Raw genomic sequence first — 57,671 nt, 5'->3', positions numbered from 1 at the left:
AAGCGCACCGCCTTGCTGATCTGCCACTTCTCCATCGCCATCGGACTCCTCCTTCTCCTGCCCACCACCGTCACCGGTGGGATCGGCTGGTACATCACCTCCACAGCGATCGCTGGCATCGGCTACGGCATCTCATTCGCGGTCGTCGCCGACACCGCCGTCGGTGCGGTTCCGCCCGAGCGGGCAGGCTCAGCTGGCGCGATCGCCGAGACCAGTAATGAGATAGGTAACGCTCTCGGCATCGCACTCCTCGGCTCACTTGCCGCCTTGCTGTTCCGACTCCAAGGCCCCGACCTCGCGCCGACACTCGACGAAACGCTTCAACTCCCAGGCCTGGCACAAACGCTGGTCACCGACGCCAAGTCGGCCTTCCTCACCGGCCTGCACGTAGCAGCAGCCGCGGCCAGCCTGCTCCACCTCGCGCTCGGCATCGTCGCTCTCCGCTGGCTGCCCCGCTCAACCAGAGACGACCTTCCTGCTGGAGAAGCACACAGCGAGGCCGCGGAGCCACGATGACGCACGCCAACGCTCCTCTGTCCGTTGAAGGTCGACGACGCCTGATCGAACGCTGCAAGAGCCGCCCCATCGCCCACGTCGCAGCTGAGATGGAATCTCACGAGCCTGCGTATCCAAGTGGGTCAACCGATGGCGTCGTCGTGGCGATGCCGGGCTTCAAGACCGCTCTTCGATTCCTCACCGGAGCCCCAACGCGACACCTTCGTGGGTTATCGAGCAGGTCGAGATCTGGCGCCGAGAGCGCACGTGGTCGGCTCAACGGATCACCGATGAACTGGCGAACACCGGGTTCGTGATCAACCGCCGGAGCGTCAGCCGACACCTCACCCGACTTGGACTCGGCAAGCGCAAGTTCATCGAGCCCAATGGCGAGAACAACCGCAACCCGGGGAAGATCACTGCCCGCTGGCCGGGTCACATGGTGCACCTGGACGTCAAAAAGGTCGGGCGGATCCCCGATGGCGGTGGCTGGCGCGTCCACGGCCGCAACAGCGACCGAGCCAAGGCAGCCGGGCACGCCAAGTCTGCCGGCGCGAAGCGCGGCTACATCTACCTGCACTCCATCGTCGAAGGGTTCTCACGGCTCGCCTACACCGAACCGCTGGCCGATGAGAAGGGTGCCACCGCGGCCGCGTTCCTCGCCCGAGCGCAGGTCTGGTTCGCCGCCCACGGCATCAACCACATCCATCGAATCGTCACCGACAACGGTGCCTGTTACCGCTCAGGCGACTTCGCCCGGATCGTCGGCAACCAGACCCGGCACCAGAGGATCAAGCCGTACACGCCTCACCACAATGGGAAGGTGGAACGCTACCAGCGGATCCTGGCCGAAGAACTCCTCTACGCTCGCGAGTTCACCAGCGAAGACGCCCGCTCAGCTGCGATCGCCGTCTGGAACATCCACCACAACCACCACCGGCCACACAGCGGCGCCGACGTCAGCCGCCAACATCACGCCTCCGGGACGGCGTCACCAACGTCCAGCCCTCCTACATCTAGCCGTCGGTGGCTCCAGTGTTGCTGGATCCGCATCCAGTAGGAGGAGTACACCCGGCGGGTGCCGGGAGTGACTGCGGAACCACGGCCGGAACAGACGCCTCAACCACGGCCACCACCCCCAACCACAGGGAGGAGGTATCCGGGAGATGCGGAAAGACAGCCAGCGTAGAAGTCTGTGCTGGCTGTCTGATCGAAAGAAATTCCGTAATGATGGGATGGAGATCCCACCCGCTGGTGTCCGAGGGGGGACTTGAACCCCCACGCCCGTTAAGGGCACTAGCACCTCAAGCTAGCGCGTCTGCCATTCCGCCACTCGGACTTGCTGGTGAATAGAGTAGCGGACGCCCGAACGGCTCGTACACAGGGGGTGCCTTTCGCGCCACCGGCGAGCTCACCTGCGCGAATGATAGGAAGGTGCGGTGACCACACCCAACTTGATCGACGAGGCCGCCGACGAGGCTGTGACGCTGACGAGCGAGCTGATCCGCATCGACACCACCAACACGGGCGATCCGGCGACGCTGACCGGCGAGCGGGAGGCGGCCGAGTACGTGGCCGAGAAGCTCACCGAGGTCGGCTACGAGATCACCTACGTGGAGTCCGGCGGTAAGAACCGGCACAACGTGATCGCCCGGCTCGCCGGAGCCGACCCGAGCCGGGGTGCCTTGCTCGTGCACGGGCATCTCGACGTCGTGCCTGCCGACGCCTCCGAGTGGTCGGTGCACCCGTTCTCGGGGGCCGTCCAGGACGGCTATGTGTGGGGCAGGGGAGCCGTGGACATGAAGGACATGGTCGGCATGTCCCTCGCGCTGGCTCGGCACTACAAGCGCCACGGCATCGTGCCGCCGCGTGACATCATCTTCGCGTTCCTCGCCGACGAGGAGGCAGGAGGGCAATACGGAGCGCAGTGGCTGGTGGACAACCGGCCCGAGTTGTTCGAGGGTGCCACCGAGGCGATCAGCGAGGTCGGTGGTTTCTCGATCACGCTGCGCGACAACGTGCGCGCCTATCTCATCGAGACCGCCGAGAAGGGCATCCGCTGGATGACTCTGCGTGTGCGCGGCACGGCAGGCCACGGGTCGATGCTGCACCACGACAACGCGGTCACCAAGCTCGCCGAGGCCGTGACCCGGCTGGGCAACCACCGGTTCCCCATCGTGCTCACCGACTCGGTGCGCGAGTTCCTCGCGGGCGTCACCGAGATCACGGGGTGGGACTTCCCCGAGGACGACATCGAGGGTTCGGTCGCGAAACTCGGTAACATCTCGCGCATGATCGGGGCGACGCTGCGTGACACCGCCAACCCGACGATGCTCTCCGCCGGATACAAGGCGAACGTCATCCCTTCGGTCGCTGAGGCCACAGTGGACTGTCGCATCCTGCCGGGCAGGGTCGAGGCGTTCAACCGGGAACTCGACGAGATCCTCGGCCCGGACATCGAGAGGGAATGGCTGGAACTGCCTCCCGTCGAGACGACGTTCGACGGCGCGCTGGTGGATGCCATGAGTGCCGCCGTTCTCGCCGAGGACCCGGGGGCGCGCACCCTGCCGTACATGCTGTCGGGCGGCACCGACGCGAAGGCGTTCCAGAAACTCGGCATCCGCAACTTCGGCTTCGCGCCGCTGAAGCTGCCGGACGACCTCGATTTCTCGGCGTTGTTCCACGGTGTCGATGAGCGCGTGCCCGTGGAGGCGCTCAAGTTCGGAACACGCGTGCTCGACCGGTTCTTCCGGAATTCGTGACCGCCGTGGGGGTCCGTGTGATGCGGGCCCCCACGATCCCCACACTCGGATCGCTCGTCGCGTGAACGCGACGCGGCCCGGTGCCGTGCAGGGCGTGGTTTTTCCTCTCTCGCCTTCGAACGATCCGGTGGACGTTTTCCGGAACCTTCGCCGGGATGCGGCTCGGTGCCTATACTGCTTTTCGCTGCAGGGAAAAGGATGCCGTGAGACGCGGGTTTGGGGGCCACCGTGGCGAATGACGACTCTTCTTTCGACGGTGACCCCGCGCCGCCGGGCCAGGTCACGGTCGTCAACACGACGAACGCGCTCGGTGAAGTGGTGACGACCGCGGTGATCACGGCAGCGGTGCTGCCGTTCGTCCAGACCTTGGCGAAGAAAGCCGCCGAGGACTCCTACAACGCTGTTCGTGACTGGCTGCGCAGGCAGTTCGGGGACGCAGCGGCCGATTCAGCGGACGGCAGCAGGGCGTTGCTGGTGGTCAAAGATCCCGATCCGAAACTCGACCTGGCCGTCTACGTGGGCCCCGCCATGTCGAACGAGGCCATTCGCGCGCTGGAAGATCTCGACCTCGGCCAGATCAGCGACAAGGCGAAGCGAGGCAAGAACGCCAGCACGCAGATCTACTGGGACGCCGCCGCCCAGTGCTGGCGCGTCGTCCACAAGCGACGGCGGACACGGTAACACGCCAGTGGAGCGAACATGATCTTCGGCGCACTCTCGACGAATTGCTTCCACTGCGTCGATTTCGATGTCCTGAACGGCCCGACAGAACTGGCACAGTTCGCACGCGGTGTTTCCGGCATGACGTGCCCGCTGTGTGGGGAAAAAGTCGAGGGCTACACGCTCCTCGCTGACGAGACCGACGTGCCGACGTTGCGGGAGGGGACGTGGAATCGTGGGGCGGCTCCTGCGCCCGGATTCGAGCGGTTCTTCGCCGAGCACGACGGCGCATACCGTTCGGTGCACGACGTGACCGAAGCCCTGCGCGGGCAGGTCTCCCGATCTCACGGCATGTCGCGCCGTGATCGCTGCGCGGCGTTGACGAGGCAGTTCAACGAGGCCATCGCGGTCATCGCTTTCGATGAGGGACGGCGAGCCCACGAGCGAGGAGACCACACACTGGCGCGGCGGGCGTTCGGTATCGCTGCCGGATCGAACGATCAGGAGGTACGCGCCCATGCGGGCTTCCGGCTGGGCATGCTCGACACCGAGGAGGGAGACGTCGCTGCGGCAGCCCGGAGTTACCGCAGAGCCTCGGAGACGACGGTGCGGGAGGTGCGCGCGGCTGCTCTGTTCCAGGTCGGTCTCTCGCTCAGGGAACTGGGAGATGCGGACGGGGCCCAGGCCGCGTTCAAGGACTGCCTCGCCTGCGAGATCGACTTCGTGAGCGGCATGGCCGCGTTCCAGTGCGGAACGCTGCTCGAAGAGCGGCGCCGCACCGTCGAAGCGCGCGACATGTACGCGCTGGCGGTGGACCTCGGCTTGGAGGGATCCACCGAGGCCGCGATCAACCTGGGCGCGCTGGAGGAGGCAGCAGGCCGCTGGGAACGGGCTCGCGAGCTGTGGGCGTACGCCTTCACATCGAAGGATAAGCGCGTGCGGGCCAGCGCCGCGTTCAACCTCGGCCGCGCCTGGGAACGCGGGGGCCGCCTCAGAAAGGCCAAGGCGTTCTACCGCATCGCGGCGAGATCGCCGGAGAAGGACCTCGCGGAGCGTGCTCGCGTCTACCGGTGCACGGCCAGCAAGATGTGGCAGCCGGGTCGATGACCTCGCTACGGGAGCAGTACCGCGCGCTGTTGACCCAGCGCGGGCTGCGCAGCGGTCTAGGCACGCCCGAGGAGTTGCTGCGCAGGATCGAGCGCATGGCTCCGGAGGAGCGCCAGCTGTTCGCCGGTCTCGCGGCATCGATCCGCGACGGCACCCTCGCGTTCCCCGACGAGGGCCTGTTCGACGGCCTCAGCGCCGAGCTCCTCGCCGTTGTTGAACGCAGCGGCTTACCACTGCCCACACCCGTGTTCGTCGGCGAGTATCCTCACAACTCCTTCAACGCCCAGGCGTGTGCCGTGTCGGGCGGGACGCTGATCCTGGTCAATACCGGCCTGGCGGCACTTGTGCACGAGGTTGCCAAGTGCTGGGCTCTTTCGCTGGTCCCGTTCACCAGGGACGACGATCGGCGGGTCAGGTTCGAGGAGCCCACCGCCGAGCTGACCCGCCGCAGGGACGAGGCGCGTTCCACCATCGCGAATGCCGTCATCGCGTACGTCTTCCTCGGTGATTCCCGGCTCGGCGGACGGATAACCCAGGACACCACGGCGGCCATGGGGTTCGCGCTGACCCGTGCGACCGAACGATTCGTCATCAGCCACGAGCTGGGGCACCTCCTCGCGGGCCACCTCGACGCGTCCCAGACGAACGCGGAACATGGCGAGTTGATCCGCAAGACGCGTCCTCAGGAGTTCGAGGCCGACGAGATCGGTGCTCTGCTCGTGCTACGCGGCCTCGATCCTGGGGACCAGGTTCAAGTCAACCTCGCGCTCGCGGGGCCGTTCGTCTTCTTCGCCATCGATCACCTCGTGACCAGGGTGCGCAACGAGGTCAACGACATTCCCGAGGGTCTGATCGTCACGGACCACCCGCCGTCGGACGAGCGAGCGGCGGCGATGCGCCGGTTGTTCGTGGAAAGCGCAGGCATCGGGGCGCTCCAGCTTGCGGGTGCCACAGTCTCGTGGCTCTCTGCGCAGGAGGACGACATCCTCGCCATGGTGGACGAGCGGGTGCGGTAGTACTTCGTGTCCGCAGCTTGCGTGCGGTCGTTGGCAGTCTGTGCACACGTGTCCGCAGGGTATGCACAAGTGTTGGCAGTTTCGGTACGTGGGGTCGGCGTGTCCGCGCCGGGAGGTGCGGACACGCGTGCGGGAGGTGCGGACACGCGTGCGGGAGGTGCGGACACGCCGGTGGGTTTTACCCGGGCTGGTCGGTTCGGGGCCAGAGGCGGGTCGCCGCGACGGTGCCGACGACGGTGAGCAGGGACAGGGCGAGCCAGCCTCGGGTGAAGCCGCTCGCGGTGACGAGCCATCCGGCGATCGGGTAGCTCAGCAGCCAGCAGGCGTGGGACAGGGAGAACTGCGCCGCGAACACGGCGGGCCGGTCGGCGTCGTCGGCGGAGCGGCGCAGGACCCGGCCGATGGGAGTGAGCACCAGGCCCGTGCCAGTGCCGACCACGGCCCACACCAGCACGACGGCAGGCCACCGCCAGTCGCCGGAGTGCGCGCTTGACAGCGCGACGGCGGCGACCACGCCGGTGCAGAGGGCCGCGGAGCCGGTGAGCATGATCCGCCGCTCCGGGAACCGGTCCAGCACGGGTGGCAGTGCGAGCGCGACGAGGATGGTCCCCGCGCCGTGGGCGCCGAGCAGGAGGGCGACGTCGGCGTCACCGCGGCCGAGGGCGTCCCGCGTGTAGTTGACGGTGTTGACCATGACCATCGCGCCGGCACCGGCCACCGCGAGGTTTAGCGCGAGCACCCCGCGCAGCCTCGGCGTGGTAAGGAAGATCCGGGCTCCTGCGGAGAGGCGGTCGGCGAGGCCGGTCCGTGCGGAGCGCCTGGCGCGGGGGACCCGCGCGGTGACCACCAAGAGTGCCGAGACCAGGAATCCGGCCGTGGTGCCGGTGAACAGCCAGTGGAAGCTCAGCACACTCAGCAGTGCGGCGGCGAGCATCGGGCTGAGCAGCGTCTCCATGCTCGACGCGAGCTGGGACGCCGACAGCGCCCTGGTGTAGTCGCGTTCATCGGGGAGGATGTCGGGCAGCACGGCCTGGAACGTCGGCGTGAACGCCGCCGACGCCGACTGCAAAACGACGATCAGCACGTAGACCTGCCAGATCTCGGTCACGAACGGCAGCGCGAGCACCGACGCCGCTCGCACCGAATCCAGCGTCACCAGTAGTGCTCGCCTCGGCACCCTGTCCGCGAACGCACCGGCGACGGGAGCGATCGTCACGTAGACGACCATCTTGAGCGCCAGCGCCGTCCCCAGCACGGCGCCCGCCCTTTCGCCTGCCAGCTCGTAGGCGAGCAGCCCGAGTGCCACCGTGGTCAGCCCCGTTCCGAACAGGGCCACCACCTGTGCGCCGAAGAGGTGCCAGTAGTCCCGGTTGCCGAACAGCGACGCCCGGGGCGAGTCATTGCGCACGATCACGCCGGCACGATAACAGAACGCTTGAAGAGGTGTTCAACTGTCTTTGGTCGCTAGACTCCTGCCATGGGTCACCAACCGCCGGGCCATGTGCCGCCCGCTCGCCTGACGGCGGAGGACGCCACCGCAGTGGCAGCGACCTTGCAGGCGCTCGCCACGCCGAGCCGCCTGCTGATTCTCACCCGGCTGCGAGCCGGGGCCCGCGCGGTGACAGACCTGGCCGACGACATCGGCATGGAGACCTCCGCCGTGTCGCACCAACTTCGGCTCCTGCGCAACCTCGGGCTGGTCACCGGCACCCGGCAGGGCCGCAACATCGTCTACAGCCTCTACGACAGCCACGTCGCGATGCTGCTCGACGAGGCCGTCTACCACATCGAGCACCTCCGGCTGGGGCTTCGCGAAGACCAGCCCGCCGCTCGGCGTCCCACCGCGCACGGTCACAGTGCTTGACCGAACGCGGCATCGGCGTGGTGCGAGACAGGTGAGACCGCGCGGGGGAAAGCGACGGAACCGTCGTGCGCGAATCAGGTGTGCGCGATGCGGCGCGACACCGGTGTTCGTCGTTCCGGCCGGGCGTGGGTATGGTTCGAGTTCGCGCCTGACCCCGAGGCGGCACGGGCAAGCCGGCGCCGGTACTCCGGCGTCACCGGGCGCGAACTCCGGAGTGGAGTGGTGACAATCCTGGAACGCTGAGACTCCGGGTGCGGGATTCGGCGTGTGCCGCGCCGATCGCCGATGGCTCTCGGCTCGCTGTCGTTGGGTTCGCTGAAACGGCTCTTCCATGAATCGGGTTCGTTGACAGACCTATCAGGACAGTCAACGGCACCGCGCTCCGTAGTCATTCCGTCACTTTCCGTGCAGCGGGGCACCCGATGTGAGGGCGGAATTGCATAGGCCACACTTGTCAGCCGGACAGGCCGCCGAGATCACCAGTTGATCCTGGCGCCGCCCACTGCAAGGGGTTAGGTTTGCCCCCAACCCTGCAACCCAGGCGTTTCAAGGAGGAAACCGTGCCGGGCAACGGTATCTGGCGGACGAAATCCGTCGAGCAATCGATCGCAGACACCGACGAGCCAGATACGCGGCTCCGGCGGAACCTCGGCGCGTGGGACCTGATGGTCTTCGGTGTCGCCGTGATGATCGGCGCCGGTATCTTCACCCTGACCGCGCGGACCGCGGGCGACATCTCGGGCCCCTCGGTGGCGCTCGCGTTCGTCTTCGCGGGTGTCGCCTGTGCGCTCGCGGCGCTGTGTTACGCCGAATTCGCCTCCACCGTGCCCGTCGCGGGCAGCGCGTACACGTTCTCGTATGCGACGTTCGGCGAGTTCCTCGCGTGGATCATCGGCTGGGATCTCGTGCTGGAGTTCTCGGTCGCTGCCGCCGCCGTCGCCAAGGGATGGTCGGTCTACCTGCAAGAGGTGCTGGTGACCCTCTTCGGTGCGGGGGTCGCCACGACCGTGGAGATCGGTGGCATCGGGGTTGACTGGGGATCGCTGCTGCTGATCGTCGTCCTGGCCACTTTGCTGACCCTCGGCACGAAGCTGTCGTCGCGGTTCAGCCTCGTGATCACGGCGTTGAAGGTTGTGATCATTCTCTTCGTCATCTTCATGGGAATCGCCTACATCAGCCCGGACAACTACACGCCGTTCATCCCGCCTGCGTCCGAGGCTGGCGACGCGGGCACCGGCGTGGAGCAGTCGCTGTTCTCCGTGCTCGCCGGTGGTTCCGGCAGCGTCTACGGTGCGTTCGGTCTGCTGGCCGGTGCGTCGCTGGTGTTCTTCGCCTTCATTGGTTTCGACGTCGTCGCCACGACCGCGGAGGAGACCCGCAACCCGCAGCGCAACGTGCCGCGCGGCATCCTCGGCTCCCTGGCGATCGTCACCGTCCTGTACGTGGCCACGTCGCTCGTCGTCGCCGGGATGGTGCCCTACGAGAAGCTGGCCACCGATGCCGATCCGGAGGGCCGCAAGACGCTGGCGACCGCCTTCTCGTTCCACGGTGTCGATTGGGCGGCGAACATCATTTCCGTCGGCGCGCTCGCCGGTCTCACCACCGTGGTCATGGTGCTGATGCTCGGCCAGCAGCGAGTGCTGTTCGCGATGGCGCGCGACGGCCTGTTGCCGCGCAAACTCGCCAAGACCGGCTCCCGTGGCACCCCGGTGCGCGTCAACGTGCTCGTCGGCATCGTCGTGGCCGTGGCGGCCACGTTCTTCGACGCGGGCAAGCTGGAGGAGATGGTCAACGTCGGCACCCTGTTCGCGTTCATCCTGGTGTCGGCCGGTGTGCTGGTGCTGAGGAAGAAGCGGCCGGACCTCAAGCGCGGCTTCCGGGTCCCGTGGGTTCCGTTGGTGCCGATCCTGGCGATCGCCGCGTGCCTGTGGCTGATGCTGAACCTGACCGTGCTGACGTGGCTGCGGTTCCTGGTGTGGATGGCGCTCGGTGTGCTCGTCTACTTCGTCTACAGCAAGCGGAATTCGTTGCTCGGCAAGAGGCAGCGGGAGGAGTCGGAGGCGAGCGCGACAACGGAGTGATGTCCTTTTCGGACTGATGATTGTCGTGGTGTGCGGCGGGCCGGATCTCAATGTCCGGCCCGCCGCACCGTCGTTTTCACGGGGGAGTGGGCGGTAGAGGGTGTCTGGTGTTCGCTCGGTAGGGTTTCCCGGACCCACTCACCGCTCCACCGCGCGGAACCGGCCCGGTGCGAGTTTTTCGGGGCGGGACGAGCAGGTCGGCGGATCGTCTACTACCCGATCAGCGTCGCCGTCGAAGGAGTACTCATGAGCGGCTCGTACTCGCCCGTGCCCGAACTGAACGCGCTCAAGGATTTTCAGGACAGTCTTGGAGGGCGTTCCTTCGCACCCGGATTCGAACTGTTCACCTACAACGACGAACTCGACTGGTTCTGTGGCGAGGCGCCGGACGCCTACCTGGATCGGCTGGTTCCCTTCGCGTATGCGACGTCCTCCGGCTCGTACTACGCCTTGTGGCGCTGCGACGACCGCACCGACCTCGCCACGCTTCCCGTCATCTTCTTCGGCGATGAGGGCGATCTCCGGGTTAAGGCGAACGATGTGCGTGAACTTCTCCGCCTGCTCGCCGTCGAGCCTGACGACCCTGATGACCGTGCTCGTCTCGCCTGCGAGCGCCAGAGGTACCGCGTGTGGTTGCGGCAGAACCTCGGGCTCACGCCACTCGGTGATGTCAGCGATGCCAGTGACGTCAGTAACGCCAGTGATGCCAGCGATGTCAGCGATGTCAGCGGTGTGAGCGGTGTGAGCGACAAGGCGTTGGCCGAGCACACCCGCCGATTCGCCGCCTGGGTCTCGGAGTTCGCCTCCGATGCTCTTCTCGAGCATGTGCTTGCCGCGCTCGACCTGGACGCCTCCAGTCGCTGATTCCGGCCGGTGGAGGGCACCGCGACACGTCAGTCCGACGGCTGCGGCGAGGGGTGGAGCCTTCGCGCTGGCTGCCGGGGGATGTCGGCGCGGTTCAGGGGATCGTCGGTGACGGCGTACCAGGTCTTGAGGTGGAGCGGGGTGTGCCAGCGGCCGACGTGGTCGGCCACCTGCCGATGGACGAACAGGGCGTGGCTGCATGTCTCGTGCCAGGAGCTTACGAGCTGGTCGGGGGTGCGTGGCCGCCCGAAGATCTCGCGGTGCAGCAGGAGCTGGGCGTGCAGCGAATGGTGCAACGCCACGGTGCGGGGATCGTCCGCCGCGCGGAGCCGCGCAGGTGTCGTGCCTCCGCAGATGTCACAGTCGCAGAGCCAGAACTGACTGCTGTCGGGAGTGCCGGCGAGCACCGTGTCGCATGTGTCGAGCCGGTGATAGCTGAGCAGATGCCGGACGAAGACCGAAACCCCGGCAAAACGCGGCCTGCCGCCCGTCAGCAGGGGATAGAGGTGGCGGAGCCCGCTCGTGGTGCCGATGGCGGCGGCGTGCACCCCGTGGCACAGGGCGCCGATCGCGGAGACGTCGCAGCGCAGCAACAGCACCGGCACGGTGGTCGCCCTGACCAGGCCGAGGAAGTGGCGGAGCACGTACTGGACTCCGAACGGGTCCGCGGGATGTTCGACGGCCACCGCGACGGGAACGCCGTAGGTGTTCACTTCGCCTGCGAGGGCGTCGCTCACCGCGCGGGTGGCGAACCATCGCGCCGACAGGGGCAGCATGGCGACGACGGCCCCCCGTTGCGTCGCCGCCGCGCGCAGGATCGTGCGAAGGCCCTGCCAGTCCCGCGCTTCGAGATAGCCGGAGTCGGTGAGCGCGACCAGGCCGAGAGCCTGTTGCCGCCTGCACCACGCGGGGTGGATGCCGCGCCGGGCGCTGACCCTGCGCCGTCCCGCGTACCGGTTGGCGTCGCAGAGGATGGGGCCGTCGAAGCCCCTGCGACGCAGTGTCTGAACGGTGGATTCCGGGGTTGCTCCGGTGATGACCAGACCACTGTCGTGGGCGGCGGCGATCTCGGCGAGTGCCTCGGCCTGCGACGGGCGGCACTGGATGAGCAGCCGTCGCGCGAGCTGATCCAGTAGGCGGTCCATGAGCCTCACGGTGGCCCACGAGCGACGCGCGCGTCACCGGTGTTCACGCGGTTGCCGACCAAGGCCGCACGAACGGCCCACATCGCGTCTCGCCGCGTGCCTGGCGCGCTGTCCAGCCCGACCTGGTCGGACCAACACCGTCGGAAGACCCGATCGGCGCGCACGAGCTGGACGGCACCGACCTATCGAAGGGCTTGCGCGGTCCGCGAGCGGTGGGTGACCTTCGCCGACCCGGCAGGCGAATAGCGGAGTGCGGTGATCGTGGTCGTCTCTCGCGGGGACCGGATGTCGCCGGCGAGCGGCGATCACAATCACAACTCGGACACATCCGTATTCAACGGGTTATCCTGGCTGCGCCGGTACCAGATCATCTCCTGATGGCCAGCGAACTCGCCGACCTGTATCCGGGCGAACGGCTCCTGTGGACCGGTATGCCGACCCGCTTTCCGGTTCTGTCCAGAACGGACAGAGTCATCCTCCCGCTCAGTGCCTTCGCCGTGATCATGTTCGTCTCCAATGCGATCGTTCCCATTCTCCGTGACGACCGCGCAGGGAACGTTGTGATGGTTCCGTTTCTCGTGCTGGTCGGGCTGATGGTGACGCATCTGCTCGCGGGAAGGTTCGTGGTGAGGAGGCGGGAGCTGCGCACCACCACCTACACGGTGACCGACCGGCGCGTCATCGTGGTGTCGCGCCCCCTGCTCGGACAGCGAGTGAACAGTGCCTACCTTCGATCACTTCCCCCGCCGCTGGTCGTCTCGGAGTCCGGCACCGTGGGCACGATCAGGTTCGGGCAGCCGACCCTTCTTCAGGAGTTGATGAGGGAGGGCAACCGGAAGCGCCGCATGGAGTTCGTCCCCGAACTGATCGAGATCGACAACGTGCGGCAGGTGAGGGACACGATCGCCCGTGCCCAGCGCGAACTGCCTCCGCACTGACGTCGCACGGACATCGCGTGACGGCACGAGACCGCGGTGCGGGAGGATGAGGCGGTGAAGCGTTGGGGATTCGTGTTGCCGGCCCTGCTCGTCGCCACCGCCTGTGCCGCGGAGCCGGACCCGCCCGCTCCGCCACCGGCCCCTGAGCCGACGGCGGAAGCGGCGTGCCCGGACAGTGGCGTGCGGGTCGAGGCAGGACTGTCGGAGGCGGCCTCGGGCTTGCGGGTCCTCGCACTCCATCTCACCAACTGCGGCCGGGACGAGTACCACCTCGACGGCTATCCACTGGTGCGGGTGCTCGACACCGTCGGCGAGCCGCTCGACGTGGAGGTCGCGCACGGTTCAGCGGGCATCGCGACCGTCGAGGGGTTCGACACGCCACCGGAGCCGCTGACACTGCGGCCCGGTGAGACGGCGACGACGCGGCTGATGTGGCGCAACACGGTCACCGAGGCCGGCGCGCCGGGCGTCGGTGAGTCGCTGTCGATCGCCCCTGCCGAGGGGCGGCCGTGGCAGCCGGTGGAGGCCGCGGACGACCCCAGCGGGCTCCATATCGACGTGGGCAGCACAGGCACGCTCGGCGTGCGCGCGTGGCACCGGTAGAGCCCCGGTCACGAATGGTGTGCTCCGCGTGGTCGCACCACTGAGCCCGCCCGTCCCCGCATCGCCGCAGGTGGCAGCGCACCTCCGAGCGCTAATTTGACTTATTCCAGAAAAGCTGATTGGCTTCGGCCGTGGCAATCATCGACGCTCCCGCTCTCCTGCGGGAGGCAGCACTGCGGGTGACCCGTCCCAGGGTCGCCGTGCTGACGATGGTCGCGGCCAACCCCCACTCGGACACCGACACGATCGCGACGGCCGTCCGCCGCGAGCTGGGCTCGGTGTCCACGCAAGCGGTCTACGACGTGCTGCGCGCACTGACCGACGCCGGTCTGGTCCGCCGCATCGAACCGGCCGGGTCACCAGCACGGTTCGAGACCCGGGTGGGGGACAACCATCACCACCTGGTTTGCCGCGAATGCGGTTCCATTACCGACGTCAACTGCGTGGTGGGCGAGGCACCGTGTCTTCACGTCGAGAACCCGGACGGGTTCGCGGTCGATGAAGCCGAGGTGACCTTCTGGGGCACCTGCCCCGCCTGCCTCGCGGGCGATGAGTGATCACCTTCCAAGAGAATCCGACGAGGAGTGTGCTTTGCCTGAGAACAACCAGAGGCCGCTGACCACCGTCGCAGGCGCGCCGGTTCCCGACAACCAGAACTCGCTCACGGCGGGTCCGCGCGGCCCGATGCTGCTTCAGGACGTGTGGTTCCTGGAGAAGCTCGCGCACTTCGACCGCGAGGTCATCCCGGAGCGCCGCATGCACGCGAAGGGCTCCGGCGCGTACGGCACGTTCACCGTGACCAACGACATCACCCGCTACACCAGCGCGAAGATCTTCTCCGAGGTCGGCAAGAAGACCGACCTGTTCGTCCGGTTCTCGACCGTCGCCGGTGAGCGCGGCGCGGCCGACGCCGAGCGCGACATCCGCGGCTTCGCCGTCAAGTTCTACACCGAGGAGGGCAACTGGGACCTCGTCGGCAACAACACGCCGGTCTTCTTCTTCCGCGACCCGCTGAAGTTCCCCGACCTCAACCACGCCGTGAAGCGCGACCCGCGCACCAACATGCGTGACCCGGAGAACAACTGGGACTTCTGGACCAATCTGCCCGAGGCGCTGCACCAGGTGACGATCGTGATGTCCGACCGGGGCATTCCCGCCTCGTACCGGCACATGCACGGTTTCGGTTCCCACACCTACAGCATGGTCAATGCCGAGGGCGAGCGGTTCTGGGTCAAGTTCCACCACCGCACCCAGCAGGGCATCAAGAACCTGACCGACGCCGAGGCCGAGGCACTGATCGGCAAGGACCGCGAGTCGCACCAGCGTGACCTGTTCGACGCCATCGAGCGCGGCGACTTCCCGAAGTGGAAGCTCTACATCCAGGTCATGCCGGAGCACGAGGCCGAGACCTACCGTTACCACCCGTTCGACCTCACCAAGGTCTGGTCCAAGAAGGACTACCCGCTCATCGAGGTCGGCGAGTGGGAGCTCAACCGCAACCCCGCCAACTACTTCGCCGAGGTGGAGCAGGCCGCCTTCACCCCGGCCAACGTGGTGCCGGGCATCGGTTTCTCGCCGGACAAGATGCTTCAGGGCAGGCTCTTCTCCTACGGTGACGCCCAGCGTTACCGGCTCGGTGTCAACCACCACCAGATCCCGGTGAACCAGCCGCGCTGCCCGGTCAACTCCTACCACCGCGACGGTGCGATGCGGGTGGACGGCAACCAGGGCGCCACGCCGGGCATCGAGCCCAACTCCTACGGTCGCTGGCAGGAGCAGCCCGCTTACCGCGAGCCGAGCCTCGCCGTGGGGTCGGTGGCCGACCGGTTCAACTATCGCGAGGACGACGACAACTACTACGAGCAGCCGGGCATTCTGTTCCGCAACATGACGCCGGAGCAGCAGCAGGCCCTGTTCGCCAACACCGCGCGTGCCATCAACGGCGCCTCCGAGGCGACCATCGAGCGGCACATCGCCAACTGCACCAAGGCCGACCCCGCCTATGGCGAGGGCGTCCGCAAGGCGATCGAGGCGCTGCAGGCGGGCCAGCTCTGATCGGCTGACCCCTGTCCACAGTGGGTGGACACTGTGGACAGTGTGTTTGACCGTGTGGACACCGCCCCGGGCCGTTGAGCGCGGGGCGGTGTCCGCACCGGAGGTTCTCAGGAGAGATGGGAATGAGCGAAAGCGGCCTCACCCCCGAGCAGGTCGAGCGGGTCGTGGCGCTCGCGGCGGATCTGGCCCGCGAGGGCGACACGGCGCAACTCGTGGAATTCCTCGACCATGGGCTGCCGGTGAACACGGCCGATCCGGCGGGGAACACGCTGCTCATGCTCGCCGCCTACCACGGCCACGCCGACACCGTGCGTGCGCTGCTCGACCGGGGCGCTGATCCCGATCTGCGCAACGACCGCGATCAGGCGCCCATCGCCGGTGCGCTGTTCAAGGGCGCGGACGAGGTCGTGGCCGCGTTACGGGAGGCGGGTGCGGACCTCGACTCCGGAACCCCGTCGGCGCGTGCCGCGGCCGTGCTGTTCGGTAGGGAATACTTGCTGGCCGGATGACTTCTCTGCGGGAGTCCGCCCGCCTGCCGTCACGCCGCTCCGGGAGCACGGACGGCCGTACTGTCGTGAATGTGCAGGACGGCGTCGGCGCCGTCGAGCGTTGCCGCGTCGAGGGGTACGTAGCCCTGCTGGGGAGTGATGCCGGTGCGGACGCGGGCGTGGGCGTCTGCCGGGTTCGGCACGAAACCCCAGGTGCCGATATGCTCGTGGAAGAGGCTTTCGTAGGTACCGGGCTCCGGGTCGGCGATCCCTAACGTCTCACTGCGGCCGAGACTGCCCGCGACGAAAGTGTAGGGCTCGGGGGCAAGCGAGTTCACAATGGACCCCGCGCCGAACCACGTGAGATTCAGATCCGGCGTGGTGATGACGCTGCCTCCCTTCTGAAGATGCTGGTTGTGCGCGCACACGAGGGTGGCGCCGCGCCGCGCTTCGAAGCCGCGAATGTCCAGGAGATTGTGCGCCATGAGCGCGTCCCGCGTGGCCGCCAGGCGCGAGACGCGGGTGCTCTGATCGCCGGGACGTGCCGACTGCGCATGGTAGCGCAGCAGACCGATCCCCGCGGTGAGGTGCGTTCTCACCCGCACCCAGCGGGCGTGTGACGTTGTGGCGATCAGCTCGGGCGCGCGTGCGTGGAGTGAGGTGAACAGGTCGTCGGCGATCGCGCGCAACCGATCCGCCTCGGCCGTGGCGCCGGGTGAGGCGGCGGCGTCGAGCACCGCCTCCGCGCGACTCCACCGCTCGTCCTCGCCGGTCAGGCTCGCGATGTCGAGGTCGAGCCCCAGATAATCGCGGGCTTGTTCGAGATAGGGCCGGGGACTCGGCGCGCTGAACGTCTCAAGGGCCCCGTCGAATCCGTGGAAGGTGAGCCGCTGTTCCCGTGGCCGCTTTGCGTTGTAGCCGCGCATCCAGGCGACCAGCTGCCGGATGGGGGCCAGATTGCCGAAGTCGTGGGAGAACGCACTCATCGCCTCGTCGAGATTACCGAGTCCATCGTGGACGAAGTCGTTGACGACGAACGCGCCGACCCGGTCGATCTCCAGCGCGATCGACCGGAAACCGTGGTCGATCAGCCGGGCGAAGACGTCGTTGCGAATCCAGCCGAAGGCGGGTTCCCCGTGCGTCGGTTCACCGAGCGCCAGCAGGCCGGTGGAGGAGGGGAGAAGGTCTCGAATGTCCTGGGTCATGTGTTTCAATCGTATCGTTGAAACTCACGTGGGGACCTCTCCGAAGCCGGCCAGGAACGACGGTGGGCAACCCTCAACTCTCCTGTGAAGCGGGTCGAGACGCCGCTTCGCTGCGGCGGTCGGGCCACGCACGTTTCCCTACGCGGACGCCTGACCCCCGCTTGGTGAGACCGAGGCTGCCCGGCTCATCCCGCCGTGGGGATGAGCAGTCTGTCGATTTGCGACATGGCCTCGCGCATGCCTTCCTCCATGCCCATCGAGAGCAGTTGTTCCATCTGGTCGGTGTCCGCGAAGTGCGAGACCGTGGTCATGCGGGTGCCGGAACGGGTGGGTTCCAGGGTCACGACACAGCGGACCGACGGCATGCCGGGGGCGGGTTCACCGTTGTCGTCGGCGAAGCCGTCGTCGAATTCGAGGCGGTGCGGGGCGTCGATGGCGGTGATCCGCCACCAGGCGTTCGACCTGCCGCCGTCGGGGCCTGTCATGTGATACCGGGAACGGCCGCCGACGGTGAAGTCGTGCTGCTCGAACGTCGCAGGCCACGTCGGCGGACCCCACCAGCGTTCGAGCTGGCGCGGGTCCTCCCAGACCCGCCAGATCCGCTCGACGTCGGCCGGGAACTCGGCGACGAACGTGAGGGTCAGGGTGTCGGGGTCGTTGTGGACGCTGATGATCGGCATGATCAGCTCCTGTCGTCGGAGACGAGTGTGTCGATGGCCGCGACGCGGTGCCGCCACGACGCCTCGTACGCGTCGAACAGGCGCGCGGCCTTGCGCAGGGTGTCCGGGTTGCCGTGCACGATTTGTTCCCTGCCCCGACGCCGCTTAACCACGAGCGCCGCGCGTTCCAGCACGGCGACGTGCTTTTGCACCGCGGCGAAACTCATATCGTACCGGGCGGCGAGCGCAAGACCGGCCGCGCCAGGAGTGTGTGAGCGGCTTCCGGGGTAGGCACCGGACGACATCACGCCAACCCCCGCACCCGACAAGGAGGGAGTTGCCCGTGGGCGCCGACGCGGTGGACGCGATCTGGGACGACTGGAACGACGCCGTGAATATGACGGCCGAGGAGCTGGAGCGCTGGCTCGCCACGCCCGAGTCGCACGGCGTCGGCGACAAGAGCGCGGGCAGCGAATCAACGGGACACCGCTCGGGACGCCGGATCGTGCGCCTGCTGCGAGCGGACAGGGCCGACCTCGGCGAGGACGACGCCGCCCACATGCGCAAGGTGGTGGGCTACGTGCGCAGGCACCTCGCGCAGCGGCCCGACGGCGACGTGACGGACACGCCGTGGCGGTACTCGCTGATGAACTGGGGCCACGACCCGCTGAAGGACTGACGCCGCAGGGGGTCCGACCAGGTGGAGGGTTCACTCCGCTGCGGCTACCGTGCTGGAGGGATTGGCCGGGCTGGGGGTGACGTTGTTGGAGGGCCGACCCGCTAATGGACCAGGCCGCGCTCAACGGCAGCCCCACCGAAAGGCGCACCCCGCGTCAGCCCGGTGCGACGCGGTGCAGGGCCAGGGCATCCCAGCGGTGAGGGGTGGCGTCCTTCGGCGCACACACCAGGTGCCCGGCCCGCAGCCGGGGGCCGGGAAAGACCTCCTCACCGCGGGACTGCGCCCTGACGAACTCGCGCAGCCGCTCGCCGCAGCGGCGGTAGAAGCGCAGTTGCGTGCGGCGGCCGAACAGCCGCCAGCCCAGCAACGTGACACGGTCCAGGGTCGGAGCGCCCTGTGAGTAGCTGGACGCCACGAACTCCACCTCTCCCGAACGCTGGTGCTTGATCACCTCGTAGGTGACCTTGCCGCGTTCGAGGTGACCGTCGAGCGTCTCGTACGCCCAGCCCCAGACGCGGTCGCCGTTGTCGCGCGACTCGTCGAGTACCTCGGTGACGCGCACACCGCAGAAGAAGTGCATCAGGTGGAACCGGGCTTGCAGCAGCAGATTCCGGCCGAGCAACGGTCCCTGTGGGTCGTACACCGCGCGGACGATCTCCGGGGGAGTGAAGTCGTAGTCGCGCACCAGCGCGCACGCCAGCTCCCACGGCCCTCCCGGCTCCGGCCCTCCCGGTCGCTCGGCGGGAAGCCCGCTGCGGTGCGTGTCGATGTTCCACCCGGGGCGGCGCACCTCGGCCTGCGAGTAGTTGACGCCCGCGTCGGCGAGGTCCGCCCACGCGCGCACGACGTCGAGCCTGCCGAAAACCCGGTTCTGCGCCAGAGTCACTCGTGGTCCTTCAGCGCGTCCCCGATCAGCCATATCATCGGCGGCCACAGGCCCACGAACAGTGCCCTTCGCTCGGCGTTGCCGCGCTGGGTCTGGTCCACCGTCTTGGCGCGCACCCACAGCCCCACGCAGAGTGCGATCGTGGCCAGCGAGGTGACCTGGGCATGGGTGCTGCGCAGCCCCGCCCTGTGCAGTAGCCGGACTACCATGAGCGCCTCCCCTCGTTCGTGTCGGCGCGCGTGCGCGCGGGTATGAGGAGTCAGTACCCGTTTCGCACCGGCTACCGACCTGGAGGGCACGGATGGAGCGACCTCGCAGGGCGGTGGCCGTCGTCGCGCGGTGGCTGCTGGGCACTGTGCTCGTCACGTGGCGCTACCTGTGGGAGACCACACCCCTGCACCGAAGCGAGTGCCGGGGCGACGAACGCGATACCCCGCCGCCGGTGCCGCCGGAGGTGGTGGACGACCGCGCGCAACTCTCCGCCGACGGCTACGGGCCTCTGTTCCATCGCCGGTTTCTGGTGCGGATCGCGGACGCCACCCTCAGCGCCGACCGGCTCGCCGACCGTGTCGTGCGCGACTTCAAACACTTCGTGCCCACCGAGGTGGTGGACATCCGCGCCGACACGGTGGCGGTGTCGGGCCTCGACGTCGGCGACGAGCTGCTGGTGGAGATGCCCGGGCCGTGGAACGGGCCCGTCCGCGTGGCGCATCGCGACGCCACGTCCCTGCACCTGATCACGCTGCGCGGTCACCTGGAAGCCGGGCAGGTGTGGTTCCGTGCCCGCGAGGACGGCGACGACCTGGTGTTCGAGATCGAGCTGTGGGCGAGGTCGGCCAGCAGGCTCGTGCACGTCCTGTATTCGCGGCTGCGGCTGGCGAAGGAGGTGCAGCTCAACATGTGGGTGCGCTTTTGCCTCGCCGCCGTGAAGACCTCTGGTGGGCGGCTGGCCGGCGGCATTCACATCGACACGCGCAGGCTCGACGAGGCCGCCTGGGGAGTGACCCCGCTCGCCGTGAGCGGCAGGGCGGCGCCGGGTTGACGACGCACGGCCTTCGGGCCATCCGGCTCGCTCGGCCTGCGGGCCATGCGGAGCCTGAGGGTTTCGTGGTGCCGGTGAACAGATCCACACTCGGAGGGGTAGCCGGGAGAACCGGGCTTGCCCGGCAACACGTTCAGCCCTGCCACGCCGTCACCGGCCGCCACGGTCGCGGAGTGTGTCGATGCGGTCGTCGAGCCGGTCACCGGTCGCCTGCGCGTCGGCGAGCGTGCGCATCGAGGCGTCGAAGTCCTCCGCCCTGCCCGCGTCGAGCGCGTCGAGACACCCTTGCCCGCCCTGCCTGGCCGTGGTGACGAACTGTTGCCACAGCTGGTGTCCGTCGGGGTCGGGGACGTGGAAGTACCGGGCGGCGTCGTGGGCGACCGTGGCGAGGTCGGCGCACAGCGGCCGGACGGTGCGCAGCTCGGCGGTGACACCGGAGCCCCCGGCGTTCACGTACTCGGTGACGGCGGCGAAAAGGTCCTCACGCACGACGGAGAAGTGGTCGAGCAGATCGTCGCCGCCGAGAGCGAGCCAGTAGTCCACCTGGAGTGCCTTGATCTCCTCCGACACGGGTGCGTCGGCCACGACGGGCCGTTTCTCCCGCGCGGACGCCTGCACGAAGGCCGCGTCGGGAACGCGGCTGTGCGCGGGGGCGAGCTGAACGACCTGGTAGGCCGCGGGCGCGAACCCGGCTGCCGCGAGCACGAGCACGACGGCACGGCGAGTGCGTGGCCCGCCGACGCCCCGCGATGGCACGGCGCCCACCAGAGGGCGATCCGGCGACGACCGCCGTCGTAGCAACGCCACCGCGAGCGTCGTGATCGCTGCGGCAGCCGTCGCGAGCCAGAGCGCCGGCACCAGGACCTGGCTGTGGATCTGCGGGAACACGCCGGGCCGCCACGTGCACACACTGTCCGGCGGGTCGCCGAGCGGCAGGCAGCCCTCCGTGGCCCTGACCACGAACACACCCATGCTGCCCACGAGAACCGCCGTCTGCGCGGAGACGAGCGACGACAGCGCGCGATGCCGAGACACGCACAGGCCCGTCACGATCGCCGAGGCGGCGGCAGGCACCACGACGGCCAGCACATGGCCGACGAGGTAGGTCATGACAAGGTCGGCGGGGTCCGGTTCGTCCTCCAGGTGATCCCACAGCGCCGCGGTGACAGCCACCGCCGCTGCCCAGGCGACCAGTCCACCGAGCACGCCCGGCAGCAGCACCCTGCGCAACGGCGGGAGGTTGATCTCCAGCGGTGTCCGCTCGTGCTGCGGAACCGCGTTGCGGACCCAGGCAGGCGCCGAGGTGGCAGGCCGGATCGCCCACGCAAGCAGCGGCACCACCCACAGCACGGCCACCGCCACCAAGGCGAGCGGGATGCCGACGGTGCCGCTCAGCATGGCCATCAGCACGGTGAACGCCGCATCGACGGCCGACAGCTCCACCGGGCCGTCGAGCGCCCGCCCCGCGAAGCCCGACACCAGGGTGTCTCTCGCCTCGGCCAAGGTCGGCCACCAGCTCAGCGGCGACCAGCCCGCGGCCAGCGCGACACCCTGGGTCTGCCACCACACGAACCACACCGACAGAACGACGCAGCCCGCGACGAGGGTCAGTATCAGCACCGGCCGCAATGTCCGATGTGGCCACACCGGCGTCCACAGCATCGCGCACTGCGTGACCCACCACGCGAACGCCACGGACACCAGCACCACCAGCGCGAACGCCTCCGGCCGCACCGGTAGCCACTCGTTGACCGTGCCCTGACCGGCGGCGAGACCGCCTGCCGTCAGACCGAGTCCCAGCCACAACCCGGCCCGAAGGCCGGACGGCACTCGCCGGGACGTCAGCAGTGCGTGGACGACCGCGCGCCACAGCGCCACACCGACGACACCGGCCACCAGTGCGGCCGTCGCCATCGCCGCAGCCTGCTGCATCCAGCCGCTGAGCAGCACGTATTGGGTGAGGAAGAACGTGACATGGGTGTTGACGACTGCGGCGGTGGCGCCGGTGAGGAACATCGGCAGTGCCCGCGCGCCGAACAACGCCGAGGGATCGCGCAGTGCCGCGCGCCGCGTCGCCCAGCGAGGATGGGTGCGCCACAGTTCGGCGAACCGGCCGTACACCCGCTCCGCAGTCCGCTCGGCCGGGTCCGGACCTGGGAAAACCCATCCACCTGGATCGGCACCCCACCGCAAGGCGGTGCGATCGGCGTAGATTTCGCGACTGCGCAACACGTCCGCCCGTGCCAGGTGCACGAGTACGACCATGAGCCCAGCGAGCACAAGGCCACGGGTGACGACGGGTGCCTCGCTCGACCACACCAGATCGTCCGACGACACGGCGTAGCGCAGGGCGGCCCAGCCGAGGAACGGCGGGAGGACCAGCGCGGCGAACACGCGCCACAACGCGACGGTGAGGTAGGTGACGGTGATGTCGCCGTTGCGGATGTGCGCCAGCTCGTGTAGCACCACGGCGCGGAAACCCTCGGGGTCGGTGTGTCTGCGGATGAGCAACCCGGCGTGCAGGCACATCGTGGGCCTGCGGTTACGGCCGAAGACCACCGCACCGGCCGACGACACCGCCGCGGGATCGACCACCACCCTCGGCGGTGACCGTAACCCTGCCGTCGCCGCGAGGTCGGCCACCAGCACGTGCAGCGTGCCATCGGGATCGACGGCCTCCAGCGGCACCACCCTGCCCCCTCTCGCCTTCCACACCGGCAACAGCAGGAACAGCACGCCCGTCAACCCGGCGAGGACGAGCAGATAGATGGTCGTGACCCACAACGGGAGCGGGGCGGCGAACCGGAGAGTGCAGTCGTAGTAGGCCTCCCACTGGAGAGAGCGCCTGGCGATCACCTGCGACGGTGTGGTGGTGAGTGGATCGATCCCGGCGGCGAGCGAGCACCCGAAACCGTCGTAGGCGGACAGGGCCATACCGACGTAGAGGAGCATGAGCGTGCTCGCCGCGACGATCAACGCCACCAACAGCGCGAACCGCAGGGTCGTGCCCGCGCCGAGAACGCGCTCGTCGAGCTGCGCACCCGGCGAGGTGTCCGAGGGGCGCCGGCCGGTGTCGCCGTCAGGCACCGAGGTGTCCACCGACTCCCCTTCCTGCTGTGGTCTGGCGAGGATGTCAGTGTGTCCGCGGTGCGAGGCGGTTCGCCGCCGTGCGGCCCCGCGACACCCGTTCGGCCCAGCGCCCTGGCCGCGAGGCCGGGCTGCGGGACGTCACTCCGCGAGCCCGTCCCGGTGGCCGAGGGGAAGGTAGGAGAACCGGCGGATCACCGGAACCCACGTCCGCAACGGGGCGAGCTCGGTGAACGTCACGTGCTCCGACAGCCGGGTCAAGCCCAGGTGCAGCCGCTTCCAGGAACGTGCCGCGTTGTCCGAGTCGCTGCCGGTGAGGGTGCCGACGATGCCGTTGTGCCACCGGCCCCTGTCGTCGGCGGAGGGCCGCACGTCGTCGAGGAACTCGGCCCAGCGTTGGGCCGGGCCACGATGAAGCAACCCGCCGCCGACTCCGCGCGCGACGTCGGGTGGCGTGTCGAGCAGCCGGTCGAAGAGCCGCGCCTGCGCGGTCAGCACGGCGAGGAGCACGACGACGGCCTGATATTCCCCCGGCCGCTCGCCGTCACCGAGAAACCGGGACGCCTCGGAGAGGTCACGGGTCGCCCGCACCATCCGGTACAGGTTGAACAGCCGTTTGGCCTGCCTCGGGGTGGTGATGAGCGTGTCCGACGCGGCCAGCAGGTCGATTTCCGGATCGGTGAGCGGCCGGGGGACAGCCGTCCGCCGCGCAGGGTTCCTCTGCTCGCCCACCTCCGAGCCGGTCTCGATGTCGAGTCCGGTCACGGCTTGCCCGGCTGCGGCCGGTGCGGCAGGCGGCCCGGTCGTGAAGGAGGTCGCGGCGCCGGTGCCGGTGGCGCGCCGGGGGCTCACCCCGGTGTCGTCGAGGATAGAGCGCAGCATCCCGTGAAGGTGCCCGCGGGAAAGGCCCGGCAGCGCGATGGGAATGCCGATGATCTTTTCGAGGTAGTCCTCGGGAGCGGCCCTGCCTTCCACGGCGCCGCCGAGAGTCGAGTCGTAATGGCTGCGCAGCGAACTCAGCAGCCAGCGCGGATCGACACCGACCACGACGACGAACAGGTCCATGGCCAGCAACAGGTGCACGGCTTGCAGCACATCGACGACCTGTCGGGCGCTGCACCGGTCGAGGTCGTCGATGTAGAGGACGATGCGGTCGATCGGCCTGCGCCCGCCGTCCTCGCCGTGGGCGCGCCAGTCCCGCATCAGCTCGACGAGCTGCTCGAAGTCCTTCCGGATCGTGGAGATCAACCCCAGGTTGCCCCGGTAGGAGTCGCTGCGCGCCCGCTCGGCGAGGAACGTGTACAGGTGGTTGCCCGGCGTCAGCTCGGTCAGCTGCCGTCCGAGCTCCCCGACCCTGGCGACGACGTCGTCGAGCTGCGCCTCGGCCACCCGTTGCTCGGCCTCCGCCTTCCGCAGCGCGTCGAGCTGATTCCTCACCTCCGGCGTGATCTGCTCACGTCTCGCCTGGTCGAGACCGGTGCGCAGGTCGTCGCCGAGTTCCCGCAGCGTCCGGACTCCCTCCCTGGCACGCCGCACGACGGCCAGTGCGACACCCGCCGCCGCTGTGACCGCCGCGGCGGCGACCGAAAGCCACTGCCACGCGGCAGGCGGCACGACGAGGGCCGCGACAGCACCGAGCGCCAGCAACACCACCGACCCGGCGAGGACGATCCTTCCCCAGCGATGGCGGGGAGCGCGGCGCAGAGCGTCGGCCTCCGTCAACGTTCCACGAAGCTCGTCGGCGAGCAGGTTCCCCTGCTCGACGGCGTCGCTGATCCCGAGTCGCTGCCACAGTCGCTCCGTCATGCGCCCGAGGGCCCGTGACTGCCTCAGCGCGGCGACGAGATCGCGCGCTCTCGTTCTCCGATCCGCATCCGCTCTGTCCACATCGGATTGCAGTGCGGCGGCTGCCGCCCTCGCCTGCTCTGTGGCCGCCCTGACCTCTCTGAGCTGTTCGAGCCGCTCGCCGAGTTCGGCGCGGATGCGTTCACGGCGCTCCGCGTTGCCGGGCCCCGGACCCGCGAGCTGACGGAAGATCTCGTCACCGAGGCTGGCCCACAGGTTGCTGTCGGCGTAGTGCCAGGCGTTGAACCCGATCTGGACGATCTCGCGGCAGTAACTCTCGCCCGACCCGGCCAGGGTGTCGATCTGCTCCCTCAGCAGGCCCATGAAGTAGCTCTTGCCGGAACCCCACTCGCCGAAGACGCCGACCGACACCGGCAACGACGTCGTCCGGTCGGCGATCACCGTAGCCACCATCGACACGTAGGGCGTGACTCCGAGCCGGTCGTGGGACAGCGGTATGCCGACGCCCGGGTCCACCCGGTCGGTGCACACGCCCCCGGCCAGTTCGTCGGTGGAGTAGTCCTGCCCCACGTCGTGCGGTTCGCTGACGATCTTGTCGGGGTCGCGCGGTTGTGCGCCGGTGTCCGCTGTGGGCGCGTGGTTCAGCGCGGCGAGCAACGCGGCTTCGCCGCCGCGAGTCCGGTCGAAGAACACGATTCGCCGCAGCGCCGTCCCGCGCACGTCGTCGAACGCGGCCACGGCGGCCGGAACGATCACCTGCGCCACCGTGGCCGGGTCGAAGGCGAGTGCCCCGGCGCCGAGCAGCGGCATCCCGAGCACGGTGGCGCCCAGGTCGGCGGCGAGATGGACGGCGGCACCAGCCGCCGTGCCGATGGCGCTCAGCGAGGGGCGGCCGAGGCCGTTCTCGTGCGCGGTGGCCAGCACGGCAACCCTGAGCGGGGTCGCTGAATCGGACACGCGGGGCAGGTCGAGCGAACCGGGCCGCTCCGGGGTGATGTCCTCGAACCGGATCCGGTCCCAGACGGCGCCGGGGAACACCTCCCGGGTGGCGTCGGCGAGTTCACCGAGCATGGAACCGACGGACACCACGATGGCGTCGATGCCGAGGTTCCACGGCTCGCTGGTGCGCACCACGGAGAGCTCGGTGTCGGCGAGCTGCCGGCGTCCTCCCGGGGCCAGCGCCTCGGCGACACCGAACCCGCCGCCGCGCACCGGGCCGCGCTCGGCACGAGGGAACGGTGACCCGCTGTGTTCCTCCGCGCCGTCGTCCACCGCCGACGAAGCCATCGCGCCTCCCACCGCACTACGCCGTCAGGAGGACCAGTCTGCTCGGTTCCGCGAAAGGGCGCCCGGGTTTTCACCGAGATGACCTTCTCGACGGCAGCCGGCGGGGCGTGTGGCGGCAGGGATCAGTAGTCGTCGCGTCCGGTGAACTGTTCTTCGAGGAGTTCGGCGGAGCCGGTGACGAGTTCGAGTGGATCGACGAACTCGTTGATGTCGAGGTTGACCAGGGGAAGCGAGTGCCGCAGTACCAGATGTTCGCCCATGAGCGCCGCGCCGCCGACCACGATCGTGTTGCCGATCTCGGCGAGGACCTCCTGAAGATCGACCTGGTCGATGCGCGCGAACGGCGTCGCGATCTGCACCCACTCCTCCTTGCGGTCGAGCACCTCCCTGGCGATGACCACGACCTGTGCCCGCCGGTCGTCGTAGGAGATCCGCACCCTGAGCTCGTCGTCCTCGTCGCGGATCACGTCGTAGCTCGCGCGGACATAGGCCACGAGATCGCCCCAGGTCGCCATGCGGATTCCTTCCCCAGTCCTTCGCCGTCGCAGGGCACGTCGAAGCCCCGTGATCAAGAGTAGTGGGGCTGCCGTGGACGCCGGGTGAGTGTCGCGCGGACCCGGTTGCAGGCACCCTGCGATGAGTTCGCCCTGCCCCGGCTGTCTGCCCCGGGGTAGGCCAACACAGGAGGACCCGTGACTCAATTATTGAGGGTGCAGAACTTCACCGTCTCCGCCGACGGCATCGGCGCCGGTGAGGACCAGACCATGGACAGTCCCTTCGGCCACCCCGGAGCGGGGAGCCTCTTCGCCTGGTGCGGAGCGACGGCGAGCTGGCCGAACCGCACCGAGCCGGGAGGCACGAGGGGTCTCGACGACTACTTCACCCGGGACTTCGCGCACGGCATCGGCGCGGAGATCATGGGCCGCAACAAGTTCGGGCCGCAGCGCGGGCCGTGGCGCGACCACGAGTGGCGTGGCTGGTGGGGAGCCGAACCCCCGTTTCGCACCCCGGTCTTCGTCCTCACCCACCACGAGCGGCCCTCGTTCACGCTGTCCGACACCACGTTCCACTTCGTCGGGGGTGACCCGGCCAGGGTGTTGGAACAGGCGAAGGAAGCGGCGCAAGGCTTGGATGTGCGGCTCGGTGGAGGGGTGAGCACCATCCGGCAGTTCCTCGACGCCGACCTGGTGGACACGCTGCATGTGGCGGTGTCGCCGGTGAGGCTCGGAACCGGGCTACGGCTCTGGGAATCCCCGCAGGAGCTGCTCGACCGGTTCCATCTCGACGTCGTCCCGAGCCCGAGCGGCGTGACCCACCACCTGTTCTGGAGGAGGTGAACTCCTGCGGGCTCGGCGTCGTCGGCCGAGCCCGCAGAGGCGGGCCTCATGCTGACGCGCTGGGGCCGGCCACCGCTGTCACTTCGGGGGCCTCGGCGCTGTCGGCGACCTCGTCGTTCTCGGCGGGACGACGGCGCAGGAACAGTGACGTGACCACGGCGAGTGTGCCGACGCATCCGGCGGTGACGAACGCCGCGCGCAGGCCGTCAACATCGGGACTGAGCGCGTTCTCGGCACTGCCCACGGCGGCGACGGTGACGAACACGGCGGTGCCCAAAGCCCCCGCGACCTGTTGCAGGGTGGACAGAATCGCGCTGCCGTGCGAATGCAGATGCTCGGGCAGCACACCGAGCGACTCCGTCATAAGCGGAGTCATCATCAAAGCGAGCCCGGACATGAGCAGGACATGGATGGCGATCACGAACACCAGCGGTGACGCCGGGCCGAGCGTGGTGAACAACCAGAGCGCGACCGCCATCGCCACGGCACCCGGAACCACCAGCGGCCGGGGGCCGACCCGGTCGTACAGGGCGCCGACGGGCCTGCCGAGAAGACCGAGGATCAGGCCACCGGGCAGGACGGCGAGCCCGCTGACGAACGTGCTGGTGCCCAGCACCGTCTGGAGGTAGAGCGGCAGCATGATCGAGGCGACGCCGAGGAGGCAGATGAACAACAGCCCGGTCAACGTCAGCCCCACCGCGAAGCTGCGGTAGGTGAACGGCCGCAGGTCGAGCAGCGCGCGGTCGTCGCGTTGCAGACGAAGCTGCCGCACGGTGAACACGGCGAGCGACAGCGCCCCGGCCGCGATGGGTACCCACGGTGGGAGTGCGTGCGTCCCGCCTCCCGACTCACCGATCGAGGCGAGGCCGTAGAGCAGCCCACCGAAGCCGATGGCGGACAGGATCACCGACACCAAATCGAGCGGCACGCGCCTGGTGTGGCTGTCGAGGCGGAACCACGCCGCGCCCACGGCCAGCGCGCACAGCGCGAGCGGCAGCACGAGCCAGAACATCCAGCGCCACCCCAGCGAGGAGAGCAGCGCTCCGCCGATGGTGGGACCGACGGCGGGCGCGACGGCGATGACGATGGTGATCGTGCCCATCATGGCTCCGCGCCGGTCGAGCGGCACCAATCGCATCACCGAGGTCATCAGCAGCGGGAGCATCACCGCCGTGCCGCAGGCCTGCACCACACGACCGGCCAGCAGCATCTCGAAGCCGGGGGCGAGCGCGCTGAGCAGCGTGCCCGCGCTGAACATACTCAGCGAGGCGAGGAAGATCTGCCGGGGGGTGAAGCGTTCGAGCAGGAAGCCCGTTGTGGGGATGACGACCGCCATGGTGAGCAGGAACCCGCTGGTCAACCACTGCACGGTGGTGGTCGCGACTCCCAACTCGACGGTCAGATCACGCAGCGCGACACTCAGAATCGTCTCGTTGAGGATCATGACGAAGGCCGAGACGACCAGCACAGCGATCAAGGGACCGCTTCGAGGTGTGGACCCTTCGGTGCCGGACGCCGTCTGGTCGGCATGCACGCTATCGATCATGGGAGTGGCAACCTCGCTGGCAGGTGGATGTCGCGTCGGAATCGGTGGAAGGCACGAGAACGGGACGGCTCTGTCGCGATGGTGGCTTCCCGACGGGTCAGCCTAGCGGCGCGGGATCGCAAGGGCGATGTCTTTCTCGCCTGCTGGGTGAGGTGTTCTCGTTCGGCGAACGGCACCTGTCCGGAAGGTCATGCACTGTCGGACGACGGTGTCGTTCCCGGAAGGCCACCGGTGGGGCCGCTCCGGCGCTCACCTGGGCCGGGATGCCGGGACGGCTCCGCGACGCCTGCCGGGCCGACGGGCGGAAACAGCGGCCGTCATGGAGTCGCGCTGACAGTTCGGGCGACGGGCGGAGAATGTCCGCGAGCTCGAATCTTCCGGCGGGCGGAGACTATCTCGAAAGCGCGTCGGAAAACAGTTGAACTCGGGCTGAGCGGGACGTGCTTCCGGCGCTTTGGAGTCCTTGCGTCGTGCCTGTCCGGTTGTTCCTGAAAGGAGTGCGTCGAGTTCCCCCCGGAGAAGGGATTCGAATTCGTATCACCTTTGTCGTCATTCGAATGCGGCGCGCGGCCCGCGTGAGCGAAGCCGGCCCGAGGGCGGACGTCGCTCAGGGCTCTCGTGCGCTTCCGGCGACGGCGGGTCGAGGGACGGCGGCATCGCGCGAGCGCCGCGCGGCGACCCCCGTCCGGCAGGGTCGCCATCGGGGTGAACGAGCACGCTGCTGGGCCATTCGAGTGATTTTCTCCGTGGCTGGACAGCTGCGGTGCCTGGGTGCGGCGACGGGGATTGCGCCGATCGCCCCACGCCGTCAGGAGCATGATCGACCAGATCGGTCCAGTCCGGATTGCGCCGTCCGGACCAAAGGCGGGTGATCGTCCCGATCCGGGAACGGGTCCACCGTTACGGCCGGTTGACGGTCCGTGGCGGGGATGGCTAGGGTTCGAGCGGCCATGCGAAAAGCTGCCCATGAGGCGATCGAGACCATCGAAGTCTCTCTTTTTCGGCACTGTCCGTCCCCGGTTCTCGCGTTAATACGAAGTTTCCTTTCTCCCGGTGCTCCGGGCATTGAGAATTCGCTGAGACCTGGGTTCGTCCCCTGCTCTTTGTGTATATGTTGGGAAGGCGGGGGTCGAGTATTGTCGAACGGTGGACGAGGATCGGTGAGCCTTGATGTCCCAGGTGTTCCCCTTCGCGGCCTACGTGCCCGAGACGCCGGAAGGTGACTTCGACACGGTGCTGCGGGCCCAGCTCAGCGCGCCGGGACACCGGCTCGCCGAGCTGAACAGCGAACTGGTGCGCGTGGGGCCTCACGCCCCCGCCGCGCTGCCACTGCTGATCGAGGCGGCCGCCTGCTACGGCAGGGAGAACGACTTCGAGACCCAGTCGTGCTACGCCAAGGCCGCCTACGCCTGCGCGGAGTCGTGGGGCGATCCGGTGTCGCTCGCTGAGGCGGGCACGTCGGTCGCGGTGGCTTGTTGCTGGACCGGCGATCTGCGCAAGGCGGCCGAGCATGCCGACGAGGTGGCCGCCTACCTGGACACGCTCGACGACGCCGCCGCGCGGAGGATGCTGTCCACGCTCGCCGACCTGTCGTGGGTCGAGATGCAACTGCGCAGGCTGCGAGAGGCGCAAGCACATCAGCGGCGCGGACTGCGCATCGCCGAGGCCGCCTTCGACCTCGATCGCACGATCCTCTTCCGCGTCCTGCTCGGTGCCACGTCGCGCGAGGACGGCAGACTCGGCGACGCGATCAGGCATGTGCACCGGGCCCGCGAGACCGCGGAAGGGCGCGGCACGCCGGTGTGCCGGGGGCTCGTCCTCGCCGCGCAGAGCGCGATCGCGTTCGAATCGGGCGATCCCGCGCGGAGTCGCGAACTGGCCGAGGAAGCTCGCCGGGAGGCGGGGGCGCACCCGCGCTTCGCGGCGGTGGGCATGGTGCTCGGCCTGAGCCTGATCGCCACGGGACGGCCCAGGGAAGGCCGCGACCAGCTGATCGACGCGGCAGGAGGCCGATCGCTACCACTGGCGCCCGCGATGTCGAGAGCGAGGCTCCTGGCCGCGCTGGCCGCCGCCGATGCCGAGCTCGGAAACCAGGCCGAGGCCGAACGCTGGAGCGAGCTGGCCATGGCGTCCACGAGCACGCAGTACCACGATCATCCGCTCGGCTGGGCGCATCTGGCGAGGGCCGAGGCGCTGTCCCGGTCCGACCCCGCCTCGGCGCGGCCTGCTGCGGACACGGCGCGCATGGCGTTCGAGCGGGCAGGCGCCCGGCTCGGCGAGGCGGCGGCGTTGTCGCTGCTGGGCACAGTGCAGGGCAGGCTGGGAAGGACGTCCGACTCGCTCGAGGCGTTCGCGCGGGCCGAAGAGCTGTACCGGTCGTGCGCGGCGACCGCGGCGGCCGACCACGTGCGCCTGCTCCGCACGAGCGCGCAGACGGCGGCCGAGGTCACGGCCGAGGCCGAGCGTGCCGTCCGCACCGTCGTCGGCAGTCTTTCCCCACGGGAGAAACAGGTGGCGCGCCTGATCGCGGAGGGAAGTTCGAACCAGCAGATCGCCAGTGTCCTCGACATCAAGCTCAACACCGTTCAAGTCCACGTTGGACGGATACTTCGCAAGCTGCGGGTCCGATCGCGATCCGCTGTCGCGAGAGTCATGACGCTCGCGGAGACCACGGATCTGGCTGTGGCGGCAGGCGGGCGTAACTAGTTTCCGTTATGGCAGAACCCGTTCCGGAAACTCTAGGCTCGGGACCGACTTTGCGGGTGACAGAGAGGTGTGTGCGAATGACGACCGCTGCGAACCCGAGCCGCGACGTCCTCGACATGTCGTTCTTCCAGGATCCGTACGAGGTCTACGAGCGCCTCCGTGCCGAAGGCCCCGTGCATCCGATGCGAACGCCTGACGGGATCGACGTCTGGGTGATCGCCCGCTACGAGGAAGCCAAGGCAGCTCTGTCGGACGCACGGTTCACGAAGACCTTCGACGGCGTGCCCGACATCTTCGCGCAGCAGAACACCGGTATCTCGGCGCACGAGGGCTACACCGACATCCTCACCAAGCACATGCTCTTCGCCGACCCGCCCGACCACACCCGGCTGCGCGAGCTGTCGGCGAAGGCGTTCACCCGCAGGAGGGTGGAGTCGCTGCGCCCCGAGATCACCAGGATCGTGGACGGCCTGCTCGACACGCTCGCGGGCGAGCAGGAGATCGACCTGCTGCGCCGGGTGTCCTTCCCGATGTCGATGGCCGTCACGTGCAGGCTGCTCGGCATCCCGCCCGCCGATGAGGACGCCTTCCGCCGCTGGACCGAGACCATCTTCACCACCAACGACCCCGCCCGCATGAACGAGGCGGTGCGCGCGGTGGACGAGTACCTGGTGGGGGTCATCGAGGCCAAGCGGGCCGATCCGGCTGACGACCTGATCACCGCGTTGATCAACGCGCGGGACGACGGCGACAGGCTCACCGATCGTGAGCTGGTCTCGACCTGTGCGCTGATGTTCGTGGCGGGCTACGAGACAACGGCGAGCATGGTGGGCAACGCGGTGCTGGCGTTGCTGGAACACCCCGACAAGCTGGCCGAACTGAAGGCCGACCCTTCACTGATGCCGAACGCGGTGGACGAGCTGCTTCGGTTCGACGGCCCCGTCAACGTCGCCACCCTGCGTTCCACGGCCACGGACGTGACCATCGGCGATACGACCATCCCGAAGGGACAGTTCGTGCTCGTGTCGCTGATCTCGGCCAACCGGGACGGTGACAAGTTCCCCGAGCCGGAACGACTCGACTTCACCCGGCCGCTGGGCGGGAGCCTGGCGTTCGGCCACGGTATCCACTACTGCCTCGGCGCTCCGCTGTCGCGCGTGGAGATCGAGGTGGCGTTGAGCAGGCTGCTGGCGCGGTACCCGAACCTCAGCCTCGCCCGCAAGCCGAGCACTCTCACGTGGCGCAACAGCCTGCTGGTACGGGGGCTGACGGCGCTGCCGATCCGGCTGTCCTGATCCGGCGCGGACGATCGGGCAAGGAGAGCTGTGCTCAGCACGAGTCTACTGCTCCGAGCCGCCGCGACAGCCCACCTCACCGCCTCTGCTGCCGACACCGAGTCCACTCCGGACAGTGTGTCGGCAGCGGGCGAGCGGCACGACGGTGCCAGGGATACCGCCTGGCTGCTCGGTGAGGCCGAGCGGTTCGTCGAGCTGTTCCACGGTGAGGGAAACGGTCGCGGCCGGTCGGCGGACGAGCGGATGGCGGAGATCCGCGCGGAGGTCGAGCGCACGGGCACCTACACCCACACCGTCGAGGAGCTGACGTTCGGCGCGCGGGTGGCGTGGCGCAACAGCAACCGGTGTATCGGCAGGCTCTACTGGAAAAGCCTGCGGGTGCGCGACAGGCGTGACACTTGCGACGCTGCCGGGATCGCGGCGGAGTCGGCCAAGCACCTCGTGGAAGCCGGTGGCGGTGGGCGGATCCGGCCCACCATCACGGTGTTCGCCCCTGACCGGCCCGGCAGTCCTGGGCCGCGTATCCACAACGAGCAGCTCATCCGCTACGCCGGTTACCGGCAGCGGGACGGTGGCGTCGTCGGCGACCCGCTCAACGCCGACCTCACCGACCTGGCGCTGCGGCACGGCTGGCGCGGGCCGGGCACGCGGTTCGACGTGCTGCCGCTCGTCATCGAGACCCCGCGGGACGGCATCGAGTTGTTCGAGCTGCCCCCGGATGCCGTGCTGGAGGTGGCGCTGTCCCATCCGCGCTACCCGTGGTTCGCGGGCCTCGGCCTTCGCTGGCACGCCGTGCCTGCCATCTCCGGCATGGTGCTGGAGATCGGAGGCGTGCGGTATCCGGCCGCGCCGTTCAACGGCTGGTACATGGGCACCGAGATCGGGGCGCGCAACCTCGGTGACACCGAACGCTACGACCTGCTGCCGACGGTGGCCGCGAAGATGCGGCTGGACACCAGCTCCGAGACGTCGTTGTGGCGTGACCGCGCGCTGGTGGAACTGAACGTGGCCGTGCTGCATTCCTTCGAGGCGGCCGGAGTGAAGATCACCGACCACCACACGGAGTCGGACCGCTTCCTCACCCACCTCGAAAGGGAGGAGGCGGCGGGCCGGATGTGCCCCGCCGACTGGTCGTGGATCGTGCCGCCGATCTCGGGGTCGGCCACGCGGGTGTTCCACCGCTACTACGACGACGCCGACCTGCGACCGAACTACCTGCGACCGGAGTGACCCCCTGAAGACCTCCGGCAGGACCGGAGGGGCTCGACCCTGCCCACCACGACGAGAGGAGGTGCGCGTCGGATGGACCGCAACACCATCGGGGAGAACGAACCCGTTGCCGTGATCGGACTCGCCTGCCGGATGCCCGGCGCCGACCATTCCGAACGTTGGTGGGCCAACCTGGTGTCCGGTGTGGACAGTGTGGGGCCGCCGTCGGAGGCGCGGCGGAGGGCCGCGGTGCCGGCGGGACCACAGATCCCCTCCGAGGGAGGGTTTCTCGACTCCGTCGCCGATTTCGACGCTGACTTCTTCGGGATCTCCCAGCGTGAGGCGCTGGCCATGGACCCGCAGCAGCGCCTCGCGCTGGAGCTGGCGTGGGAGGCCATGGAGGATGCGGGCATCGTTCCCGCCGCGCTGACGTCGCTGCCCGTCGGGGTGTATCTCGGGTCCAGTTCGGACGACTACGCGCTGCTGCTGTCGCGGTCAGGCCAGGCCGTGTCACATCACGCCATGACGGGGTTGCAACGGGGCGTCATCGCGAACCGGGTTTCGCACCATCTCGGTGTCCGAGGACCCAGTCTGCTCATCGACACGGGACAGTCGTCGTCGCTGGTCGCGGTGCATCTCGCGGTCGCGAGCCTGCGTTCGGGCGAGTGCCGGATGGCGGTGGCAGGCGGGGTGAACCTCGCGCTGGCACCGGAGAGCCAGCTCGCCGCCGCCCGCATGGGAGTGCTGTCGCCGACCGGCCGCTGCCGCGTGTTCGACCGCGCGGCCGACGGGTTCGTCCGCGGCGAGGGCGGTGGTGTGGTCGTGCTCAAGCCGCTGTCGTCCGCACTGGCCGACGGCGACCGCGTGTACTGCGTCATCCGTGGTACGGCCGTCAACCACGACGGCGCGGGCGAGGACCTCGCGGCGCCGGACGGGGCGGCGCAGGCCGAATTACTGGCGTCGGCACACCGCGCGGCCGGAGTGACCGCCGCCGACGTGCAGTACGTGGAGTTGCATGGCACAGGCACGCCTGCGGGTGACGCGACCGAGGCCGCCGCGCTGCGCGAGGTGTTCGGGGACAAAGACACCGCACTGGCGGTCGGGTCGGTCAAGACCAGTATCGGGCACCTCGAAGGCGCGGCGGGGGTGGCCGGGCTGATCAAGACGGTGCTCAGCCTCCACCACCGTGTGCTGCCGCCGAACCTGCACTTCACCGCACCCCCCGACCGGATACCGCTCGCGGAGTGGGGACTGCGGGTGCAGACCAAGGCCTCGCCGTGGCCGGACTCCGGGTCACCGCTGATCGCCGGGGTGAGTTCCTTCGGCATGGGCGGCACGAACTGTCACGTGGTGCTCGCCGCACACGACTCGCCCAAGCCTCCCGCCGAGGCGGGGACCACCGGGCCGCTTCCCTACGTGCTGTCGGCGCGCACCCCCACCGCGCTCGCCGCGACGGCGCGTGCCCTGCGGGAACACCGTGCGGCGCGGCCGGACGTCAGGGACGTGGACGTGGCGTTCACCCTTGTCACTGGTCGCACGGCGCACGCCTGCCGCGCGGTCGTGGTCGCGCGCGACCACGCCGAGCTGCTCACCAGGCTCGACCGGCTCGCCTGCCGTGAGCCTTCCGGTTCCACCGGCTTCCTCGGTGACGCGGTCGATCCGGGCACGGTCGGTTCGTTCGGCGATCTGGCGAAACGGTTCCTGGCGGGGGAGGAGGTCAACTGGGAGCCGGTGTTCGCGGGGCGGCGGGCCGTCAGGGTGGCGTTGCCGACGTATCCGTTCGAACGGACCACGCACTGGCCTGCCGGTCTCGGCGCGCCGCCAGCCGAGTCACAGGTGCAGCCGCGTACCGCGCCGCCGGTGTCCGAGCACACGACCGTGACACACGCAGGGGAGCGTGGTTCCGCGCTGTCACTCGACGACGTGCTCGACCTCGCGGCTCGGGTGCTGGGTGCGGCGGTGCTGCCCGACGTGCCGTTCAGTGAGCAGGGCTTCGACTCGATGATGGGGCTGGAACTGCGGGATCTGGTGGAGGAGCACACCGGGGCCGACGTGTCGGTGTCGCTGCTCTACGACCACCCGACTCCCGTCGCGCTGGCCGAGCATCTCGCCGAGCTGACCGGATCGGCCGCCGCGCCGACCCTCACGGTGCGGGCCACGGCGGTCGCTGTGCCGCCGGCCGAGCCGGGTCCGGAGGGTGGCTTCGACCCCGATCCCGTGGTGATCGTCGGCATGGGCTGCCGCTATCCGGGCGGGGTGACCACACCGGAGGCACTGTGGCGGCTGGTGCGCGACCGGGTCGATGCCATCATCGAGCCACCGGCCGAGCGCGGCTGGCACGCGCTGGACACCACCGGCCTCCGGCCAGGCGGCTTCCTCGACGGGATCGACCGCTTCGACGCGGAGTTCTTCGGCATCTCCCCGAGGGAGGCCGCTGCCATGGACCCGCAGCAGCGGATCTTCCTCGAAGTGGTGTGGGAGGCGCTGGAGAACGCGGGCATCGTTCCGGGCACTCTGCGGGGCAGCAGGACGGCCGTCTTCGCGGGGGCCACCGCGCAGGACTACGGGGCGCGGCTGCACGAGCAGGCCGACTCGGCTGGCGGTTTCCTGCTCACCGGCGGCACTCCGAGTGTGCTCTCCGGCAGGGTCGCCTACGTGCTCGGGCTGAGCGGGCCCGCGCTCACCGTGGACACGGCGTGCTCCTCGTCGCTGTCCGCTGTGCACCTGGCCTGCCGCTCGTTGCGGGCGGGAGAGAGCAGCCTCGCCATCGCGGGCGGTGTCACGGTGATGGCACTTCCCGGCATGTTCACCGAGTTCAACCGGCAGAACGGGCTGTCACCCGACGGCCGCTGCCGCGCGTTCTCCGCCGACGCGGCAGGCACCGGATGGGCCGAGGGGGCCGGTGTCCTCGTGCTGGAGCGGGCCTCGGACGCGCGCCGCAACGGGCACCGGATTCTCGCGGTGGTGCGCGGTTCCGCGCTGAACTCCGACGGGGCCAGCAACGGGCTGACCGCACCCAGCGGTCTCGCTCAGCGTCAGGTGATCGCCGACGCGCTCGCCGACGCGGGACTGCGTCCCGCCGACATCGACGCGGTGGAGGCACACGGCACGGGGACCACGCTCGGCGACCCGATCGAGGCGACGGCGCTGCTGGCCGCCTACGGCGAGGGCAGGCAGCCCGATCGGCCGTTGCGGCTCGGCTCGGTGAAGTCGAACATCGGCCACACGCAGGCGGCGGCGGGAGTCGCCGGAGTGATCAAAATGGTGTCCGCGCTGAACCACGGCGAGCTGCCCGCGACGCTGCACGCCGAACAACCCTCCCCGCACGTCGAGTGGTCGGCAGGCACGGTGGCGCTGCTGACCGCGCCGGTGCCGTGGCCGAGGACCGCGAGGCCGCGCCGCGCCGGTGTCTCGTCCTTCGGCATCAGCGGCACCAACGCCCACGTGATCATCGAAGAGGCCCCGCACGTCGTGGACGAGCCGGTGCGGGACATCGGTGACCGGCCCGTGGTGCTCGCCGTCTCCGCCCGCACCGAGCCCGCACTACGCGCGCAGGCGGCCCGCCTGCGCGACCACCTGAGCGGCGACCACGGGTCCGGCGACTGGAACCCGGCCGATGTCGCGCACTCGCTGCTCACCACGCGCACCCGGTTTCCCGTTCGCGCCGCCGTCACCGGAACGACCAGGCAGGATTTGCTGCGCGGGGTGTCGGCCATCGCGGACGGCGGCGCCGATCCCGCCGTGGTGTCCGGGCACGCCACCGCCGCGCATCGCCCCGTGTTCGTCTTCGGCGGTCAGGGCGGGCAGTGGGCAGGCATGGCCAGGGACCTGCTCGCCGCCTCGCCCGGCTTCGCCGAGGCGATCGCCGACTGCGAGCGGGCGCTGTCACCGCACGTCGAGTGGAGCCTCACCGGTGTGTTGCGGGAAGCTCCCGGCGAACCCGGCCTCGACCGGGTGGACGTGGTGCAGCCGGTGCTGTTCGCGACGATGATCGCGCTGGCCCGGTTGTGGCGGGCGCACGGGGTGGAGCCGTCGGCCGTGATCGGGCACAGCCAGGGCGAGATCGCCGCGGCCTGCGTGGCCGGTGCGCTGAGCCTCGACGACGCCGCGCTGGTGGTGGCCCGCCGCTCCCGCGCGCTGACCGCGCTCGCCGGACGCGGTGCGATGGCCTCCCTCGCGTTGCCCGCTGACCGGGTGCGCGGCCTGCTGTCCGGCATGGACGGTGCTGTCGGTGCGGTGTCGATCGCGGCCTGCAACGGGCCGAACGCCACCACCGTGTCCGGCGATCCCGCCGAGGTCGCCGCGCTCGTGGAGCGCTGCACGGCCGACGGGATACGGGCGAAGGCGGTCGCGGTGGACTACGCCTCCCACTCGGCGCAGGTCACCGAACTGCGGGAGCGGCTGCTGGCCGACCTCGCCCCCATCCGTCCCGGCGTGCCCTCGATCCCGATGATGTCCACTGTGGATGTCGAGAGGGTCGGTGGTGCGGTGCTCGACGCCCACTACTGGTACCGGAATTTGAGGCAGGAGGTCCGTTTCGACGACGCCGTCACCGCGCTCGTCGGTGAGGGCCACCGCACGTTCGTCGAGGTGAGTCCCCATCCCGTGCTGCTGTCTGGGATCGCGGAGCGTGCCGACGAACTCGGGGAACCCGTGGTGACCTTGGAGTCGCTGACCAGGGGCGAAGGTGGCCTGGAGAGGTTTCTGCGGTCGCTGGCCAAGGCCGACGCGCACGGCGTGCCGATCGACTTCTCCGCGGCGTTCTCGGGCAGGGTCGTGCCGTTGCCGACGTACGCCTTCCAACGGGATTCGCATTGGCTCACGGTCCCGGCCGGTACGGGCGATCTCACGGCGGCAGGGCTGACGGCGGCGTCCCATCCTTTCCTCGGGGCGGAGGTCGAGCACGCCGATGGCGGCGACGTGCTGCTGACCGGAAGCCTCTCGCTGGACGGCACGGCCTGGCTGGCCGACCACGCCGTCCTCGACACGGTGGTGCTGCCCGGCACCGCGTGTCTCGACCTGGTTGCGTGGGTGGGCAGGCGGCTGGGCTGCCCCGAGGTTCGCGAACTGGTGCTCGATTCGCCCGTGGTGGTGCCGGACGAGGGCGCGCTGCGGGTCCAGGTGGTCGCCTCCGCGCCGGACGGTGATGGCAGCCGCACGATCACCCTGCACACGCGGCAAGACGGGGACGCCACCGGCTGGGTGCGCCACGCCACGGCGTCGGTCGAGCCGGGCGAGCGGCCCGTCGGCGCCGCGCTCGAATCCCACTGGCCGCCGCCGGATGCCACCGAGATTCCGATCACCGGCCACTACGAGCGGTTGCGGGCGATCGGGCTCGACTACGGGCCGGTGTTCCGGGGCCTGCGTGGCGCCTGGGCCGAGGGCGACCGGCTGTGGCTGGACGTCGCACTGCCCGAGGGTGGCGAGGGAGACTTCGGTCTTCACCCCGCACTGCTGGACGCGGCGCTGCACGGCATCTGGCTGCGTTCTGGCGACGACGGCACCTGCCGCCTTCCGTTCTCCTTCGGCGGCGTGCGCTTGTCCACCACCTCGGCGACGAGGCTGCGCGTCCTTCTGAACACAGTGGACAACAGTGCGGTGTCGTTGCTGGCGTGGACGGAGGACGGAACTCCTGTGGTGGCCGTGGACCACCTCGCGCTGCGGCCGGTGTCGCCTGAGAAGCTCACCGCTGCCCCCGCGCTGTTCTCCCTCTCCTGGGCCGACGTCGCCGCCGAAGGGGATTGCCGTGCGGAACCGGTGGACGCCGACCCGGTGGTGCTGACGGACGGCCTGCCCGCTCGGCCGCCCGAGGTGGCCGTTCTGGAGTGCCCGGCGGGCGACGACCCCGCCCGCGCCGCTCGCCGGGTGCTCGACGTGGTCCGCTCGGTGGCCGGTGACGAACGCGCCGTCGCGTCGCGTCTGGTGGTGGTGACCACCGGTGGTGACGGCGAGCTGTCCGACCCCGCTCACGCGGCCGTGTGGGGGCTGGTGCGCTCGGCGCAGACCGAGCATCCCGGCCGGTTCGTGCTGCTCGACACCGACCGCGCCGACAGTGCGGTGGTGACCGGGGCGCTCGCCACCGGTGAGGCGCAGGTGCGGTTCCGAGGCGGCCGGTTCGCGACCCCGGTGCTGCGGCGCGCCCCCCGCCCGACACGGCACACCCTGCCCCGCCTCGGCGGAGCGGCTCTGATCACCGGAGGTACCGGAGAACTGGGCGGGCTGGTCGCCCGCGCGCTCGTCACCACCTACGGCGTGCGGAGGCTCGTGCTGCTGAGCAGGCGCGGCCCGGACGCTCCGGGAGCCCCCGAACTGGTCGGCGAGCTCACCGCACTCGGCGCCGAAGCGCAGGCGGTCGCCGGTGACGCCGCCGACCGCGCCGTGCTCGACCGCGTCCTCGCCGGTCTGCCCGCCGACCGGCCGCTGACCACCGTGGTTCACGCGGCAGGAGTGCTCGCCGACGCGCCCGTGTCCACGATGGACGACGCGGCACTCGACACGGTGCTGCGTCCGAAGGCTGTCGCGGCGCTGACCCTGCACGAGGCAACCCGGAATCTGCCGACCGTGGCCGCGTTCGTGCTGTTCTCGTCGGTCGCCGGGATTCTCGGGACAGCGGGACAGGCCAACTACGCCGCGGCCAACGGCGTGCTCGACGCGCTGGCGCGGCGCAGGAGGGCCGAAGGACTGCCTGCCACGTCGATCGCGTGGGGACTGTGGTCGCAGCGCAGCGGACTCACCGGCGCGCTCGACGACACCGCTGTCCGCAGGCTCGCCGCGCTCGGCATCGGGCAACTCGGCACCGACGACGGACTGCGCCTGTTCGACGCCGCACTGCGCGAGCCCGACCCCGTCGTGGTCGCCGCCGCGTTGCACGGCAAGGGCCGCTCGGGGCTGCTCCGCGACCTCGCGCCCGCCCGGTCACACCGCAGCGCCCAGCGCGAACCCTCTCGCACTGTGATCGACGAACTGCCCGCCCTGCCCGCCCGGCAGAGGGCCGCTCGTGTGCTGGAACTCGTGCTCGACCACACCGCCGCAGCACTCGGCCACAGCTCGTCCGGCGCGCTCGACACCTCCGCCTCGTTCAAGGACCTCGGGTGTGACTCGCTGATCGCCGTCGAGATTCGCAACCGGCTCGCCACCGCGACCGGGTTGACGTTGCCCGCCACCGTGGTGTTCAGCCATCCGACACCAGCTGAGCTGGCAGGGTGGCTGCTCGACCGGCTCGTGCCGGGTCCACGGCAGGCCAAGGACGACAGGGCCGCCGGACACACCGAGCCCGGTGAAGCGGACAGGTCCACTGTGGTCGGACAACCTGCCACTACGGCCGAGGCCGCTGTGGATCGCGTAGCCGCCACCACAGCCACTACCTCCGCCGTGGACGGCGTGACCCCGGCACCCGCCACGCCCGCCGCCGTACCCACCGTGCCTGCCGCCGTGCCCGCCGTTCCTGGCGATGGAGCCGACGACCAGGATTTCGATCGCGAGCTGGCCGAGGCCGACCTCACCGAACTGTTCGCGCTGATCGACGCCGACCCCGACGACGAGTGGGCGGCGGTTTCCGGGGGAGAGGGTGCCGATGGTCGATGACCGGGAACTCGTCGCCTACCTACGCCGGGCGACGGCGAAACTCCAACGCGCGCGCCGGACGCTGCGTGAGGTCACCGACGCCGCCCACGAGCCCATCGCGATCGTCGCGATGAGCTGCCGTTTCCCCGGCGGTGTGCGGAGCCCCGAGGATCTCTGGCGGCTCGTGACCGACGAGATCGACGCGGTGGGCGATCTTCCGGGCGACCGGGGCTGGAATGTCGCCGAGCTGGTCGATCCCCGGCCGGGGGTGCCGGGCCGCACCTACGCGACGGCGGGAGGGTTCCTCGACGAGGCGTTCCGGTTCGACCCGGTGTTCTTCGGCATCAGCCCGCGCGAGGCGGAGGCCATGGACCCGCAGCAGCGGCTGCTGCTGGAGGTGTCGTGGGAACTGCTGGAGCGCGCGGCGATCGACCCCGACTCCCTGCGGGGCAGCGCCACCGGCGTGTTCGTCGGCGCCATGGGCGGCGAGTACGGGCCACGGCTGTCCGAGGCCGACGCCGACGCGGCCGGGTACCTGCTGACCGGCACCTCTCTCAGCGTCGCCTCGGGGAGGCTGGCGTTCCGGTACGGTCTGAACGGCCCCGCGATCACCGTGGACACGGCGTGCTCGTCGTCGCTGGTGGCCATCCACCAGGCCGTGCGGTCGCTTCGGACGCGCGAGTGCGACCTCGCGATGGCGGGCGGCGCCGCGGTCATGACCTCGCCGGGCGTGTTCGTCGAATTCGCCCAGCAGCGAGGGCTGGCCCGCGACGGCCGCTGCAAGTCCTACGCGGCGGCGGCGGACGGCACGGGCTGGTCGGAGGGCGCGGGCCTGGTACTGCTCGAACGTCTCTCCGACGCGCGGCGCCACGGGCACCCGGTGCTCGCCGTGGTCAGGGGTGGTGCGGTCAACTCCGACGGCGCGAGCAACGGGCTCACCGCTCCGAGTGGCCCCGCGCAGCAACGCCTCATCGCGGCGGCACTCGCCGATGCGAGGCTCGGCGCCGCCGACGTGGACCTCGTGGAGGGCCACGGCACCGGGACCACGCTCGGCGACCCCATCGAGATCGACGCGCTCAAGGCGGCCTACGCGGCGAGGCCCGCCGATCGGCCGCTGTGGCTGGGATCGCTGAAGTCGAACATCGGGCACTCCCAGGCCGCGGCGGGAATCGGCGGCGTGATCAAGGCGGTGCTCGCGCTGCGGCACGGCGTGCTGCCCCGCACCCTGCACGTGGACAGGCCCACCCCCGAGGTGGAGTGGGAGGGCAGCCCGGTGCGGCTGCTCACCGAGGCGAGGCCGTGGCCGCAGACCGGCGCGCCCCGCAGAGCGGCGGTGTCGGCGTTCGGCATCAGCGGCACCAACGCCCACGTGATCCTGGAACAGGAACCGGTGAACGCGGTGAACGCGGTGGACACGGTGGACGAGGCCGGGCCGTCCGCTCTTCCGTCAACGACGCTGTCCACAGTGTCGTCGGCCTCGCCCTCTGCTGTGTCCTTGACAGCGCCTTCCGCTGGTGCGTCCACGGCGCCGGTCGCGGGGCAGGCCACGGCAGCCTCCGTCCCGGCCTCCACGGGGCCGGTTCCGGTGCTGCTGTCGGCCGCGACCCGAAGCGCCCTCGACCGGCACGCCGCCGACCTCGCCGAGCACCTGCGCGCCCATCCGGAGAACGGGCTCGCCGACGTGGCGTTGACCCTTGCCGTGGGAAGGGCCGCCCATCGGTACCGCCGTGCCTTCGTGGTGTCAGACCGTGCCGAACTGGTCGCAACACTGTCCATGAAGGACGAAGCGTCGGCGCGGACCGGCGACGCGCCGCTGGTGTTCGTGTTCGACGCCGACCTCCCTGACGCCCCGGCGAGGCTCGCGGCGCTGCTGTCGGAGGAACCGGCGGCAAGGGAGTTCGCCGACGAGTGCGGTGACGCCGAACCGGCGTTCACCCTGCTGTACACGCTGGCGCGGCTCCGGCTGAGCTGGGGCCTGGCACCGGAGGCCGCCTACGCCTGCCGCCGATCGACCGCGCTCGCGCTCACGGTGGCCGGAGGGTGTGACGTCGCGACGGCCCGCGCGGCGTGGGAGGAGCCCGGTACCGTGCGCGTGAGCGCGGGGCGGGACCTCGGCTTCCCGGTCCATCCACTGCCGGAAGTGCCTCCCGGCGCCGTCGTGCTGGGCTCGGAGCCTCCTGCCGAGTCGGTGTGCCGCGCCTGGGAAGCAGGGGCTGCGGTCGATCGGGCCGCCGTGTTCGCCCACCGGCCCGGCAGGCGGGTCGTGCTGCCGACGTACCCGTTCGAGACCGCTTCCTACCGGCTCGCGTCGCAACGCGCGCACACCGCGCAGCGGATACACCCGGCGCAACCGGCAGAGCCACCACAGTGGACGGTCGCGTCCTCCGGTCACGGTGGCGCGCCCGCTCCGGTGACCGCGCAGACCCGCTCGCTGGCGGTGACAGGCTCCGAACCGTTCCTCGCCGACCACACGTTCCGGGGCGTGCCGACGGTGTCGGCCGCCGCGAGCATGGTGCTCGGCCTGACCGCGTTGCGCGCACTGGACGCACGGATCACCGGGCTGCGGCGGGTGAGGTTCGACCGGTTGTGCGAGGTGAGCGGCCCCCGCACCCTGTCGGTGTCCGCGTGGACCACCGGCGACGGGGGTTTCGACCTGACCAGTGGTGACGGGCCGAGCCACTGTTCCGGCTCGGCGGGAGCAGGCTCGGCGGAGGCGTCCACCACCTCGGCGATGCCCGACGTGGCCGGTCTGGCGACGGTCGAGCGCGACCGCTGCTACGCGCTGCTCGCGGCGGGGGGACTTCAGTACGGCCCCGGCCTGCGTGGTGTGCGCTCGGTGTCCGTGGGCGACGGGGTAGCGGTGGCGGATATCGACCTGCCGCCTGGCTCCGGCTTCGAGCGCGAGGCGGCCGTCATCGACATCGCGATCCAGGCCGCCGCCGTGTCCGTCCTGCACACCGCCGAGCCGGGCACGCTGCTGCTGCCCGTCTCGGCGGAGACGTTCGACGTCGCGGGACCGCTCACCTCGGCGACCACCGTGGTGGCCCGCATCACCGGCTCCGCCGCAGGGGTGAGCGCGCACCTGCGCGTCCTCGACGCCGACGGTGCGGTGCTGGCCGTTCTCGGCGGCGTCGAACTGGCAACCGTGGGCGGACGGCCCACTATGTCATCTGTGGGCGGACGGCCCACTATGTCATCTGTGGGCGGACGGCCCACCATGTCCACCGTGGGCGGACGGCCCACCATGTCCACCGTGGGCGGACGGCCAACCGTGGCCAGATCCGCGTTGGCCACCGTGCCCACCCCCGCTGTGTCCACGGCAGCCGGCCCCATGGAATCCACTGTGGTGGGCCGATCCGCGAGTAGCGCCACCCTGGTCGCGCGTGACTGGGCGGACACGGATCCAGCCCCGCGACCCGGCAGGTCCGACGGGGCGTGCCTGGTGTTCGGCGACACGGCACCGCCCGGAGTGGGTGCCCACGTCGTCACCGTCGGTGCGGGCGAGGGCTTCCGCAGGTGCGGGCCGCGGCGCTACGAGATCGCCCCCGGCAGGGCCGAGGACTACACCCGCTTGTTCGCCGCACTGCGCGAGGACGGTGTACGGCCGGATCGCATCGTGCACACGTGGTCCAGAGGCGCCGACCCGGACACCGTGACCGAACGCGACCTCGATCGCGGAGTCCGCTCGATGCTGCACCTGTGCCAGGCCCTCCTCGGCACGGCGCCCACCGGACAGGTCCGCGTCCTCGTCGTCCACGACGGCGCACCGTCCGCGCTCGGTCTCGACGGTGTCGCGCGCAGCGTGGCCGTGGAGGACCCCCGCCTGACGATCACCCTGCTGGAAGGCCCCGACGAGGTCGTGGCCGCCGAACTGTCCGCCACCGACACCGTCGTGCGCTACCGCGACGGCGTCCGGCAGGTACGCCGCTACCGCGAGGTCACCCCCATGCCAGCGGAGTGGCAGCCACGGGACGGCGGCGTGTACCTGATCACCGGAGGCGCCGGTGGTGTGGGACTGCGGATCGCCCGCGCCATCGCCGAGCGCGCCCGCGTTCACCTCGTGCTCACCGGCAGGTCGGCCGAGCCAGGCCCCGGCGCGCGGGCCGCGCTCGACGCGCTCGCTGCCACGGCCCTGTCGGTGACCTACCGGGCCGTGGACGTCACCGATGCCGGGCGCGTCGGCGACCTGATCGGTGAACTCAGGACGGCGCACGGCGGGGTCCACGGCGTGGTGCATGCCGCGGGCATCGTGCGCGACGCGCTGCTGACCGACCTGGAGCAGGCCGACCTCGATGCCGTGCTGGCCCCGAAGGTGCGGGGTGCCGTGGCGCTGCACGAGGCGACCCGCGACGAACCGCTCGACGTCTTCGCGCTGTTCACCTCGGTCGCCGGGGTGGTCGGCAACCCGGGTCAGACCGCCTACGCCTACGCCAACGCCGTGCTGGACGCGCTGGCCGAGCGGTGGGCTGATCCGGGAGAGCGCCCGCGCCGCTTCCTTTCGCTCGCCTGGCCCCGGTGGCGTGAAGGCGGCATGGTGCAGAGCGAGCGGTCCGCCGCCGAACTGCTGGCGCGCACGGGAATCGGCGCACTGTCCACACCGGACGCGACGAGCGTGTTCCTGGTCGCGGCAGGTGGTGCTTCCGGCGCGCTGCTGGTGGTGCCCGGTGAGGCCGGTGCCGTGCTGTCCGCGCTGAACTCCGCGCCGTCGCCGCAGGACGAGCCCGCGCGCACGGAAATGGAGATCGCGGGCGAGGACGCGGCGAGCCGGGCCAGGTCGCTGCTGCGGTCGCTGGTCGCCGAGCAGACCCGGCTCTCGCCCGACGACGTCGAGGAGACCGTGCCGCTGGAGCGCTATGGCCTCGACTCCCTCATGGTCACCCGGCTCACCGGTGAGTTGGAGACCCGCTTCGAGACCGGCATCGACAAGACGCTGTTCTACGAATTCCCCACGATCGCCGAACTCGCCGACCACCTCGCGGCCGAACACGGTGCCGCGCTCGTCCCGCCGTCGGCACCGTCGCGGCCTGCGACAGCGGAGCCCCGCGTTGCCTTGGGCGAGGGCGAGCGGGCCGACGACGGCATCGCCGTGATCGGGCTTGCAGGCCGCTACCCGAAGGCCGACGACCTCGACGCCTTCTGGGACAACCTGGTGTCCGGCCGCGACTGTGTCACCGAGATCCCGGCACACCGCTGGAACCCCGACCGCGATTTCGACCCGGTGCCGGGCAGGCCGGGCGCGAGCTACTCGCGCTGGGGAGCGTTCCTCGACGGGGCCGACGAGTTCGATCCGCTGTTCTTCGGCATCTCCCCGCGTGAGGCCGAACTCATGGACCCGCAGGAGCGGCTGTTTCTCCAGACGGCATGGCACACCGTGGAGGAGGCAGGGTACCGCGCGTCGGACCTGGCAGGACGCGAGGTCGGCGTGTTCGTCGGCGTCATGCACACCCACTACCAGCTCTACGGTGTTGACGCGATGCGCCAGGGCAGCCCCGTCCCGGGGTCCTCGCCCGCGTCGATCGCCAACCGGGTGTCGTACACATTGGACCTGCGAGGACCGAGCGTCGCCGTGGACACGATGTGTTCCTCGTCGCTGACCGCGCTCCACCTCGCCTGCCAGGCGCTGCGCACCGGGGAGGCGGAGCTGGCTCTCGCCGGTGGGGTGAACCTGTCACCGCACCCGTACAAGTACGTCTTCCTCAGCCAGGGCCGGTTCCTGTCCACCGACGGCCGGTGCCGTGCGTTCGGCGAGGGCGGTGACGGCTACGTGCCCGGCGAGGGGGTGGGCGCCGTGCTGCTCAAACCGCTTCGGCTGGCGCTCGCCGACGGCGACCACATCCACGGCGTCATCACGGGCCACGCCGCGAGTCACGGCGGAAGGACCAACGGCTACACCGTGCCCAACCCGGAAGCCCAGCGCAGGGTCATCGCCTCGGCACTCGCCTCGGCCGGTACCGACCCTGGTGACGTGTCCTATGTGGAATGTCACGGCACGGGGACGGCGCTCGGTGACCCGATCGAGATCTCCGGGCTCGCCAAGGCGTACGCGGGGGCGCGGCACATCGCCATCGGGTCGGTGAAGTCGGGGATCGGCCACCTCGAATCGGCGGCGGGGATCGCGGGCCTGACCAAGGTGCTGCTCCAGCTCCGCCACCGCACGCTGGCGCCGTCACTGCACGCGGGGACACCGAACCCGGACATCGACTTCGGGCGAACGCCCTTCACGGTGCAGCGCGAGCCCGCGCCGTGGCCGGCGCGGGACGGGCGGCCCCGTCGCGCGGGAGTCAGCAGTTTCGGGGCGGGCGGGGTCAACAGCCACCTCGTCGTCGAGGAAGCACAGCCCGCGGTCGCCGCCGGTGGCAGCCGCGTGCTCCACCTCGCCGCCGAGCAGCATCGCGAGCCGCAACTGTTCGTGCTCTCCGCCCGCGAGGCCGACCGGCTGCGCGCCTACGCGGCGCGGCTGGCCGAGTACGTGCGGCGCGCCCCGGTGGATCTCGGCGACATCGCCCACACCCTGCGGGTGGGCCGCGAACCGATGGAACACCGGCTGGCCGTGGTGACCGGACGCGGCGCGGACCTCGTGCGCGCGCTCAGCGAGTTCGCCGAGGGCCGCCTCGTCGAGTACGCCGTCACCGGCGTGGTGAGTACGGCCCGCCGCGAGCCCACCGCTGGTGCAGGCCCGACCAGCCCGACCGGCCCGACGGACCTGCCCGGCCTGGCCCGCGCGTGGGTGCGGGGCGCGGACCTGCCCGCACCGGCCCAGGGCGGAAGCCGGGTGTCGCTGCCGCTCTACCCGTTCGCGCGCGAACGGTACTGGGTGCGGTTGCCCGACGCGGACGCCGGAGGGAAGACCACCGTGAAGACCGGTGCGGTGAACCGGACCACCACGGAGACCACCGTGGAGACCACTGCGCAGGCCACTGCGCGGACCGGCGGGAAGTCCGCCGGGGAGACCACGGTGCTCACCGTGAGCCAGGACGACCCGGTGGTGCGCGACCACGTCATCCACGGCCGCGCGCTGCTGGCCGGAACCGCGTGCGTCGAGCTGGTGCGGGCCGCGGCCGAGCGGGAGGGACACGGCCCTGTGCGTGGGCTTTCGGCGGTGACGTGGGGCAGCCCGATCACCGCCGACGACGGTCCTCGCCGGGTGCGGGTGAGCTTCGGCCAGGGCGACGATCCCGCGTTCGAGGTCGTGGACGACGACGGGACCACGCATGTGCGCGGTGTCGTGAACACTGCCGCGACCACCCACACCGTGACGGTGCCCGCGCGGCTCGACCTCGCCGCGATCCGAGGCCGGTGCCCCGAGCACCACACGAGGGCCGACGTACTGGACCGCTACCGGAGGGCCGGATTCGCCTACGGTCCTGCCTATGACGTGATCGAGGAAGTGTTCAGCGGGCCGTCCGAGGCTCTGCTGCGGGTGGGCGTCGCACCTGCCGACGTGCCCGGCACGTTCCTGCTCCACCCGACGCGGCTCGACGGTGCGCTGCGCGTGTGCCACTGGGTCGGTGCAGCGCCGGGCGAGGACGCCGCCATCCCCTTCGGGCTCGCGTCGCTGCGGTTCACCGGCCCGCTCCCCGAGGTGTGCTGGGCGCACGCGGTGGTGCGGCAGGGGACCGATGCGGACCGGCTGCGCTACGACGTCACCCTCACCGACGCCGAAGGGACCGAGGTGCTGCGCGTCGAGGACTTCGCCCTGCGCCGCCCCGCGCCGGCGACCGTGGCCTGGTATCGCCCCGTCTGGCGGCAGGCCGCTCCCGCCGCGCCGGTACGGAACCCGGCGGACACCCTGCTGCTGTGCACGGACGACCCCACGCTCACCGTCACCGGCCCGTGGCCTGCCGTGGTGCGGGTCGCCGACCCCGCAGGACTGCCGTCCGCGCTGCGCGCGCGGCAGGGCGATGTGGACGTGCTGCTGGCGTGGGGTATGACCACGGCCGACGCCGGGCACGCCGTCCTCGCCGCACTGGAACTGGCCAAGGCGAGCGTGGGCCGCAGGGTGCGCTGCCTCGCCGTCTTCCCCGGCGGCGAACGGGGCGGCGAACCCGTTCACGAGGCGCTGGCCGGGTTCGCCCGCTCGACCGGACGGCACGCCCCGTCGCTGTCGCTGGCCACCGTCCGGCTCGGCGAGGGCACCGACGTGGCGCGGGTGGCCGTCGAGGAGTTCGGCGTGCCGCACGGGGCGGAGGTGCTGCGCCGCGACGGTCTGAGATTCGTGAGGGACGTCGAGCGCCTCGACCCGCTGCCCGTGTCGCGGCCGTCGCCACTGCGGCACGGCGGCGCGTACCTCATCACGGGCGCCACCGGGGCGCTCGGCCGCTGGCTGGCAGGGGAACTCGCCCGCCGTTACGCCGCCAGGCTCGTGCTCGTGTCCCGCAGCGCGGACCGTCACCAGGCGTGGGCCGACGAGTTGAGGGTAGCGGGGTCCGACGTGATGCTGATGTCCGCCGACGTCGCCGACGCCGGGGACACGCGCCGTGCCGTTGCCGAGGCCGAAGCCCGGTTCGGCCGCCTCGACGGTGTGTTCCACCTCGCCGGGGTCTCCGACGACATCCCCCCGACCGAGGTGGACCCAGCGAGGTTCGCGGCGGGCATGGCGGCCAAGGCGGCCGGAACCGCGAATCTCGACACGGCCACCCGGCACGCGCGCCCGCCGCTGTTCGTGGTGTTCTCCTCGCTGGCGTCGCTGCTGGGCGATTTCGGCGGCGCGGGCTACGGCACGGCGAACCGGTTCGCCGACGCCGTGTCGTTGCTGCGGGGTGACGCGCTGACCCTGGCGTGGCCACTGTGGACGCTCGGAGGGCTCGACGACCGGCTCGGCGAAGGGCAGTGGGCCGCCTACCGAGCACAGGGGTTCGCGCCGTTCGACGTCCACACGGGATGGACGGCGCTGGAGCAGGCGCTGTGCTCGGACGAGCCGTGGCTGGTGCCCGCCGTGGGCGACCAGGCCCGCATCGCCGAGGCACTGCGCGCGCCGGGCGTGGCGAGAACGACCGCCGATGTCACCCATGCCGCCGATGCCGCCGCGCCCCGCGTTGGTCTCGCGGGGACGGGTGCGGACACCCCCGTCGAGCCGGGTATCACCGGTGAGAACCGCACCGAGGCGAGTTCCCCGGTCATGGCGGGTGGACGGCTGCGCGCGGTGGCGGTGGACCTGCTGCGTTCCCAGCTCTCGACGGTGCTCAGGGTGCCCGCGTCACGGATCACGGAGACCGAGCAGCTCGACCGCTACGGCATCGACTCGGTCATGATCATGGAGTTGAACTCGGCGCTGGCCGAGTATCTGCCCGACCTGCCGCAGACGCTCTTCTTCGATCGCCGCACCCTCGGCACCCTCGCCGATTACCTCGCCGAGCGGCATGCCGACGCACTCGCCACGCTGGCGCCCGGCGCTCCCGGTGCCCCCGGTATCGACTCCGGTGACCCCGCACCGACCGAGCCGTCCACGACGGTGAAACAAGCCCTTCCCGCCGCCCGCACTCTCGCCTCCGCGGTGACCTCCACCGTGACCGCACGCGCGATCTCCACGACGGCGGCACGCGACGGCGATGACCTCGCCGGTGCCCCGATCGCCGTGATCGGCATCAGCGGGCGGTACCCGGGAGCCGACGACCTCGACGAGTTCTGGGCCCGCCTCCGCGACGGGGCCGACCTCGTCACCGAGGTGCCGTCCGACCGCTGGGACGCCGACGCCGCCTACGACCCCGAGGGGCGCGCGCCGGACTCCATCACGGGCCGCTGGGGCGGGTTCCTGTCGTCGGTGGCCGAGTTCGACTCGCGGTTCTTCCGGCTCTCGCCGCCTCAGGCGCGCGCGATGGACCCGCAGGAGCGGCTGTTCCTCCAGACCGCGTGGGCCGCACTGGAGGACGCCGGGTACCCGCCGAGCCGCCTTCCCGGGGCGCGCCATGCCGACTCCGGGTTCGACGTCGGTGTGTTCGCCGGGGTGATGTGGGGTGACTACGCCACGCTGGCCGCCGAGGAATCGGCGCGGGGCAACCCCGTTTCGGTCCCGGCCAACCGCGCGTCGATCGCCAACCAGGTCTCGTACTTCGGCGACTTCCGGGGCCCGAGCATGACGGTGGACACCGCGTGCTCGTCGTCGCTGGTGGCCGTCCATCTCGCGGTGGAGAGCCTGCGAAGGGGCGAGTGCGCGTACGCGATCGCGGGCGGTGTCAACGTGCTGGCGCACCCGCTGAAGTACGTCAACCTCAGCCGGATGAACATGCTCGCCGCCGACGGCCGCTGCCGGTCCTTCGGCGAGGGCGGCACCGGGTACGTGCCCGGTGAGGGAGTCGGCGCGGTGGTGCTGAAACCGCTGGCCGCCGCCGAGGCCGACGGCGACCGCATCCACGCGGTCATCAGGTCCAGCGCGATCAACCACGGCGGTCGCACCAACGGCTACACCGTGCCCAACCCCGCGGCCCAGCAGGCGTTGATCGAGCGGGCGCTGCGGGCGGGCGACGTGGACCCGGCGAGCATCGGCTACGTCGAGGCGCATGGCACGGGAACGGCGCTGGGCGATCCGATCGAACACGCCGCGCTCGAACGGGTCTTCGGCGGCACGGGCCGGGCTGTGGGCAGTGCGGCGCTCGGTTCGGTGAAGTCCAACATCGGGCACCTCGAAGGAGCCGCGGGCATCGCCGCCCTCACCAAGGTGGTCCTCCAGCTCCGCCACCGCACGCTCGTGCCGTCACTGCACTCGGCGAGGACCAATCCCCGGATCGACTTCGCGCGGTCGGTGTTCGCCGTGCAGCAGGAGGTCGCGCCGTGGCCGGAACCCGCGCCGGGAGCGCCCCGCAGGGCGGGGATCAGCTCCTTCGGCGCCGGTGGCACCAACGCGCACCTGATCGTCGAGGAGTACCGGGACCACCGGACATCACCGAGCGCGCGGACCCCGGAGCTGATCGTCGTGTCGGCGCTCACCGGTGAGCGGCTGAGGGAGTCGGCGAGGAGACTGTCCGCCGCACTGTCGCGCCTGCTGTCCGGTACCAGCACCGATTCCACCGCCGTGCCCTCGCTCTCCGACGTGGCGTACACGCTGCGGGTGGGCCGCGAGCCGATGCGGCACCGGCTCGCGTTCGTGGCATGGGATCTCGCGGAGGCGGCGAGTCTGCTGCGCCGGTTCGCCGACGGCGAGGACGCGGACGGCGTCGTCAGCGGCGATGCGAGCGGAGCGGGCGCGCTCGGTGACGTGTTCACCGGAACGGCCTCCGGAGCGGAATTCGTGGTCGGTCTGATCCGCGAGGGACACCTCGACCGGCTCGCGCGGCTGTGGGCGTCCGGTGTGGACATCGACCTCTCGGCGCTGCCCGCCGGTCCCGTGCCGCCGAGGATGGTGTCGCTGCCGACATACCCGTTCGAGCCCGAGAGGCATTGGCTGACCACGACCGCGCGCCGGGACGCTCTCCCGATGCCTGTCCGGCCCGGCGGCGCTGAGGGCACGGCCGCGGTGCGGCCAGAGGATGCCGCCGCGGTGCGGCCAGAGGATGCCGCCGCGGTGCGGCCAGAGGATGCCGCCGCGGTGCGGCCAGAGGGCACGGCTGCGATGCGGCCGGAGGAAACGGTGCTGGTTGTGGAGCCGGACGACGCGGTGGTCACCGACCACGAGGTCGCGGGTGACCGCGTGCTGCCGGGGGTCGCGCACCTCGCTCTCGCCGTGGGGGCACTCGCTCCCGGACGCACCTCCTTCGCGGTCGGCGACGTGCGCTGGCTGTCCCCGGTCGGAGTCGCCGACCGGCCGGTGCGACTGCAACTGGTCACCGAACCCGTCGCGGCTGGGATGTCCTACGAGCTGCGCGAGCAGGGCACTGTCCGCTCGCGCGGCGTTGTCCAGACCTCGGTCCCGAAGCCTCCCGCCCCGGTCTCGCTGGCTGCGCTCACCGACCGGTGCCGCACCCGTGTGGACGCGGAGCTGTTGTACGCGCGGCTGCGGGCGCGGGGGCTGCGTTACGGGCCGTTCTTCCGGCTCGCCGAATCGGTGCGCACGGGTGAGGGCGAGGTGCTGGCCCGCCTGCGCGGCGGCACGCCGACCCCGCCAGGACACGCACTGCATCCCGGGCTCGCCGACGCGGCACTGCACGTGCTGGCCGCGCTCCTCGGCGACGACACCGAACCCGTGCTCCCGCTGGCCGCCGATCGCGTCACCGTGTATCGGCCGCTGCCTCCGGTCTGCCACGCTCACGCCGTCGCCCGCGACCCCGGCCTCGGGCGCTGCGACATCACCGTGTTCGACGACGAGGGAGCCGTGTGCCTCGCCGTCACCGGCCTGGTGCTGCGTTCGCGGCCCGCGCCCGAACCGGGCTTCCTCTACGTTCCGTCGTGGACACTCGCACCGTCCATCGACCCCGCACGACCGGACACCGGTCCCGTGCTGGTGGTCGCGAGGGACTCCGATGCCGCGCTGGCCGACCGGATCGCTCGCGCCCACGCCGATGCCGACGTCGTGCGCCTCGCGCCGGGGGATTCGGTGGCGCCGTTCGCCGCGCTGCCGGACGCCCGCCGAGGCAAGGTCTATTTCCTCGGCCCGATCACCGGGGCCGACGACACCCGCGACGAGTCGGTGCTCGCGCTGTACCGGCTGCTGGCCGAACTCCGCGATGGCGGGGTGCTGCCGGGGCCACTGCGGCTCACGGTGGTCACCGGGGATGCCGCCCCGCTGGGTGAGCGGGACTCGGCGCGCCCTGGCGCGGCGGCGCTGGCGGGGCTGGTGATGACGGTGGGCAGCGAACTCGGCGAGCTGAGCACCGCCCTGCTCGACGTGCGCGGAGCCGACCTCGCGACCGGCAGCGCGACCGGCAGTACGACCGGCCTCGACGCCGTCGCCGAGGCCGTCGTCGCCGAACCGTGTGTGCCAAGGGCACGGCAGATTCTGCTGCGCTCCGGCACCCGGTACACCCGCAGGCTGCGCGCCGCGCTCCTGGGACCGCCACGCGAGCCCGCGTTCCGCCACGGCGGCGTCTACCTGATCGTCGGCGGACTCGGCACCATCGGCTTCGACACGGCACGGCACCTCGCCACCCGCTACGCCGCGCGCCTGGTGCTGGTGGGCCGCAGCCCGCTCGACGCGGCGAAGCGGGAGCGGCTGGCCCGGCTCGCCGAGGCCGGTGGGCAGGCAGTGTACGTGCGGGCCGACGTCACCGACGAGGCGGAGATCGCCATGGCCGTCGCCGAGGCCAAGCGCCGGTTCGGGGCGCTGCACGGCGTGATCGATGCCGCGATGGTGCTCGTCACCACACCGTTCGCCTCGCTCGACGTCGAGGGCTTCGCCTCCGCGCTGCGGGTCAAGACGCAAGGCACGAGGGCGCTGTGCGCCGCCGTGGCAAGTGAACCGCTGGATACGCTGCTGTTCTTCTCCTCCGGCATCTCCTTCAGCGGCAACCAGGGGCAGGCCGGATACGCCGCGGGCAGCGTCTACCAGGACGCGTACGCGCTGGCGTTCGGCAGGACCGCGCCGTACCCGGTGCGGGTGCTGAACTGGGGCTACTGGCACTCCGGTGGGGACGCCGACCGGCAGCGCACGCTCGCGCGGCTGTCCGCGTCCGGCATCACGCCGATCGGCGCGGCGGAGGGCATGCGGGCGCTGGAACTCGTGGCGGCAGGACGCGCGGCGCAGGTGCTGGCCACGAAGGCCGACGAGCGCATCCTCGCGGGGCTCGGGGTCGAGAACCCCGCCGTGTCCGTCCACTGTGTCCACACCGATGCGGGGACGCGCGCGAGTGCGCCACTGCCGGTGCCGCGCCTTGCTCCCGATCCGCGCCGCGCCGGTGTGCTCACCGCGCACCTGCGCGCAGGGAAGGCGCTCGACGCGTTCACCGCGCGCGTGTTGGCCGGGGTGCTCGGCGACCTCGGTGCGGCTCTCGCCCCGGGGCAGCGTCACGACCGCGCGGGAATGGCCGACCGGCTCACCGTGGCACCCGCGCAGCGGCGGTTGTTCGACGTCGCGCTCGATCTGCTGGTGGCCGAGGGACTGCTGAGTGCCGAAGGCCACGACGTCGTGGTCACCGACCGGGTCCGCGACGCCGACGTGCGTGAGGCGATGGCCGACCCCCGGCGTGCCGCGCAGTCGCTGCTCGCCGAGCACCCCGGCGCCGCACCCGCCGTGGAACTGCTCACGCGGTGCCTTCGCGCGCTGCCCGGCGTGCTGACCGGGCGCCGCGACGGTGTGGATGTGCTCTTCCCCGAAGGGTCGGCCGAAGCCGTGTCGCGGTTCTACCAGGCCGATCCGGTGATGGAGGCGTACAACGCGGCGCTGGCGGAGGTGGTGCGCACCGAGGCGGGCGACGGTCCCGTGCGCGTCCTGGAGATCGGCGCGGGCACCGGCGCCACCACGAGGGTGGTCCTCCCGGCGCTGGCCGAGCTGGGCGAGCGCGTGCACTACACCTACACCGACCTGTCGTCCACCTTCGTGCGCCACGGCCGCAGGGAGTTCGGCGACCGACCCGGTACCGAGTTCCGGGTGCTCGACATCGAACGCCCGCCGTCGGAACAGGGATTCGGTGGCGACTACGACGTCGTGCTCGCCACCAACGTGCTGCACGCGACCCGGCATATCGAGACGACGCTCGGCCACGTCAAGGACCTGCTCGTCCCCGGAGGGCTGCTGGTGGTCAACGAGGGAGTGCGGCCTGCCGCGTACCTGACCTTCGTGTTCGGCCTGACCCGGGGCTGGTGGCTCGCGGAGGACACGGCGTTGCGGCTGCCTGCCGCACCGGTGCTGAGCGCTGCGCGCTGGCTGGACGCCCTCACGGCCTCGGGTTTCGCTCCCGCAGCCGAGGTGGCGCTCCCCGACGAGCCCGCGAACCAGCGGTTGCTGCTGGCCAGGGCGGACAACGTCCGCGTCGGGCGGGCCGATGCCACCGTGGTGCGCACCCGCGCCGAGGCGGGGTCCGCGACCGGCTCGCCGGCCGCAGCCGCGACCCCAGCGACCTCCGACGGGCGGGAGGCATCCACGCCCGCGACGTCGCCCGAGGACACCGAACGGCTCGTGACCTCGGTGTTCGCCCGCGTGCTCGAACTGCCGTCCGACCGGCTGGAGCGCGACACCACCTTCGGCGACTACGGCGTGGACTCCCTCGTCGCGTTGGAGCTGACGAGGGCGCTGGAGACCGACTTCGGCCCGCTGCCGGCGACGTTGCTGTTCGAGCACACGACGATCAGCCGCCTCGCAGGCCACCTGCATTCTCTGCGACGCGATGCGGCGCGGGACCACGACGCGGCACCGGCAGCCACCGTGCCTCCCGCCACGGCGGCTGTCACCCCGCCCACCCCGCCGACCCCGGCGCGGCGG

Annotated in this window: 32 protein-coding genes, 1 tRNA gene and 1 pseudogene (1 of these 34 cut by a window edge); 22 read left to right on the top strand and 12 right to left on the bottom strand. The window is 70.5% G+C overall.

Annotation, left to right across the window (positions count from 1 at the left end; all coding sequences use genetic code 11):
• Positions 1-516, top strand: partial view of an MFS transporter gene (locus tag SACXIDRAFT_RS00200; protein ID WP_040921986.1) — the final stretch only. Its footprint begins 993 nt before the window's first position; 516 of the gene's 1,509 nt are visible here — the last part of the coding sequence; its start codon lies off the left edge, out of view; the stop codon is at positions 514-516.
• Positions 513-1,515, top strand: a pseudogene (locus SACXIDRAFT_RS00195) (IS481 family transposase). Before SACXIDRAFT_RS00200 ends, SACXIDRAFT_RS00195 begins: the two are co-directional and overlap by 4 nt.
• Positions 1,516-1,747: 232 nt before the next feature.
• Here the strand turns inward: SACXIDRAFT_RS00195 and SACXIDRAFT_RS00190 are convergent.
• Positions 1,748-1,834: transfer RNA gene (locus tag SACXIDRAFT_RS00190), tRNA-Leu, on the bottom strand.
• A 100-nt stretch (positions 1,835-1,934) separates the two neighbouring features.
• Between SACXIDRAFT_RS00190 and SACXIDRAFT_RS00185 the strand changes: the two genes are divergently transcribed.
• The 4 genes from SACXIDRAFT_RS00185 (at position 1,935) to SACXIDRAFT_RS00170 (ending at position 6,040) form a co-directional block, all read left to right on the top strand.
• Positions 1,935-3,257 (top strand): M20/M25/M40 family metallo-hydrolase, encoded by a 1,323-nt coding sequence (locus SACXIDRAFT_RS00185; protein WP_006236417.1) that lies wholly within the window; start codon positions 1,935-1,937, stop codon positions 3,255-3,257.
• 228 nt (positions 3,258-3,485) lie between these two features.
• A complete protein-coding gene (locus SACXIDRAFT_RS00180) occupies positions 3,486-3,938 on the top strand; it encodes a hypothetical protein (protein ID WP_006236416.1) in 453 nt (150 codons plus the stop codon).
• An 18-nt stretch (positions 3,939-3,956) separates the two neighbouring features.
• A complete protein-coding gene (locus tag SACXIDRAFT_RS00175) occupies positions 3,957-5,024 on the top strand; it encodes a tetratricopeptide repeat protein (RefSeq protein ID WP_006236415.1) in 1,068 nt (355 codons plus the stop codon).
• A complete protein-coding gene (locus SACXIDRAFT_RS00170; protein WP_006236414.1) occupies positions 5,021-6,040 on the top strand; it encodes a M48 family metalloprotease in 1,020 nt (339 codons plus the stop codon). Before SACXIDRAFT_RS00175 ends, SACXIDRAFT_RS00170 begins: the two co-directional genes overlap by 4 nt.
• 178 nt (positions 6,041-6,218) lie before the next feature.
• Here the strand turns inward: SACXIDRAFT_RS00170 and SACXIDRAFT_RS00165 are convergent, their stop codons facing one another.
• A complete protein-coding gene (locus SACXIDRAFT_RS00165) occupies positions 6,219-7,454 on the bottom strand; it encodes an MFS transporter (RefSeq protein WP_006236413.1) in 1,236 nt (411 codons plus the stop codon).
• Between the two features lie 63 nt (positions 7,455-7,517).
• Between SACXIDRAFT_RS00165 and SACXIDRAFT_RS00160 the strand changes: the two genes are divergently transcribed.
• The 3 genes from SACXIDRAFT_RS00160 to SACXIDRAFT_RS00150 all read left to right on the top strand — a co-directional run bounded on the left by SACXIDRAFT_RS00160 (position 7,518) and on the right by SACXIDRAFT_RS00150 (position 10,849).
• Positions 7,518-7,904, top strand: coding sequence for an ArsR/SmtB family transcription factor (locus SACXIDRAFT_RS00160; protein WP_006236412.1), 387 nt, complete (start codon positions 7,518-7,520; stop codon positions 7,902-7,904).
• A gap of 560 nt (positions 7,905-8,464) precedes the next feature.
• On the top strand, positions 8,465-9,985 hold the full coding sequence (locus SACXIDRAFT_RS00155; RefSeq protein WP_006236411.1) for an amino acid permease: 1,521 nt from the start codon (positions 8,465-8,467) through the stop codon (positions 9,983-9,985).
• A 246-nt stretch (positions 9,986-10,231) separates the two neighbouring features.
• Positions 10,232-10,849: a hypothetical protein gene (locus tag SACXIDRAFT_RS00150; RefSeq protein WP_006236410.1), complete on the top strand. Its 618-nt coding sequence runs from the start codon at positions 10,232-10,234 to the stop codon at positions 10,847-10,849.
• A 29-nt stretch (positions 10,850-10,878) separates the two neighbouring features.
• Here the strand turns inward: SACXIDRAFT_RS00150 and SACXIDRAFT_RS00145 are convergent, their stop codons facing one another.
• Positions 10,879-11,994 carry a hypothetical protein gene (locus tag SACXIDRAFT_RS00145; RefSeq protein WP_006236409.1) on the bottom strand — a complete coding sequence of 372 codons (1,116 nt, stop codon included), beginning with the start codon at positions 11,992-11,994 and terminating at the stop codon, positions 10,879-10,881.
• 377 nt (positions 11,995-12,371) lie between these two features.
• Between SACXIDRAFT_RS00145 and SACXIDRAFT_RS21705 the strand changes: the two genes are divergently transcribed.
• From SACXIDRAFT_RS21705 to SACXIDRAFT_RS00120, 5 genes are all read left to right on the top strand, one after another.
• Positions 12,372-12,932 (top strand): hypothetical protein, encoded by a 561-nt coding sequence (locus tag SACXIDRAFT_RS21705; RefSeq protein ID WP_006236408.1) that lies wholly within the window; start codon positions 12,372-12,374, stop codon positions 12,930-12,932.
• 54 nt (positions 12,933-12,986) lie between these two features.
• The gene (locus SACXIDRAFT_RS00135; RefSeq protein ID WP_006236407.1) at positions 12,987-13,535 is read left to right on the top strand and encodes a DUF4232 domain-containing protein; all 549 of its coding nucleotides are present in this window, start codon (positions 12,987-12,989) and stop codon (positions 13,533-13,535) included.
• A gap of 131 nt (positions 13,536-13,666) precedes the next feature.
• Positions 13,667-14,092, top strand: coding sequence for a Fur family transcriptional regulator (locus tag SACXIDRAFT_RS00130; RefSeq protein ID WP_006236406.1), 426 nt, complete (start codon positions 13,667-13,669; stop codon positions 14,090-14,092).
• A gap of 34 nt (positions 14,093-14,126) precedes the next feature.
• Complete coding sequence (locus SACXIDRAFT_RS00125; RefSeq protein WP_006236405.1) at positions 14,127-15,590, top strand: catalase; 1,464 nt, start codon at positions 14,127-14,129, stop codon at positions 15,588-15,590.
• A gap of 122 nt (positions 15,591-15,712) precedes the next feature.
• The gene (locus SACXIDRAFT_RS00120; RefSeq protein ID WP_006236404.1) at positions 15,713-16,099 is read left to right on the top strand and encodes an ankyrin repeat domain-containing protein; all 387 of its coding nucleotides are present in this window, start codon (positions 15,713-15,715) and stop codon (positions 16,097-16,099) included.
• Between the two features lie 29 nt (positions 16,100-16,128).
• Here SACXIDRAFT_RS00120 and SACXIDRAFT_RS00115 read toward each other — a convergent pair whose 3' ends face one another.
• The 3 genes from SACXIDRAFT_RS00115 to SACXIDRAFT_RS00105 form a co-directional block, all read right to left on the bottom strand.
• Positions 16,129-17,283 (bottom strand): erythromycin esterase family protein, encoded by a 1,155-nt coding sequence (locus tag SACXIDRAFT_RS00115; RefSeq protein ID WP_006236403.1) that lies wholly within the window; start codon positions 17,281-17,283, stop codon positions 16,129-16,131.
• A gap of 185 nt (positions 17,284-17,468) precedes the next feature.
• Positions 17,469-17,963: an SRPBCC family protein gene (locus SACXIDRAFT_RS00110; protein ID WP_006236402.1), complete on the bottom strand. Its 495-nt coding sequence runs from the start codon at positions 17,961-17,963 to the stop codon at positions 17,469-17,471.
• Between the two features lie 2 nt (positions 17,964-17,965).
• Complete coding sequence (locus tag SACXIDRAFT_RS00105; protein ID WP_006236401.1) at positions 17,966-18,247, bottom strand: helix-turn-helix domain-containing protein; 282 nt, start codon at positions 18,245-18,247, stop codon at positions 17,966-17,968.
• Positions 18,248-18,285: 38 nt separating this feature from the next.
• On the opposite strand from SACXIDRAFT_RS00105, the gene SACXIDRAFT_RS00100 reads away from it, so the two are divergent.
• Positions 18,286-18,621, top strand: coding sequence for a DUF3140 domain-containing protein (locus SACXIDRAFT_RS00100; RefSeq protein WP_006236400.1), 336 nt, complete (start codon positions 18,286-18,288; stop codon positions 18,619-18,621).
• A 154-nt stretch (positions 18,622-18,775) separates the two neighbouring features.
• Here SACXIDRAFT_RS00100 and SACXIDRAFT_RS00095 read toward each other — a convergent pair whose 3' ends face one another.
• Positions 18,776-19,540 carry a DUF1990 family protein gene (locus tag SACXIDRAFT_RS00095; protein WP_408640368.1) on the bottom strand — a complete coding sequence of 255 codons (765 nt, stop codon included), beginning with the start codon at positions 19,538-19,540 and terminating at the stop codon, positions 18,776-18,778.
• Positions 19,504-19,716, bottom strand: coding sequence for a hypothetical protein (locus SACXIDRAFT_RS00090; RefSeq protein ID WP_006236398.1), 213 nt, complete (start codon positions 19,714-19,716; stop codon positions 19,504-19,506). Before SACXIDRAFT_RS00090 ends, SACXIDRAFT_RS00095 begins: the two co-directional genes overlap by 37 nt.
• A gap of 92 nt (positions 19,717-19,808) precedes the next feature.
• Between SACXIDRAFT_RS00090 and SACXIDRAFT_RS00085 the strand changes: the two genes are divergently transcribed.
• Entirely contained in the window at positions 19,809-20,549 is a 741-nt protein-coding gene (locus tag SACXIDRAFT_RS00085) for a DUF1990 family protein (protein WP_006236397.1), read from the top strand.
• A 150-nt stretch (positions 20,550-20,699) separates the two neighbouring features.
• Here the strand turns inward: SACXIDRAFT_RS00085 and SACXIDRAFT_RS21700 are convergent, their stop codons facing one another.
• The 3 genes from SACXIDRAFT_RS21700 to SACXIDRAFT_RS00070 all read right to left on the bottom strand — a co-directional run bounded on the left by SACXIDRAFT_RS21700 (position 20,700) and on the right by SACXIDRAFT_RS00070 (position 27,244).
• Positions 20,700-23,648, bottom strand: coding sequence for a M48 family metallopeptidase (locus tag SACXIDRAFT_RS21700; protein ID WP_006236396.1), 2,949 nt, complete (start codon positions 23,646-23,648; stop codon positions 20,700-20,702).
• A gap of 129 nt (positions 23,649-23,777) precedes the next feature.
• On the bottom strand, positions 23,778-26,729 hold the full coding sequence (locus tag SACXIDRAFT_RS00075) for a P-loop NTPase fold protein (RefSeq protein ID WP_006236395.1): 2,952 nt from the start codon (positions 26,727-26,729) through the stop codon (positions 23,778-23,780).
• Between the two features lie 122 nt (positions 26,730-26,851).
• Entirely contained in the window at positions 26,852-27,244 is a 393-nt protein-coding gene (locus SACXIDRAFT_RS00070; RefSeq protein WP_006236394.1) for a hypothetical protein, read from the bottom strand.
• Between the two features lie 177 nt (positions 27,245-27,421).
• Here SACXIDRAFT_RS00070 and SACXIDRAFT_RS00065 point away from each other — a divergent pair, with 177 nt between their 5' ends.
• Entirely contained in the window at positions 27,422-28,066 is a 645-nt protein-coding gene (locus tag SACXIDRAFT_RS00065; RefSeq protein ID WP_006236393.1) for a dihydrofolate reductase family protein, read from the top strand.
• A gap of 46 nt (positions 28,067-28,112) precedes the next feature.
• On the opposite strand, the gene SACXIDRAFT_RS00060 is transcribed toward SACXIDRAFT_RS00065, so the two are convergent.
• Positions 28,113-29,612, bottom strand: coding sequence for an MDR family MFS transporter (locus SACXIDRAFT_RS00060; protein ID WP_006236391.1), 1,500 nt, complete (start codon positions 29,610-29,612; stop codon positions 28,113-28,115).
• 1,170 nt (positions 29,613-30,782) lie between these two features.
• Between SACXIDRAFT_RS00060 and SACXIDRAFT_RS00055 the strand changes: the two genes are divergently transcribed.
• The 5 genes from SACXIDRAFT_RS00055 to SACXIDRAFT_RS23165 all read left to right on the top strand — a co-directional run.
• Positions 30,783-32,318 (top strand): LuxR C-terminal-related transcriptional regulator, encoded by a 1,536-nt coding sequence (locus tag SACXIDRAFT_RS00055; protein ID WP_006236390.1) that lies wholly within the window; start codon positions 30,783-30,785, stop codon positions 32,316-32,318.
• Between the two features lie 77 nt (positions 32,319-32,395).
• Positions 32,396-33,613, top strand: coding sequence for a cytochrome P450 family protein (locus SACXIDRAFT_RS00050; RefSeq protein ID WP_006236389.1), 1,218 nt, complete (start codon positions 32,396-32,398; stop codon positions 33,611-33,613).
• A gap of 30 nt (positions 33,614-33,643) precedes the next feature.
• The gene (locus SACXIDRAFT_RS00045; protein ID WP_006236388.1) at positions 33,644-34,843 is read left to right on the top strand and encodes a nitric oxide synthase oxygenase; all 1,200 of its coding nucleotides are present in this window, start codon (positions 33,644-33,646) and stop codon (positions 34,841-34,843) included.
• A gap of 72 nt (positions 34,844-34,915) precedes the next feature.
• Complete coding sequence (locus tag SACXIDRAFT_RS00040) at positions 34,916-42,406, top strand: type I polyketide synthase (protein ID WP_006236387.1); 7,491 nt, start codon at positions 34,916-34,918, stop codon at positions 42,404-42,406.
• On the top strand, positions 42,390-57,671 hold a 15,282-nt coding region (locus SACXIDRAFT_RS23165; protein ID WP_050986885.1), incomplete at its 3' end, for an SDR family NAD(P)-dependent oxidoreductase. The genes SACXIDRAFT_RS00040 and SACXIDRAFT_RS23165, both read left to right, overlap by 17 nt.

Origin of the sequence: Saccharomonospora xinjiangensis XJ-54 (genome assembly GCF_000258175.1) — a bacterium.
GTDB classification, from domain to species: domain Bacteria; phylum Actinomycetota; class Actinomycetes; order Mycobacteriales; family Pseudonocardiaceae; genus Saccharomonospora; species Saccharomonospora xinjiangensis.
The sequence above is the reverse complement of the archived record's forward strand: the minus strand, read 5'-3'. Positions and strand labels throughout refer to the sequence as shown.

Excerpts from the sequence above, each read along its gene's own strand:
- SACXIDRAFT_RS00175 (WP_006236415.1), top strand. The coding sequence starts at position 3,957 with ATGATCTTCGGCGCACTCTCGACGAATTGCTTCCACTGCGTCGATTTC.
- SACXIDRAFT_RS00170 (WP_006236414.1), top strand. The coding sequence starts at position 5,021 with ATGACCTCGCTACGGGAGCAGTACCGCGCGCTGTTGACCCAGCGCGGG.
- SACXIDRAFT_RS00160 (WP_006236412.1), top strand. The coding sequence starts at position 7,518 with ATGGGTCACCAACCGCCGGGCCATGTGCCGCCCGCTCGCCTGACGGCG.
- SACXIDRAFT_RS00150 (WP_006236410.1), top strand. The coding sequence starts at position 10,232 with ATGAGCGGCTCGTACTCGCCCGTGCCCGAACTGAACGCGCTCAAGGAT.
- SACXIDRAFT_RS00145 (WP_006236409.1), bottom strand. The coding sequence starts at position 11,994 with ATGGACCGCCTACTGGATCAGCTCGCGCGACGGCTGCTCATCCAGTGC.
- SACXIDRAFT_RS21705 (WP_006236408.1), top strand. The coding sequence starts at position 12,372 with ATGGCCAGCGAACTCGCCGACCTGTATCCGGGCGAACGGCTCCTGTGG.
- SACXIDRAFT_RS00120 (WP_006236404.1), top strand. The coding sequence starts at position 15,713 with ATGAGCGAAAGCGGCCTCACCCCCGAGCAGGTCGAGCGGGTCGTGGCG.
- SACXIDRAFT_RS00115 (WP_006236403.1), bottom strand. The coding sequence starts at position 17,283 with ATGACCCAGGACATTCGAGACCTTCTCCCCTCCTCCACCGGCCTGCTG.
- SACXIDRAFT_RS00110 (WP_006236402.1), bottom strand. The coding sequence starts at position 17,963 with ATGCCGATCATCAGCGTCCACAACGACCCCGACACCCTGACCCTCACG.
- SACXIDRAFT_RS00105 (WP_006236401.1), bottom strand. The coding sequence starts at position 18,247 with ATGTCGTCCGGTGCCTACCCCGGAAGCCGCTCACACACTCCTGGCGCG.
- SACXIDRAFT_RS00095 (WP_408640368.1), bottom strand. The coding sequence starts at position 19,540 with ATGGCTGATCGGGGACGCGCTGAAGGACCACGAGTGACTCTGGCGCAG.
- SACXIDRAFT_RS00090 (WP_006236398.1), bottom strand. The coding sequence starts at position 19,716 with ATGGTAGTCCGGCTACTGCACAGGGCGGGGCTGCGCAGCACCCATGCC.
- SACXIDRAFT_RS00085 (WP_006236397.1), top strand. The coding sequence starts at position 19,809 with ATGGAGCGACCTCGCAGGGCGGTGGCCGTCGTCGCGCGGTGGCTGCTG.
- SACXIDRAFT_RS00075 (WP_006236395.1), bottom strand. The coding sequence starts at position 26,729 with ATGGCTTCGTCGGCGGTGGACGACGGCGCGGAGGAACACAGCGGGTCA.
- SACXIDRAFT_RS00070 (WP_006236394.1), bottom strand. The coding sequence starts at position 27,244 with ATGGCGACCTGGGGCGATCTCGTGGCCTATGTCCGCGCGAGCTACGAC.
- SACXIDRAFT_RS00060 (WP_006236391.1), bottom strand. The coding sequence starts at position 29,612 with ATGATCGATAGCGTGCATGCCGACCAGACGGCGTCCGGCACCGAAGGG.
- SACXIDRAFT_RS00055 (WP_006236390.1), top strand. The coding sequence starts at position 30,783 with ATGTCCCAGGTGTTCCCCTTCGCGGCCTACGTGCCCGAGACGCCGGAA.
- SACXIDRAFT_RS00050 (WP_006236389.1), top strand. The coding sequence starts at position 32,396 with ATGACGACCGCTGCGAACCCGAGCCGCGACGTCCTCGACATGTCGTTC.
- SACXIDRAFT_RS00040 (WP_006236387.1), top strand. The coding sequence starts at position 34,916 with ATGGACCGCAACACCATCGGGGAGAACGAACCCGTTGCCGTGATCGGA.